The following is a 55,621-nucleotide window of genomic DNA, read 5'->3' as shown; positions in this document are numbered from 1 at the left end:
AAGCCTGAGGACTGCCAGATCGCGGCGATCACGATCGTCCAGATCGCCATGTCGCGGTCGACCAGCCAGTCGAAACGGAACGAGGTCCAGCCGAGATCCTGGACGAGCTTCTGGATTCCGAGGCCGGGGTTGAGCAGCCAGCTCCAGACCGTGCCGGTGACGACGTATGACACCGCGAGGGGATAGAGGAAGATGGATCGCAGCACGTTCTCGCCGCGAATGCGCTGGTCGATCAGGATCGCAAGAATGAGGCCGGTCGCCAGGCTCAGCAGCACGAAAGCGCTGCCAAACAGCAGCAGATTGTCGAAGGCGATGTTCCAGTTCCGCGTCGCCAGGACCGATGTGTAGTTGCGCAATCCCACCCAGCCCGAGACCGGAACAAGCGTGGATGGCGTGAACGAGATCCAGATCGTCCACAGCGAAAACGAAATGAGGTGCGCAGCCGACAACAGTAGCGGCACCCAGATCGTCAGGAATTCGGGCAGCCGGCCCATCACGCTGGATGTTGCCGGCCGCCCTGTTCGCGCTGCGATGGCGACGGTGTTGGTCACCGCGCCCCCTCGACGGCTTCGGCAAGGCGCGTGACCGCCTGCTCCGGCTTGATCGTCTTGTTCTTCACATACTCGGTGAGCACGTCGATCATCGCTGCGGTCAGGCCGTTTTCCTGCGCCATGTTGTGCGCCAGGCTCAGCACGGCCTGATTGTTGGCAACCGCGTCCTTGAGCGCGGCTGCGGTCCGCCGTTGACCGTCCGACCAGCCCTCACCGGAGAGGTCGACATCGGTGCGCACGGGGATCGATCCGGTGATCTGCGAATACATGGTCTGGATCGCCGGATCCATGACGAGCTGGGCCATCAGCGCCTGGCCCGCCTGCAGGTCGGGCTCCTTACGCTCCCAGAAGATGAAGGCGTCGGCATTGAGCAGGAACACCGGCTTGCTGTTGTCGCTGGGGCCGGGGGTGATGATGAAGTCCTCGAGCTTGAAACCGGCGTTGCGCAACACGCCCTGCGCCCATCCGCCCTGAATCATCATGCCCATATCGCCGTCGATGAAGCGCTTCGCATTGGTAGCAAAGGGTTGCGCGCCGACATTGGGGTCCATCCAGTCGGCGATCTTGCGCACCTGCGCGAAGGCGGCCTTGACCTCGGGGCCCGCCAGGGCCTTCTTGTCGAGATTCATGATGGCCGCGCGGTAGGCCGTGGGGCTGATGCCGGCGAGAGAGGCCTCGAACTTCTGTCCGTCGTCGGGGCGGGTGCCGCCATTCGCGATCGGATAGGTCACGCCGCCCGACTTCATCTTTTCGGCAAGATCGTTGAAATCGGCCCAGGTGACGGGGACCTTGTCGGCCTTGGCCTTGTCCATCGCGCGCTTGGAGAGGAACAGCATGTTGGTGCTGTAGATCTGCAACGGCAGCGCAATCCACTTGCCGCCCGGCTTGTGCAGTTTGGCAAGGTCCGGCGCGACGACCTTTTCGTAGCCGGCAGCCGCGACGACGGAATCGAGATTGACGGTTGGCGCGATCTTCGACCAGGCAGCGATCTCGGGACCCTTGAGCTGCGAACAGGCCGGTGGATCGCCGGCGATGATCTGGGCGCGCAGCTTGTTCATCATCTCCGTGGTGAAGCCGGGGACCGGCGAGTGCTGCCAAATCCCGCCTCTCTCCTCGAATTTCTTGCCGAGCGCCGTGATGGCCGCCCCGTCGCTGCCTGCGGACCATTGCGATATGGCGGTCAGGCGCGGCTTGACCCCGCTTTGCGCGCGGGCGAATGCCGGCAGCGCGAGTGTGGCAGCAGCTCCAGCGAGCAGACGACGCCTTGTTGTTGTGATCGGCATGGCATGTTCCTCCCGGGTGTGAACTTCGTTTTTGCGCGAGCAAGTCGCGTGGCTCAGGTCATCTCAGGCAGCCTCCACGGACGCGGTCGGCATGCCGCCGCGACACGCCAGGCACCAGGCGGCAAAAGCGAGTGCGGCATTCGGATCGTTGCCGATCGATGGTGGCACGAAAGCGAGCGACACCTGGGCGTGCTTGCGCCCGCCCAGGAGAGATGCATCGATTCCCTCGACCACGGCCTTTCGATGATCCTCGGCGAGCAGGGAAGGCCAGCCGCTGATGGCCACGCCGGGACAAGGCCTCACGTTCAGCGTATTGCCGATGGCAAGGCCGAGCCGGAACAGCCGGCGGCGCAATTCCTCGCGTATGCGCGCAGGAATCGGGATGGCATTCGCCGAACCGGTGTCGTGCTGCAGGAGCTCGGCCTCGGGAACGCCGAGCAGCTCGGCCAATGCCGGCAGCGACGCATAGGCTTCGACGCAACCATGATGGCCGCAGCGGCAACGCGGTCCGCCGTCGCCGAACACCATGTGACCGAGCTCGACCGGCAGCAGGGCATCGGCCTCGATCGGCTCGTCCACCCAGGCGCCGGCCACGCCCTGGCCGACGAAGACGAACAGATGGGCGCCCGAAAACGGGTAGTCCTCGGTGCGGCAGCGATGCAGCGTTGCGTGCGCCACCACCGAGTTGGTGATCTCGACCGGCACGTCCGCAAACGCCTCGTTGATCATGCCGCGCACGAGCCTGACGTCGCAGGGAATGATCGGGTTGTCGAGCACGCTCAGTCGGCCCAGTCCGGGGACGGAAACGCCGATCTGCGACAGGCGGATGCGGCGCTGCCCTGTCCAGTCCTGGAGCAATTCCAGCGCATCGCGAAACAGCCGGCCGACGGATGCGACGGTCGGCTTCTTCGGCAGCAGCACACGTTCGACAAAATGCAGTTCGCCCGAAAGCCCGCCGACGCCGACGCTCAAATGCTGCGCGGTGAGCTCGAACGCTGCCAGTGCCACTGAGCGATCGAGCGAGACGAGCGCTGAAGGGCCGCCGAAATAGGGCGCGGGCCGTCTCACTTCCTCGATCAGGCCTTCCGCCTTCAGGTCGAACAGGATGCGCGACAGGCTGGCCTCGGACAGGCGCACGGCTTTCGCCAAAGGCGGCCGGAACAGCCCGCCGGACTGGAGCAGGTGCCCCAGAATGGCCGCACGCGTCTGCCGCCGGCTTCTCGGCTGCTCCGACATTTCATCCCTGACGTCATTCTTACTTAGTGTAAGAATGTGCGCGCGAAGCGTTCGGCCTGTCAAGGCGCTTGCCCACTCGTGCACGGACTTGCTGTTGTGCGCGGCAGCAAAGCCGATACGCAGCGCGCCGCGGACGCCGTCGTTGGATCGGTGTGCCCGCGCGAGGTGACCTGATAGATTTGTGTGGCTCGCAGTCGCAACATCAGGAGCGTTCGATGACCGACGAAGACGCGATGATGGTTGGTTCCGCCGCCGTGTTCGCGGTCGCCGACATGGAAACAAGCGTAACGTATTATCGCGACGTGCTCGGCTTCGACGTCACGTTTCGGTATGGCGAGCCGATTTACTACACATGCCTGTGCCGGGACGAGGTTGCCCTGCATTTGAACGCGTCGACCAGCACCAAGCGATTGCCGGGCCATGGCAGCCTCTGCGTGTTCGTGCGAGATGTCGATGGCCTTTATGCCGAGCTCGTCGCGCGCGGCGCCAGGCCGGTCACGGCGCCGCAGACCTACGCCTATGGCATGCGCGACTTCGACGTCCTCGATCCCGACGGCAATCAACTGGTCTTCGGTATGGGTGTATCAGCGACGGACTGAAGGTCTCGCGCGCAGAAATCGCCACTCTCCTTCGGAAACATCATTCAATCTGTGGTTTAAATCACTGACGAAACCATCAAAGGGGTGTTTCCTGTCATTGTCATCCTGGTTGCAGGATGAGCGTGCAAACTGCGCGCCGCACCCGACACGACAGGAGCGCTGCCATGGCTCATCGCAGAAGACCCCCGAATGCAATCCGCCACTACGGTGTCCTGGTCGGCTCGGTCGTGGAGGGCTTCCAGAGCTCGGATGGGTCCTCGCCGCATTACGAGATTCATGTCAAGGGCGGCGATCGCGACTACCGGATCGCGGTCAATGTCCAGTCGGTCGACGACAGCGAGGTGCTGGCCTATTTCGACGCCGAGTTCGCGAAGGCGGGAACCCTCGACCTGAAGCCCTATCTCGACGGCGATCCCGGCTTTCGGCGGCTCGAGACCGGACCGTCGGGGCAGGGCGGGCTCGATTATGTCAGAGACAACATCTTTCCGGTCGATGCGATGCGACCGATCCCGGCGACCGGCGGCGTCTCGCTCAAGAACCTGCTCGACGCCAACATCAAGCGCGCGACGGCGGACCAGAATGCCATGGTGGTCGCGTTCGGTGAGTATTTCGAGGACCCTGGCCAGACCGACAAGTATTTTCACTTCCGGCCCGAACGCGGCATTCACGACATCCATATGATGCAAGGCAATAGCGGACAGTTCGCCGGCGACAACCGCACCCATGGCGACGGTGCGCTGTTCCTCTGCTTCGGCAAAACGGCCGAAATCGTCGCGCTGTTCGTGCGCTTCCAGACCCAGTCGTTGAACACGGACGACAACACCGGCGCGCCGCGGCACTAGATCCAGGCGGCTCCGCGACTTCGCTGTCGCTTGTTCCGGCAGGAATCAGCTTAACTGCGGGGACGCACAGGGGATCGCCGAATGCCGACTGCCAGGCTTGCCGCACTGTCTGATCTTGCCGGGCTGCTCGATCTGTTTCGGGTATCGGAGGTGAGCGTCGCTGCCGAGCCGCAGGCGAGGATTGAGGCGATCTGGCAACAGACCCTGGCGCGCGAGGACATCGCGGTGCTTGTGTCGACAGCCGGCGACAAAATCGTCGCCACCTGCATGCTCATCACAGCGCCCAATCTGCTGCGCAGTGGACGACAGCACGGCTTTCTCGAAAACGTCGTCACCCATCCCGAGTTTCAGGGCCGCGGCCATGGCCGTGCCGTTGTCGCGGCCGCGCTGGCGGAAGCCTGGCGCAGGGATTGCCATCACGTGCTGATGCAGAGCGGCCGCAAGGATCCGCGCGTTCACCGGTTCTACGAAGCCTGCGGGTTCGAGCCGGGCTTGCGCATCGGCTACGTCGCGCGGCGGCCCGCGCCTTGATCTTAGCGCGTGAACCGCGCCACCAGCTCCACATGCGGCGTGTGCTTGAACTGATCCACCGGCACCACCGTCTCGATCTTGTAACCGCCGTCGATCAGGAGTCGCGCGTCGCGGGCGAAGGTCGCAGCGTTGCAGGATACGGCGATGACGACCGGCACCTTGGCCGCGGCGAGTTTTAGCGCCTGTGCCTGCGCGCCCTGGCGCGGCGGATCGAACACGACGGCGTCGAAATCGCGCAGCTCCTGCGGCACCAGCGGACGGCGGAACAGGTCGCGCGCCTCGGCCTTGATCGGTTTCAATCCCGGTGTGCGCGCAGCCTTCTGAAGCGCGGCGATCGCGCCGGCATCGCTGTCAAAGGCCGCGATGCGCGCCTTCTCCGCAAGCCGCAGCGCGAACGGGCCGACACCGCAAAAGAGATCGGCGATCTCCTTCGCCTTGCCGATACGCTCGATGACGAGCGCGGCGAGCGCCTCCTCGCCGGCGACCGTCGCTTGCAGGAACGAGCCCGGCGGCAGTGTCACCTCGGCGCGGCCCATTTTGACGGTGGGCGGCAGCCGTTGCAGCACCAATTCGCCATGCCGCGTCAGGCGCGCCAGGCGGTGCTGCTCCGCGACGCGCGACAGCGCGCCGATCAGCGCGGCCGGCAGCGGGCCGGAGCCGCGCACGTCGACGTCGAGGCCGTTCTCGGTCGCGGTGACCTGGATGTCGAGCGGTTTCGTCACCGTCATCTTCTGGGTCAACGGCTCGGCGATCGCCCAGGCGGCATCGAGCGCACCGTCGAGCGCGGGATCGAGGATCGGACAGCGATGGATCGGGATGACGTCATGTGAGCTTGCCGCCGCGAAGCCGACCTTGAGGATCTCATGCGTGCCGAACCTGCCGTGCGCCGTGACCCGGCGCCGGCCCACGCCATGCGCGTCGACCAGCGGTGCCACCTCGCAGGCAAGACCCGCCTGCGCCAGCGTCTCCACCACGATGTTGCGCTTCCAGGCGCGATAGGGCGCCTCCTGCCAGTGCTGGATCGCGCAGCCGCCGCAGACGCCGAAGTGCGGGCAGAACGGCGCGATGCGCTCCGCGCTTGCTACGTCGACAGCGATCAGCTTGCGCCGGTCGGGATGATTGCCTGGGACGTGGTCCACCTCCACCGTCTCGCCGCCGAGCGCATACGGCACGTAGATCGCTTCGCCCGCGTCGAGCGAGACGCCGTCACCGCGATGGCCGACGTGATCGATCGTAAGCTTCTCAACCACGCCGCGCGCCCAGGAAGAATTCGATGTTGCCGTCGCCGCCGGCGATCGATGAGGGGAACACCGCGATGTCGGTGCAGCCGAGCGAGGCGGCGAACGCCGCGATGTCGTCGCAGATCGCCTGATGCACGGCGGCGTCGCGGACGATGCCGCGCTTGTTGTGCTTCCGCTCGGCCTCAAATTGCGGCTTGATCAGCGCCAGCAGGCTCATCGGCGCTGCGGCTAGCGACAGCGCCACCGGCAGCACCGTCTTCAGCGAGATGAAGCTGACATCGATGACGACGACGTCGGGTCGCGCCGGCAGGCGCTTGCCCTCGAAGGCGCGAATGTCGGTCTCCTCCATCGAGACGATCTTCGGATGCCCCTGCAGCGAGGGATGCAACTGACCGGTGCCGACGTCGATGGCGAAGACGAGGCTCGCACCGTTTGCCAGCAGCACTTCGGTGAATCCGCCGGTGGAGGCGCCGACGTCGAGGCAGACATGGTCCTCGACCTCGATCGGATAGCGCTCGAGCGCGCCTGCGAGCTTGACGCCGCCGCGCGAGACGTAGGGGTGCGCCGGCTCGGCCTGCAGCACGGCGTCTTCCGCAATCGTCTCGGAGGGTTTTGCCACCGGCTTGTCATTGGCCATGACGAGACCGGCCTCGATCGCCGCGCGCGCCCGCGCCCGGCTCTCGAACAGGCCGCGCTCGACCAGCAAAACATCCGCGCGCTTGCGGGCAGGGGACATGCGTCGCTCCGGAACAGATCCTTGCCTTATATACGCGCTTGCTGCGCGGCCGCCATCCGGACGCAAATCTCGAATGCGGCAAGATCGTGCCAGATGTCGGCCGGCATCTCGGTTGGCGTCACCAACGGACAGCCGTGCAGCTCCAGCGCATGGATCATCATGAGATTGTCGACCAGGCCAAAATCCTCGACCGTCAGGCCGTGCGCATCGACCAGGCGTCCGTCGCTGCTGGCGACATCGCCGAAGCGCCGCACGCGGTCGGCATAGACGGCGGGATCGTTGCAATAGGCGAGGCACAGTTTGCCGCGGCCGGCCATGTAGCCGAGCTCATAGACGGTGCCGGCGTCGGCGCCCGGTCCGCGAAATGGCGTGAGATTGGCTATGATGGCGTCGGCCGCGTCCATCATCGCCTCGTTGCCGGCAAAGATCTGCCGCGAGGCGTCAGCGGCGGAAAGATCGATCACGTTGTCGAGGGGATAGAGGCCGGTGAGCCCGTGGGCAGCGCAGATCGCGGCCTTGCGCCGGCCGATTTCAATCGCATCTGGCAGGAACACGTCGGGGCCTGCCAGATAGATTTTCATGGAGCCAAAGCCGGAAAAATTTGGATCAAGGTGCGAGCCACATCGCGTGCTCTGCTCCCTCTCCCGCTTGCGGGGGAGGGCTGGGGAGGGGGTGTCTCCGCAAGCGACACTCCCCAAGAGGAGAAAGCCCTCACCCGCGCCTTCGGCGCGACCTCTCCCGCAAGCGGGAGAGGTTAAGAGAAGCAGCCCGCCTTTAGGCGAGCTTGACGGTCTCGGTCTTGATGTCCTTGCCGAGCGCCTCGAACACCTTGGCGACGATGCCCTTGGCGTCGAGACCGGCACGGCCATACATCGCGTTCGGCGTGTCGTGGTCCTGGAACACGTCCGGCAGCACCATGGAGCGGAAGCGGACCGCCCCGCTGTCGAGCACGCCCTGGTCGGTCAGGAACTGGGCGACATGCGAGCCGAAGCCGCCAACCGAGCCTTCCTCGATCGTGATCAGGATCTCGTGGTCGCGGGCGAGCTTGAGCACCAGCTCGGTATCCAGCGGCTTCATGAAGCGCGCATCCGCGATCGTGGTCGACAGGCCATGCGCTGCGAGCTCGTCGGCGGCCTTCTCGCATTCGGCCAGACGGGTACCGAAGGAGAGCAGGGCGATCTTGTTGCCCTGGCGGATCATGCGGCCCTTGCCGATTTCGAGGGGGATGCCAACTTCGGGCATCTCGACGCCGCGGCCTTCGCCGCGCGGATAGCGCAGCGAGCTCGGACGGTCGTTGATCGCGACCTGGGTCGCCACCATGTGCACGAGCTCGGCTTCGTCGCTTGCCGCCATGATCACCATGTTGGGCAGACAGCCGAGATAGGCGTTGTCGAACGAGCCGGCATGCGTCGCACCGTCGGCGCCGACGAGGCCGGCGCGGTCGATGGCGAAGCGCACAGGCAGGTTCTGGATCGCGACGTCGTGCACGATCTGGTCGTAGCCGCGCTGCAAGAAGGTTGAGTAGATCGCGCAGAACGGCTTGTAGCCTTCGGTCGCAAGGCCTGCTGCGAAAGTCACCGCATGCTGCTCGGCGATACCGACGTCGAAGGTGCGGTCCGGGAATGCCTTGTTGAAGATGTCGACGCCGGTGCCGGACGGCATTGCCGCGGTGATGGCGACGATCTTGTCGTCCTTCTGCGCTTCCTTGACCAGGCTCTGGCCGAACACGTTCTGGTAGGCGGGCGCATTCGGTTTTGCTTTTGCCTGCGTACCGGTCGCGACGTCGAACTTGACGACCGCGTGGTACTTGTCGGCGGAGGCTTCCGCCGGACCATAGCCCTTGCCCTTTTGCGTCACGACGTGGACCAGGATTGGGCCGGTCTCCATGTCGCGGACGTTCTTCAGGACGGGGAGGAGATGGTCGAGATTATGGCCGTCGATCGGGCCGACATAATAGAAACCGAGCTCCTCGAACAGCGTGCCGCCGTCCATCATGAAGCCGCGGGAATATTCCTCGACGCGGTTGGCGCGGTTGGCGATGATCTTCGGCAGGCGCTTGTTGATCTGCTTGGCAGCCTCGCGCAGCGTGCGATAGGTCTTGCCGGAGTAGAGCCGCGACAGATACGCGCTCATCGCGCCGACCGGCGGCGCGATCGACATGTCGTTGTCGTTGAGGATGACGATCAGGCGCGAGTTCATCGCACCCGCATTGTTCATGGCCTCATAGGCCATGCCGGCGCTCATCGCGCCGTCGCCGATCACGGCGATCACGTTGTTCTTGCCGCCGGCGAGGTCGCGCGCCACGGCCATGCCGAGGCCGGCGGAGATCGAGGTCGAGGAGTGCGCGGCGCCGAACGGGTCGTAATCGCTCTCGCTGCGCTTGGTGAAGCCGGAGAGGCCGCCGCCGGTGCGCAGCGTGCGGATGCGGTCGCGCCGTCCGGTGAGGATCTTGTGCGGATAGGCTTGGTGGCCGACGTCCCAGATCAGGCGATCGCGGGGCGTATCGAAGACGTAATGGATCGCGGTGGTGAGCTCGACCACGCCGAGGCCCGCGCCAAAATGGCCGCCGGTCACGGAAACGGCGTCGATGGTCTCCTGCCGCAATTCGTCGGCAACCTGACGGACCTGTTCGACCTTCAACTTGCGCAGGTCATCCGGAGTCCGGATCGTGTCGAGAAGCGGCGTTTTGCTGTATGCGTTCACGGCGATTTCCAATTTTTCAGCTCCGGGAGGTCATCCCGGCGCGCGATGGGTTTGCACAATATCGGCGCAGCGCGAGCCCTTAGAGGGTCGGAGCCCGCCGGCGTCACTTGCAACGGAACAAATCCGGCCTTCAAAGCTAAGTGAGCTTAGGAGCGCTCCGGTTCAGTCTCTGTGATCTCTGTCACCCTGCTCGGCTGCACCCGTCCCAGCCAATTTCATTAGCGATTTGAGGCATTTGGCGCCAACACAACACTGCTGACGAAAAGCTCACAAAAAGCCATAGCCGGGCAGCTTTACACCAAACCAGGCGCCAAAGCCAACCCACAGGCCCGCTTGGGGGTATGCAGTCGCGATCGGCGGGCCAAGGTGGTTAACCGCGGCTCCGCGCGGGTGGTTCCCGGTCGCCGAGCTCCTGGGCAGCCATTTGGTCGCGCGGCGTGGCATTTTCCAGCCTCCGCCAGCCGAATTCCTTTGCTGCCCCGTCCCCGGTCGCGACCGCCAGCGCTGCATCGGGCGCCGCCATCCGTTCCCGCAAGGGAACCGGGCCGCACACGATCATGAAGAAGTCATAGGCATGGGGCCGTTCGTTGGCCATCACGAACTGGAAGTGGACCCGGAAGAACTGCCAGCGGAACAAATTGTAGTGCTCGGGCGCGATGATCTCGCGGAAGCGTACCGGCACGATGGTCGGATTGCGCTTCTTGTCTCCGACGTCGATGCCGTGGCCGTCGATCGGATCGAACTGGAAGAAGTTCATCACGTCCTTGCGCGCCTGGCAGTCGATCCAGTCGATCGATGGCTCGATCGCGAGATCGCGCAAGTGATCCCGGAGATGCTGGGCGGCTGCATGATAGCCGGCGACCGGGGTGTTGGCGCCGAGCGTGAGCAGCACGACGCGCGGCCCGTGGCGGCCAAGGGCAGGATCGAGCTTGAGCGCACGCGCCAGGATCTCGGTCGCGAGGAACGAGCCCGACGAATGGCCGACCAGCACGATTTCCTCGGCGTTGCTTGTGCTGACGACCTTGCGCAGATGCGCGGCAAAGCGGTCGATACGCTGGTCCCATAGGGGCTCGCGGCGATGGGCAAATTCCCAGGTCCAGATGTGGTCGCGGAGGAGATAGAGCGCGTAGGTCCTCTCTTCCGTGTATCTGAGCGCGGTGCCGAGCAGCGCCACGAACAGCGCGATCGCCGCAAGCAGCCTGAAGGGATTGGGGACGCCGACCGCGTCCAGTCCTTTCTGGAACAGCCACGCAACGGCGGCCACGCACAGCGCCTCGGCAAGCAGCACCAGATGCGGATAGGTGACGAAGGTCGCGAACCGCCAGTTGGCCTTGCCGAAGCGCGCGATGGTGCCGTTGAACATCATCCGCCAGTAGATCAAAACGGCGTGGAAGACCGTGTCCCAGACCGGCTGCGCGAGGTCGCGCTGGATGAAATCCTCAAACCGCAGGAAGTCGTAGGTCGTGCGGGTCTGCCAGCCGTCCGCCTGGGTCTCGATGTTCCAGGACGCGATCTCGCCGTCGCTCACGTTTTGCGGGCGGCCCATGCTGGCGGTGAGATGATAGAGCCGGCCGAATTTGCGCAGCTCGGTGCGGAACATGCGGTAATACTGCGCCAATCCGCGCGGATCGTAGCCCTGCACATAGATGATATGGCGGTTCTGAACGCGCACTGGAAAACCGTGATCCCCGCGACCCGGCCTCACGGCTCACATGAGCCGGAATGGGGCCTCTCTTCCTCATTGACGCGCTTTTCGACGCGAACCGCTGACGTTCCACCCAGGCCCTGAGCCCGGATCGCACCCTCGCCCTCGGGACTATAGCAGGCCGTCGGTCAGGCCAAGAGCTATTTGCTGATTCCCCGTGGCGGCGTTAGGGCGCATTCCCCCAATAGTCTGAATGGCTTAGGGGCGCGGAGGAGAGCCGTGGGGCCTACTGCACGTCGAGGGCCACAGTGCCTGCCGCCTGGCCGCTGGCATCCGTGGTGATCTTGTCGACGCGGGCCTCGGCCTGGCGCAGCAGTTCCTCGCAGCGGCGCTTCAGAGCTTCGCCGCGTTCATAGATCGCAACCGACTCTTCCAGCGGCACCTTGCCGTCCTCGAGCCGCTTCACGATCGTCTCCAATTCCTCGATCGCGCGTTCGAACGAAAGCCTGGTCACGTCGATTTGGGTGTTTTCGGCCATTTCCGTTTCCGATTGCCCGCCCGCTTCGTGCACGACAGGAAGCAGGATTTTGCGGGCGCAATGTGGCGAGAAGCGTCAGGCGCCCATCAAGGCGCCGACATGGGCCGTAACAGATTCTTTCAGCCCTTGCAGATCATAGCCGCCCTCGAGCACCGAAACAATTCGCCCGCCGGCCGACTTGTCCGCAAGCTCCATCAGCTTCTTCGTCACCCAGGCATAGTCCTCGGCGCGCAGGTTCAGCGAGGCGAGGGGATCGCGGTAATGCGCATCGAAGCCCGCGGAGATGATGAGCAGCTCCGGGCTGAACTTCGTGAGCTGCGGCAGGATCAGGTTCTCGAACGCGGCGCGGAATTCCGGCCCGCCATCTTCGGAGGCGAGCGGCGCGTTGACGATGGTGTCGTGATCGCCGCGTTCGCCGCGGGCTCCGGTGCCCGGGAACAGCGGCATCTGATGCGTCGAGCAGTACATCACCGTCGGGTCCGACCAGAAGATGTCCTGGGTGCCGTTGCCATGATGCACGTCGAAATCGACGATGGCCGCGCGCTTGATGCCGTATTTGCGCTGCGCATGCCGCGCGGCGATCGCAACATTATCGAAGAAGCAAAAACCCATCGGCTTGTTGATCTCGGCGTGGTGTCCGGGCGGACGGACTGCGACGAAGGCGTTGCGGTGCTCGCCCGCCATCACCGCCTCGGTCGCTGCCACCGCGCCGCCGACGCCGCGCATCACCGCTTCCCAGGTGCCCGGCGACATCGAGGTGTCGCCGTCGATATAGACCTGGCCGCTGGACGGCGCGATGTGGCGCAGCTCGGTGACGTAATGCTCGTTGTGGCAGAGCGTGACGAGGTCGAGATTGCCCTCGGGCGCCTGGTCGCGCACCAGGAACTGGAAGCGCTCATGCGACAGGGCTTCTTCCACCGCGCGCAGGCGATCCGGCCGCTCGGGATGGCCCTGCGGCGTGACATGGTCGAGGCAAGCCTTGTGGCTCAGAAGAAGCGTGCTCATCAGCTCGTGCTCACAAGAGGATCCCACATTGACGTCGCTTGGCCCATCCGGCGCCAAAACGCAATGTAGGATTTTGCCGGACGATGGGAAAGGGTGGGCTGGCCGGCTCGATTTTTGATCGAGATCAATTCAATCGCACGATGCGCGCCGGTGCGAGCGGGGAAACCGGGCTTGAGGCCCTGAAATACGCAAACAGCGCGTCCGCGTCATAGACGCCGACCTGGCGCGCGGTGCCCTCTTTGGCGACGGTAAATCCGTCGCCCCCGCTCGCGAGGTAGTCATTGACCGTGACCCGGTAGCCGGCCGCCGGATCGATCAGCTTGCCGTCGAGCGTCATGCGATCGACCAGCACGCGCTCGCCGAACGGCTTGGAGGCGTCCCAGGCGTAGCCAAAACCCCGGGACACCTGGAGGATCCGTGGCCGCTTCGGATCGAGCCATTGCTGTTCCAGCATGTCCTTGAGCTGCGCGCCGGTGAGCGTCTGCGTCACCAGCAGGTTGCGGAACGGCTGGCTCGCAAAAACATCGGCGAAGCTGACCATGCCGTCGTCCTTGAACGTGATGTCGGTGCGGATGCCGCCGGGGTTGGTGAGCGCAATGACGGCACCGCCGTCCTTGGCCTCTCTCGTCGCAGCAAGCTGCGCGTCGGCGATGATGTCGCCGAGCGCGCTCTCGCCGGCTTGGTTCGGGACGCGCGACAGTGTCTGCGTAATCGCGCCCGCGGGGCGGCCCGCGATCGGGGCTGCGAGCCTGTCATAGGCGTCGATCAGCGCCGCCTGCTCGGGATCCTTCGCGAGCGAGGCATTCGCGACGATGACGTTTTCGGCGCTGGCGCTGATGATGTCGCGGCTCGCCGGATCGAGCTTGAGATCAACGGCGGTGACCAGTGTGCCGTATTTGTCGCCGCTCGTCACCAGCCTGCCGTCGATGTTGCAGACATAGGCCCGATGCGTGTGGCCGCTGACGACGACGTCGACAGCACGGTCGAACTTTTTCACGATATCGACGATCGGCCCGGAGATCCCGGGACATTCGTTGTAATCCCCGGTTGGCTCACCGCCTTCATGGATGAGAACCACGATGGCTTCGACCCCCCGTGCCTTCAATTGCGGGACCAGCGCGTTCACCGTCTCTGCCTCGTCGCGGAATTCGAGCCCGGCGATGCCCGCGGGCGAGACGATGCCGGCGGTGCCCTTCAGCGTCAATCCGATGAAGGCGACGGGGACGCCGTCGAATTCCCTGATCTCGTAGGGCGGCAGCACGCTCTTGCCGGTCGCGGTCTCGACGGTGGAGGCGGCAAGGTAGTGGAACTTGGCACCCGTGAAGGGATGCGGTCCCTGGCATCCGTCGACCGGATGGCAGCCGCCGTTCTGCATGCGCAACAGCTCCGCCTTGCCCTCGTCGAATTCGTGATTGCCGACCGAGGTGATCGCAAGTCCCATCATCGACAAGGCTTCGACCGACGGCTCGTCGTGAAACATCGCCGACAAGAACGGGCTCGCGCCGATCAGGTCGCCGGCCGCGACGAAGATCGTGTTCCTGTGGCCCTCGCGCAATTGCTTGACCAGCGTCGCCATGTATTCGGCGCCGCCGGCTGCGACCATCACCTTCTTGGCTCCATCCTCGGGATCGCCGATCCGGATGCCGCCCGGCGGCGGCCGCAGATTGCCGTGAAAATCGTTGATCGCGAGCATGCGCAGCTCGACCGGCGCAGAGCTTTGCGCGAGGGCGGGCGAGGCGAGACTGAGCGCAAGCGCGGCGGATATCAGGTTGGAGAGGAGGCGCATACGTCCAGAATTATCACACCACGTGAAGATTTCACGAAGGCTTTTGCCCCTGCTTCCCGGGCACGGCCCCGGTCACGGACGACGGCCTATGTCCGTTGGGACAATTACCGTGCAGGTGCAAGAGCTCTAGCATCACCTTCAGGCAAATGCCTGGTGGGGAGGAAACGGATGGGATCGCTGAAAGCGTTCATCCACGATGAGAATCTAAACATCTTCAAGAGGCGGCTTGCCGACCCGGACCTCACGGAGGAGCGGCGGAGCTTGCTCACACGATTGCTGGCGCTGGAGGAAGCGAGAGACATCCACAGCGAAGAGGATGTGCGGCTCGAGGCAACGATGGGGACCGCTAGAGGCGAGTGAGGGGCGGCCCCTCTCCATCGAGTCTCAGGCGAGCATCTGGCAGTGCGGTCACCGTTCACCAGTTGCCGTGGCCAAACCAGTCAAAGCGTGCTTGCCGTCCGATCAAGAACTCCTGCGGCACCACGCGCCGCTTAGCCGGCTTGCGCTGATGCAGTTTCGCCTCCCGCTTTCTTGTCTCCGGCGGCCGAGGCTGGGCGGCGTTGGACGGTTGCAATTGGGCGAACGCCCCTCGGGCTGCGGCCGGGACATCCGCGGTCGTCGTTGGTGGATCCGGGGCCTGGGTTTCCGTGCTCGCCGTCTGTTGAGGCGGGATCGCCGGAGCATTGGTGTCGTATTCCACGCGCTGAGGCCATTTGGGATCGGCATGAATGCGGATGACGACTTGATTGGACTCAGCCCTCTCCTGGAGGGGCGGCGTCGGTAGACAGGCGTTCGCAAGGAGCAGCAGCGCCAGCAACGCCGTGCCGACAACGAGAAAGTAGCGAGTGAGGGGCATGCGTCGCTCCACGCCCCCCTGCGTGGCGCACGATCGCAGCATGAAGCCCCGAAGCTCTTGATCCAGATCAATCTCTGGTCGATCTCAGCGGGCAACAGCAACTGTCTCGCCGGCCCGCCCCTAGCGTCTCTTCCGCATCATAAAGGCGTTGAAGGCGGCGACAGCCTCGTTGGACTTGAGCCGCTCGCCGAACAGATGAGCCTCCTGGTCGATGCGGCGGGTGAGCTGTTCGGGTGGTGTTCGCAGCAGCTTGCGGGAAATCGCTACCGCCTCGGCCGGCAGCCTGCAGATCTCGCGCGCCACCTTGCGGGCTTCGACTTCGGTATGCCCAGGCGAGACCACGGCATTGACGAAGCCAGCCACGCGCGCCTCCTCGGCCGAAAAGGTTCGCCCCATCACCAGCATCGCAAACGCACGCTGGTAACCCATGGTGTTCGGCATCAGGAGGCTGGACGCGCCGACCGGAATGAGCCCGAGGTTGATGTAGGGCGCAGAAAAGGTCGCGGCCGTCGATGCCAGCACGTAGTCGCAATGGAACAGCAGAACCGTGCCCATGCCGACCGAGGCGCCGTCCACGGCGGCGATGATCGGCTTCACGTTCAGCGCCAGCGAATAGAGGAATTTTGCTGCGTTCGACAGCGTCTCCGGCCGCGCCGTGTCGGCCTTGAGGAAATCGTCGATATCGTCGCCGGCGGTGAACACGCCGGAGCCGCCCGTGATGATGATGCAGCGGATCTCGGGATTGTTCTGCGCCGTGTCGATCGCGCGGCTCATCTCGCGATACATGTCCTGCGTGATCGCGTTCTTCTTGTTCGGACGGCGCAAGGTCACGACGCGCGTTGCGTGTTCCTCGCTGACGACGATATTGCCATTCGGCATGGACGGTCCCCCGCGGCCGCTGCAGCGCCGTTGCCGCTGGCCATGGCCGTCAGCCTACATCATCTCGCAGAGGTGCCAAACCTGAGGGTGCACCTTTCCACGGTGGCGCGATGACGCGCGGGAGCTTTCGCGGCGCGGCCATTGCACTGCGATTTCAGCGAAAGCGCGCGGCAAACTCGCCTTTTGCGCGTGTCTCAGGGGCTGCCGTTGTCTGGGATACCGTTCCCCCGCGGTGAGGCCAGCCCATACTACCTCCTTAATAGCGGTGGCGGAACCCAAGCACGCCGTCATCATCGTCCGCCTTGTGCGTGCACTGTGGCGGGCGATCCAGTATTCCAGAGGCAGCGCAAACGATACGGAGGGGCGCGGCGTACTGGATTGCCCCGCCTTCGCGGGGCATGACAGTTGAGATCCTTGAGCGAAGCGAGCCTTACCCCAGCAACACGGCGTCCGCAGCGGCGACCGATTCGGCGCTTTCCGTAACCGTCCGCTCCAGCGAGGTCGCCTGCACGGTGATGTTCTCGGCGAAGAAGCGGGCGAGCGCGACGTAGCGCGGCGCTTCCGAGTTGCCGTCGCCCTTCGCCGCGAGCGCCTCGGAGGCGAGCATGCAGCCGCCGAGCGTGGCGCCGAACTGCTGCAGATAGGGCGTTGCGCCCGCGAGCGCATCGTTCGGCGCCGCACTGACGCGCTCCAGGAGCCACTTGCTCGAGCGCTCGAGCGAGCCGAGCGCCTCGCGCAACTTCGTGCTCGTTGTACCGAAGCCGGGATCGTTGGAGGCTTCGACCTGTTTGACGATTCCGGAGAGCTCCGACAGCAGCGCCCAGACCGAGGCGCCGCCATTGGCGCCGAGCTTGCGGGTCACGAGGTCGATCGCCTGGATGCCGTTGGTGCCCTCGTAGATCGCGGTGATGCGCGCGTCGCGATAGTGCTGCGCGGCGCCGGTCTCCTCGATAAAACCCATGCCGCCATGGACCTGCACGCCGAGATAGGCGACCTCGTTGCCGATGTCGGTCGAATAGCCCTTTGCGATTGGCGTCAGCAGCGCAGCGCGTGCCGCGGCCTCGGCGCGCACTTTGGGATCCTTGGCGCGCGTCGAAACGTCGATCGCGACGGCAGTGGCGTAGCAGATCGTGCGCGCGGCCGCGGTCTGCGCCCGCATCCGCATCAGCATGCGCTTGACGTCTGGATGCACGAAGATCGCATCCGACCCGTCGCCTGTCTTGCCGACGGCGCGGCCCTGCTTGCGCTCCTGCGCGTACGCCAGCGCCTGCTGATAGGCGCGGTCGGCAACGCCGACGCCTTCCAGGCCGACACCGAGGCGCGCCTGGTTCATCATCGTGAACATGCAGCGCATGCCCTGGTTCTCTTCGCCGATCAGGAAGCCGATGGCGCCGCCATGATCGCCCATGGTCATGGTGCAGGTGGGCGAGGCGTGCATGCCGAGCTTGTGCTCGACGCCGGAGGCGTAGATGTCATTGCGGGCGCCGAGCGAGCCGTCGGCGTTGACCATGAATTTCGGAACGAGAAAGAGCGAAATGCCCTTGGTGCCGCCGGGCGCGTCCGGCAGGCGCGCGAGCACGAAATGCACGATGTTGTCGGTCATGTCGTGTTCGCCATAGGTGATGAAGATCTTCGTCCCCTTGATGCGATAGGTGCCGTCGGCCATTTTCTCCGCGCGAGTGCGCAGCGCGCCGACGTCGGAGCCGGCCTGCGGCTCGGTGAGCTGCATCGTGCCGGTCCATTCACCGGTGACGAGCTTTTCGAGATAGATCCGTTTCAGTTCGTCGTTGCCATGCGCCTCCAATGCCTCCATCGCGGAGGCCGTGAGCAACGGACAGAGGCCGAAGGCGATGTTGGACGCGCTCCAGATCTCCGTGCACGCCGCATTGATGGCAAGCGGCAGGCCCTGGCCGCCAAACGCCTCCGGCCCCGAGACCGCGTTCCAGCCGCCATCGGTCCAGCGCTTGTAGGCATCCGGCCAACCCGGCGCGGTCGTGACCTCACCGTCCCTGAGCTTGATGCCGTGCTCGTCTCCGATGCGGTTGAGCGGCGCCAGCACGTCGGTGGCGAACTTGCCGGCTTCCTCCAGCACGGCCGCGGCGATATCGGCGTCGAAATCGCCGTAATGACCGGCCTCGAGCGCAGCCTTCAGGCCGGCGCCATGGTTGAGCGCAAGCAACATGTCATTGATTGGTGCGCGATAGGTCATGGCATACTCCCCTGGACATCATTGGCGCCGTATTCCCATGAAACCGCCAAGGGCTCAACTGCCGGGGACGGCCGAACCGGGCCCGGATGTGGAACGCGCCGGCCCCATAATAGAGTGTGGCGTGGCAAGGGGCTGCCGCGGCGCAATTTGCACCGCTCAGACTGTTGAAATGCCCCGCTTCTCCCTATAGACCGGCTCCGTCCGAGGGATTGTGCCGGGTCTTGCGCCGATCCCCTGACAGCGTTGGGGCGTAGCCAAGCGGTAAGGCAGCGGATTTTGATTCCGCCATTCGGAGGTTCGATCCCTCCCGCCCCAGCCAGTGGCAACGTGCTGATTTTGTTATGAAAACGGCCATGCTCAAGACTGAGTTTCCAATGCATTTGGAAATCGGTTTGCCTCGTTTGGAAATTCTGTGCTGGTTTCGTTTTGGCCGAAGACCGAAGGCAGGTTACGAGTCGCAGCCAAAGCTCGCATCATCGTTTCCTTGGCATAACCTCGATAGGCCTGTGCGGTCTTGTGTCCGGAGAGCGCACGACCGTGGCCGTCCGTTATTAGTTCGGCTTCCTCAAGCTCGGTCATGCCGCCGTGCCGGCAGGCATCAAGCGTGAACAGCTTCGACACGCCGTCAATCTTCTTGCGCATCTGCTGCACCACTTTTCCATGCCGGGGTAGGACCACACTTGGCATCGCCCTTGCGTTCACCCCTTTGGATCCGACGCATGATCATCGGGACGCCGAGCTTGGGCAGATGGCCCAAAATGTCCTCCGCTTCGGCGTAAAACTTGACGGTCTCTCCGTCGAGAGTCTCTTCGAGCGGATGCCAGACCAACGCCCTGTTCTTGTGGTGCTCGATGCGTACAGCATGTGGCCTCAAATCGAAATACGCGGGTTCACCCCCGTTGATGTGCCTGAAGGTGCGGATTTATCGCGGCGAAGCTGACCGTAACGGCGAGGCCGCGGCCGTCGATACCTTCCGTCAATACGATTGTGCCGGCATCCTGCCGCAGCAGGGTGCGGACGATGGAGAGTCCGAGTCCCGAGCCCGCCGGACGATTGGCCGCCGGGATGCGATAGAAGCGGTCGAACACACGCTCCCGATGTTCAGGGGCAATCCCCGGTCCGCTATCGGCGATCTTCACGGCATAGCGGCCGCTGCTCGCGAAAACGCTGACGACAACGGACCCGCCGTCGTGATTGTACCTGATCGCATTGTCGATCAGGTTGGTCAGAATGTCGTGCAGCATCGATGGATCCGCGTGGACCTGTGCGTTCTCGATTTCGGTCTCAAACGCCAGCTCAACATTTTTCGCTGCTGCAAAGGGAGCCATCGTTCCGATGGCCTCGCTCGTGCTCGCGACGAGATCGGTGGGCACAGCATCGACATTTGGCGTCGCAACGGCCGCTTGTTCCGCGCGCGCCATCGCGATGAGCTGGGCCGCCAACCGATCGAGATGTTTCGTCGATCTCTCGATCTCGGCAATGGTATCGATACTTTCCGACAGATGCCCGGAATCACGCTGCAGCAGCGCCAAATGGACCCGCAACGAAGCGAGCGGCGTTTTCATCTGATGCGACGCATCTGCAATGAAATCCCGGATCACCTGGATCGCCGCCTCGAGCCGGGCGAAAAGTTCATTGATCGCGCGAACAGGCGGATGCGCCTCATAGGGGATATGTTCGAGCTCCAGCCGTCGAAGACTCGTTCCAGCACCGAATTGCCGCGCGTCGATCTCGCGTCCGAGGTCCACCAGCGGCGAAAGTCCGCGCCGCACAGCAAACCACACCAGAACGGCAGCCGTGGCGATGATACCGATTTCCAGCGCCACCAGCGCGAGCAGGAGTTCGCGTCGTGCCGTTGCTCTTCCGTTCGTCGTCTCGGCGACTTCTATCAGGACAGGCGGCGACTTGCCGTACGCAGCCTGAGTCATGGCCGCCACGCGTACCTCTGTCCCCCTGTAAAGGGAATTGAGATGCTTGATCGTACCCACCGGAATCGCGGTCGCGTCTGCAAGCGGCAAGTCCTGATAGCCCGTCACGAGCGTCTGATCGTAGGACACACTGTAGTAGACGCTGTCATTGGCTCTCGTCTCCAGCATCCCGAGCGCGACTTGCGGCAGATCGACCGAGATTTCACCGTCTTCGACGGCAATCCGTTCGGCGATAGCCTTTACCGAACCGTCAAGCACGCGGTCGTAAGCCGTTTCGATGGTCTTGTGGATCAACAGCAACCCGGCAAGTCCAAGCGCGGCAGCGAGCAGGCTGGTCGGAATGAGCAGATTGAGAAGCAGCGCGCGGCGCAACGAAGGGGCTTTTCCTGGTGTCACCTGTCCTCCATCAGGTAGCCGAGCCCTCGCACTGTCTTGATTTTTGGTCCGTTCGGGCCGAGCTTTTGCCGCAGCCGCCCGACATAGAGTTCGATCGCGTTAGGTGCTACCGGGTCGTCGAAGCCGAACACCTCTGAAATCAGCCGTTCCTTGCGCACGAGGCGACCTGCCTGCGACATCAGGATTTCGAGGACCGTGACTTCTCGTCTGCGCAGCGTCAATGGCTTGTCGTCGATCGTGGCGGACGCGGTAGACGTTTCGAGCGACAGGGATCCGCATCGCAGGATCGGATCGGGGCGTCCCTTGCCGCGCCGCACAAGAGCTTTTACCCGTGCCTCGAATTCATCGAGGTCGAACGGTTTGGTGAGATAATCGTCCGCCCCAAGGTTGAGGCATTTGACCTTGTCCTTCACTTCTCCCAGCGCCGTGAGGATCAGGATCGGCACCTTGCAGCCCCTGCTGCGTAGTCGGCGCAACACCTCCTGGCCCGGCAGGTCTGGCAGGCCCAGATCGAGTACAATCAGCGAGTAGGCTTCGGAAGGCACGATCTCGATCGCCGCCGCGCCGCTGATCTCATGATCGACGGCGAAGCCGGCCGGTGCCAGCGCTTTCTTCAGCCCGCTCACCAGCGACGTATCGTCCTCGATAATCAGGATACGCAAGACGATTGTCCTCGAGCCGGGGCCAGGGCGTTGCCAAACGTGGCAATGTAAGTTCAGATGTATCACGACGTCAAAAGATTGCGCATCGCCTATGCGACTGGCTTGCCTTGCTTCGCCCGTTTGCCGCCCGCTCGCCGGTATCGTCGGGCTTGCGGTCAACATGTCCCTTTGCGTCCTCGCCTTCGCCCAAGACCCTGGCGCAGGCCAGAAGGCCGCAACCGACCGGCCGCAGGTCAGCCTCGTGGTCAAGACGACGACGGATCTGTCCGAAGCCGCCGACCTGGTCTCCGAGTTTACGAAGCTAAACCCAGGCGTTGCCGTAGAATATTCCAAGATTCTGTCCACCGACCTGTTCGACCAGGTCGTGAAGTCCGCCGGGACAAAAGGCACTGCCGACGTCGTATGGAGTTCTTCGATGGACCTCCAGATCAAGCTCGCCAATGACGGATATGCGGCCGAGTACCGCTCGGCCGAGGCCGACGGGATTTTCGGCTGGGCGCGCTGGAAGGATCGGGCGTACGGCGTCACGGCTGAGCCGGTCGTGATCGTCTTCAACAAGAGGCTACTGCACGAAGGCCTGGTTCCGAAAGACCATGCGGAATTGTTGCGCTTGCTGACGGATCATCTGCCGGTGTTTCAGGGTAAAATCGCGACCTACGATCCCGAGCGAAGCGGAACGGGACTGCTGTTCATCACACAGGACGTGCGCGTCACGGCGCAGACCTGGAAGCTGGTGGCAGCGATGGGACGTGCAAAGGTCAAGCTCTACTCCTCGTCCGGTCCCATGATCGATCGGGTCAGTGCCGGCGATCTGGTGCTGGCCTATAACGTGCTTGGTTCATATGCGCTGGAGCGCGCCAAGCGCGATCAGGATATCGGCGTCGTATTTCCCAGCGACTATACATTGTTGCTGTCGAGAATCGCGCTGATCCCGCAGTCCGCGCAACAGCCGGAGCTCGCCAGGCGCTTCGTCGATTTTCTGCTGTCGCGTAACGGCCAGGCGTTGTTGGCCCGACATTCACTCGGTTCGGTTCGCGAGGACACGGAGCCCGTAGTTGCCGGCAATGCCGACGCAAAAATAGCGGCACGGCCGATTGCGCTGAGCATCGACCTGTTGACCTATCTGGATCAGGCCAAGCGTCGGCGCTTTCTGAAGGATTGGAAAGAGTTCCTGCAGGCGTATTGAGCCCCGCCGAAGGTGATGACAGCTTGCTGACAGGTTAGCCGACCTATCCTGCTTCCCAACAAAAGACAGGGAAGACGCTCGCAAGGCCCGCTCGCGTACGGGTTTGCAATGAGGAGGATCGGCCATGGCCAGTTTAAGTGCTCCGTCGGCGCAGCTAGAGCCGCCGTCGGCCATCGAGGCCGACACCATGCGCAAGGTGATGTGGCGGCTGCTACCCTTCCTCATGCTGTGCTACTTTATCGCCTATGTTGACCGGGTGAACGCGGGTTTTGCCGCGCTCACCATGAACAGGGACGTTGGTCTTACCCAGGCGATGTTCGGCATTGGTGGCGGACTGTTCTTTGTCGCCTACGTGCTGTTCGAGGTGCCGAGCAACCTTGCAATGGAAAGGGTAGGCGCCCGGCTCTGGATCGCGCGCATCATGATCACCTGGGGGCTGGTCGGAATTGAAACGGCCTTCATCGTTGGACCTTACTCGTTCTATTTGAGCCGCTTTCTTCTCGGCGCGGCCGAAGCCGGCTTTTTTCCCGGCGTCATCCTCTATCTGACCTACTGGTTTCCGTCCCGCTATCGCGCGCGCGTGGTGGCAACTTTCATGGTGGCTATTCCGATCTCGAGCTTTGTGGGTTCTCCTCTCTCGGCAGCACTGCTTGAACTGGACGGAGTTTGGGGCTTGCATGGCTGGCAATGGCTCTTCATCGTCGAAGCCGTGCCCGCAGTGCTATTGGGCGTGACGATTTTCTTTGTTTTGCCGAGCCGCCCCGCCGAGGCCAAATGGTTGACGCGCGAACAAGGCGAGTGGCTGCAACGTCGCCTTGAGTATGAGAGCCGGTCGCGATCGACCGCCGTCGGGCATCTGCCGCTTTGGAAAGTCCTGTCAAATCCCTACATCTGGGCTCTTGCCCTGATCTATGCCGGCAGCTCGGCTACGAGCAATGCCTTGTCGCTTTGGCAGCCACAGATCCTCAAGTCGTTTGGGCTGACGAACTTGCAGACCGGCTTTCTGAATATGATTCCCTTTGGAATCGCCTCCGTCTTCATGATTCTGTGGGGCATGCGAGCAGACAAGAATGGCGAGCGCTATTTGAACACCGCTTTGCCGCTTGCTCTGACCGCACTGTGCCTCTTTGCCACAAACCTAACGTCGTCGCTGACGGTCACCCTGCTACTGCTGACCTTCGTGTTGATCGGCAATTACGCGATCAAGGGCCCGTTCTGGGCGTTGTCGACGGAGGTGCTTTCGCCCGCGACGGCCGCGAGCGGCATTGCGGCGATCAACACGATTTCGCACCTGGGGACTGGTGGGGCGACGTCGCTACTCGGCCTGATCAAGGATCAGACGGGAAGTTTCCCGCTGTCCTTGCTGCCTCTTGCATTCCTCACTGCCGCAGGAGCCATCATGGTTCTGCTGCTTGGGCGAATTCAACGACGAGCCTGGGGATCGCCAGTTCGCGCCGAGGCGCACGTTAGCTAGAGCTTGCCAACATTCGGCGACGACCGTACGGATGCGGGGCGCGTGACAGCTTATTGACAGGTTGCGCGATCTATCCTGCCTCCCAACAACAAGACTTGGAAGACGTTCGCGCTATGCCCGCCTTTGCGGGGCGTGGGCTGGGTCTACTCCTTGCAAAAACAAATCAGAGGGAGGATTGCGGACATGTCGGCGCAGGACGCAGGCGGTATTACCTCGCATCGTGAAAGCACGGGCGGACCGGACAAGGTGGTTTCGTCGGATGTCAGCCGGCGGTTCTGGCCCGAGGGCTGGTGGCGCCTGACCGATTTCCGGGTCGGAATAATCCCGGTTCCCATCTATGTTCTCCTGATCCTGGTCGTGGCTGCACTCGTCTATACCGGAGAGGTCAAGTCGGACGGCCCGACCATGATCGTCGTGCTGGTGCTCGGCGGATTCACCTGCGCCGAGATCGGCAAGCGGTTGCCGCTGCTGCGGAGTATCGGAGCAGGTGCGATCTTCGCCACCTTTATTCCGTCGGCGCTTGCCTTCTATCACCTGATCCCGGCGCAGGTCCAGAAATCCATCATCGACTTCACCAAGTCGACCAACTTCCTCTACCTCTTCATCGCCTCGATCATCGTCGGCAGCATTTTTGCGATGGACCGCGACGTGCTGATCCGCGGTTTCCTGAAGATCTTCGTGCCGCTCGTGATCGGTTCAATCGCCGCCGCTGTAGTGGGCACGGCCGTCGGGACTGCGCTGGGCCTCGGTGCAAAACACACCTTCTTCTACGTCGTGGTTCCGATCATGGCGGGCGGCGTCGGTGAGGGCGCCATTCCGCTGTCGATCGGTTACGCTGCGTTGACCGGCGTGCCGCAGGGCGAGGTGTTCGCGCAGGTGCTGCCACCGGTGATGCTGGGCAGCCTGACGGCGATCCTGCTCTCCGGCGCACTCAACTTCGTCGGCAAGAAATACCCGCATCTCACCGGCGAGGGCCGGCTGCAGCCGCACGGTGACGACGAGCTGGATATCCATGCGGTGCACGAGGAAGGCGGCAAGGAGCAGGGTGTCGGCCATGTCGGCGTCAGCACGATTGCGGCCGCAGGCCTGACCGCGATCACGCTCTATTTGCTCGGCGTGCTCTGCCATCATCTGTTCGGATTGCCGGCACCGGTAGCGATGCTGTTCCTGGCGGTGCTCGCCAAGGTGAGCCGCGCGGTGTCGCCGGAGCTGCAGCAGGGCGGAATGGTGGTCTACGAGTTCGTGCGGACCAACATGACCTATCCGCTGTTGTTTGCGATCGGTGTCGCGCTGACGCCCTGGGACAAGCTCGTCGCCGCGTTCCACTTCGCCAACATCATCACCATCATGTCGACGGTGGTCACGATCATGGCGACCGGCTTCGCCGTCGGCAAGTTCATGAACATGTACCCGATCGAAACCGCGATCGTGAATGCCTGCCACAGCGGACAGGGCGGCACCGGCGACGTCGCGATCCTCACGGCCGCCAACCGCATGCAGCTGATGCCATTCGCGCAGATCGCCACCCGCATCGGTGGTGCGGTCACCGTCACGGTGGTGCTGATCATCATGGGATACATGAAATGATCATCCAGCCGCAGATCGAAGCGATTTCCGTCGAAGAGCATTCGCGGAGGATTGCCTGCTCATGACCAGTCTCGACAGCTTCAAGTGCCGGAAGACTTTGTCCGTTGGCGACAAGACCTACACCTATTTCTCGTTGCCGGACGCGGAGAGAAACGGCCTTTCGGGCGCTTCACGGTTGCCGTTCTCGCTCAAGGTATTGCTCGAGAACCTGTTGCGGTTCGAGGATGGCCAGTCGGTGACCCGCGCCAACATCGAGGCGCTGGCGCGGTGGACCGAGGATCGCGGATCGGCTGGCGCCGAGATCGGTTTTCGTCCCGCCCGCGTGCTGATGCAGGATTTCACCGGCGTGCCGGCCGTGGTCGATCTTGCGGCGATGCGCGACGGGATGGAGAAGCTGGGCGGCGATCCCTCACGGATCAATCCGCTGGTGCCGGTCGACCTCGTGATCGATCATTCCGTCGTAGTCGATCATTTCGGCAACCCCGAAGCGCTGCAGGACAACGTCACACGCGAATATGAGCAGAACGGCGAACGCTACAATTTCCTGAAATGGGGGCAGGGCGCCTTCGCCAATTTCCGCGTCGTGCCGCCCGGCACCGGCATCTGCCACCAGGTCAATCTCGAATATCTGGCGCAGACGGTCTGGACCGCCGAGCGCGACGGCAAGACCTTTGCTTATCCCGATACGCTGGTCGGCACCGACAGCCACACAACGATGGCCAATGGCCTCGCCGTACTTGGCTGGGGCGTTGGCGGCATCGAGGCCGAGGCGGCGATGCTCGGCCAGCCGCTCTCGATGCTGGTGCCGCAAGTGATCGGGTTCAAGCTGGTCGGCAAGCTGCGTGAGGGCGTGCTGGCGACCGATCTCGTGCTCACCGTCACCCAGATGCTCCGCAAGAAGGGCGTGGTTGGGAAGTTCGTGGAGTTCTACGGACCCGGCCTCGACCACATGACGCTCGCCGACCGCGCCACCATCAGCAACATGGCGCCGGAATATGGCGCGACCTGCGGCTTCTTCCCCGTCGACCAGGAAACGCTCAACTATCTCAACCTCTCCGGCCGGGCCAGCGACCGCATCGCGCTGGTCGAGGCCTATGCCAAGGCGCAGGCCCTGTTCCGGACACCGGGAATGCCGGATCCAGTGTTTACCGATACGCTCGAGCTCAATCTCGACGACGTCGTGCCGTCGCTCGCCGGGCCGAAGCGCCCGGAGGGCCGGCTTGGCCTCAGTGTCGCCAAGAGAAACTTCCTCGGCGCGCTCGAAAGCGAGTATGGCAAGCAGGGCCAGGCCGCGAGGCAGTTCGCGGTCGAAGGCAAGGATTTCAAGCTCGGCCACGGCCACGTCGTCATTGCCGCAATCACCTCCTGCACCAACACGTCCAACCCCTCGGTGCTGATCGGCGCCGGCCTGCTGGCGCGCAATGCGGCGCGCAAGGGCCTCACTGCAAAGCCCTGGGTCAAGACCTCGCTTGCGCCCGGTTCGCAGGTGGTGGCGGAATATCTCGAGAAATCCGGTCTACAGAAGGACCTCGACGCACTTGGCTTCTATCTGGTCGGATTCGGCTGCACGACCTGCATCGGCAATTTCGGCCCGCTGCCGAAGGAGATCTCGAAGTCGATCAACGACAATGGCGTGATCGGCGCGGCGGTGCTGTCCGGCAACCGCAATTTCGAAGGCCGCGTCTCGCCTGACGTGCAGGCGAACTACCTGGCTTCGCCGCCGCTGGTCGTCGCCTACGCGCTCGCCGGTTCGCTGCAGGTCGATCTCGTCAACGAGCCACTGGGCACGGGTACCGATGGAGCTCCCGTCTTCCTGAAGGACATCTGGCCCTCCAACGCCGAGATCGAGCGGTTCATCCGCGACAACGTCACGCGCGAGATGTTCGAAACCAAATATGCCGACGTGTTTGAGGGCGACGCCAACTGGAAGGCCGTCAAGGTCGCTACCGGCATGACCTACCGCTGGAACATGTCGTCGACCTACGTGCAGAACCCGCCCTATTTCCAGGACATCACCATGACACCGGCGCCGACCGGCAATATCGTCGGCGCGCGCGTCCTGGGTCTGTTCGGCGACAAGATCACGACCGACCACATCTCGCCGGCGGGTTCCATCAAGGCGTCATCGCCGGCCGGCGAATTCCTGCGCGGTCGCCAGGTGCGGCAGGAGGATTTCAATCAATACGGCACGCGGCGCGGCAATCACGAGGTGATGGTGCGTGGCACCTTCGCCAACATCCGCATCAGGAATTTTGCGGTGAAAGGCGAGGATGGCGCTACGCCTGAAGGCGGCTGGGCCGTGCATCAGCCGTCCGGCGAGCGGATGCCGATCTTCGATGCGGCCATGCGCTACGAGCGCGAAAAGGTTCCGCTGGTCGTGTTCGCCGGCGTCGAATACGGCAACGGTTCCTCACGCGACTGGGCGGCGAAGGGCACCAAGCTGCTGGGCGTTCGCGCCGTGATCGCGCAGAGCTTTGAGCGCATCCACCGCTCCAATCTGGTCGGCATGGGCATCCTGCCTTTCGTGTTTGACGAGGGCACCTCGTGGAAGAGCCTCGGCCTGACCGGAGCGGAGCAGGTCTCGATCAAGGGCCTCTCCGACATCACACCCAGCCAGCGCATCACCATCGACATCACGATGGCGGACGGCACGGTGAAGCAGGTCCCGCTGACTTGCCGCATCGATACGCTCGATGAGCTCAACTACTACAAGCACGGCGGCATCCTGCCTTACGTGCTGCGCCAGCTCGCGGCGTGACGGACCGCCACTCTCCCAAGACGCAATCAGGACAGGGGAAATGAACATGTCAGGCAAAATTCCGGCGACGTTGATACCCGGCGACGGGATCGGCCCCGAGATCACGGCAGCAGTGACACGCATTCTGGATGCGCTGGGCTCGCCGTTCGAATGGGATGTGCAGCAGGGCGGCATGGCCGGCATCGAGAGATCAGGCGATCCGCTGCCGGGCGTGCTGATCGACAGCATCCGTCGCACCAAACTCGCGCTGAAGGGACCGTTGACGACCCCGGTCGGCGGCGGCTTCCGTTCGGTCAACGTCCGCCTGCGGGAGGAGTTCGAGCTGTATGCCAATCTCCGCCCGGTGAAGACGATGGTGCCCGGCGGCCGTTATGAGGATATCGACCTCGTCCTGATCCGCGAGAACATCGAGGGCCTCTACGTGGCGTTCGAGCATTTCATCGCTGTCGGCGACGATCCGCACGCGGTCGCGATCTCCTCGGGCGTCAACACCCATGCGGAGGCGCGGCGCATTGTCCGCTTCGCATTCGAATATGCGCTCAGCCACGGCCGCAAGAAGGTCACTGTGGTGCACAAGGCGAACGTGCTGAAGGCGCTGACCGGGCTGTTCCTGCAGGCCGGCCGCGAGATCGCCAAGGAGTATGAAGGGCGCATTGCGATGGATGACCGCATCGTGGACGCCTGCGCCATGCAGCTCGTGATGAACCCGTGGCAGTTCGACGTTATCGTCACCACCAATCTGTTCGGCGATATCCTGTCCGACCAGATGTCCGGGCTCGTCGGCGGCCTCGGCATGGCGCCGGGCGCCAATATCGGCGAGAAGGCCGCGATCTTCGAGGCGGTGCATGGCTCGGCGCCCGATATTGCCGGCAAGGGGATCGCCAATCCGCTCGCGCTGCTGTTGGCGGCCGGCCTGATGCTCAAGCACGTCGGCAAGGACGATCTTGCCACGCGGTTGCGGACGGCGATCGAGCAGACCCTGCAGATCGACAATGTCCGCACCGCCGATCTCGGTGGCAAGGTTTCGACGTCGGATTTCGCCGGCGCGATCATCAAGCGCCTCGCGGCGTGATTTCGCGGAACGGTACCCGCGTCTTAGGCGATGCGGCCGATCGAAGTGTCGGCCGGAAACTCAAATTACCGATTGGTCGAAACGCCGGCGTCTCAATCCGCCGGCAGCGCGATCGAAAGCAGGGAGTGGGATAAATGGTAAAAGGCTCTGACCTTTTGGTCGCGGCATTGGAGCATGAAGGGGTCGATCGCATCTTCGGCGTGCCGGGCGAGGAGAATCTCGACGTCGTCGAGTCCCTGCGTAGTTCGAAGATTCAGCTGGTTCTGACCCGTCATGAACAGGCGGCAGCGTTCATGGCGGCGACGCATGGCAGGCTCACCGGCCGGCCCGGCGTGTGTATCTCCACTCTCGGTCCGGGCGCTCTGAACTTCTCGACCGGTGCGGCCTATGCGCATCTCGGCGCGATGCCGATGGTCATGATCACCGGCCAGAAGGCGATCATGAGCAGCCGGCAGGCGCGCTTTCAGATCGTCGACGTGATCGCGTCGATGAAGCCGCTAACGAAGCTCTCCCGGCAGATCGTCAGCGCAGCGAGCATCCCGACGCTGGTGCGCGACGCCTTCCGCGTCGCGATGGAGGAGCGGCCGGGCCCGGTCCTGCTCGAGCTGCCCGAGGATATCGCGGGTGACGAGGTCGAGCCGGTGCCGATGGTGCCGATCCACCCGATCGAGATTCCGGTCGCGCATCGTGCGGCGCTCGACCGCGCCGCCGAGATGATCCTGGAGGCCAAGCGTCCGCTGATCATGCTCGCCGCGGCCGCCAGCCGGCCGCGCTCGACCTTCGGCATCGCTGGCTTCGTGCGGCGGACCGGCATTCCCTTCTTCACGACGCAGATGGGCAAGGGCACCGTGCCCGGCGGCACCAGCCTTTACATGGGCACCGCCGCGCTATCCGAACGCGACTACGTGCACGAGGCGATCGATCAGGCCGACCTGATCATCGCGATCGGCCACGACACGGTGGAGAAGCCGCCCTTCATCATGGGTCCGAAGGGACCGCAGGTAATCCATGTCAGCTATACGCCGGCAACGGTGGAGCAGGTCTATTTCCCGCATGCGGAGGTAGTTGGCGACGTTGGCCCAAGCCTCGAGCTGCTGGCCGACCGGCTCGAAGGCAGGTTGCCGAACGCCAAGGCCCTCCTGCCGTTGCGCGAGGGCATTCTCGGCCGGATCGCCGATCGCGCCACCGAAAGCCGCTGGCCGGTGACACCGCAGCGGCTGGTGCACGACATCCGCCAGGTGATTCCCGAGAACGGCATCGTCGCGCTCGACAACGGCATGTACAAGATCTGGTTTGCCCGCAATTACCGGACCTACGTCGCCAATACGCTGCTGCTCGACAATGCGCTGGCCACCATGGGCGCCGGCCTGCCGTCGGCGATGATGGCGGCGATGCTCTATCCGGAGCGCCGCGTGATGGCGATCTGCGGCGACGGCGGCTTCATGATGAACAGCCAGGAGCTGGAGACCGCGGTCCGCCTTAAGCTCAATCTGGTCGTTCTGATCCTCAATGACGGCGCCTACGGCATGATCCGCTGGAAGCAGGCCGTCGATGACTTCCCGGATTTCGGCCTCACCTTCGGCAACCCCGATTTCGTCCGTTACGCGGAGTCCTACGGCGCCAAGGGTTCTCGTGTCACCTCGGTCGATGGGCTGTTGCCGACGCTGGAGGGAGCCTTCAAGGGCGGCGGTGTCCATCTCGTCGATGTCGCGATCGATTATTCCGAGAACACCAGGGTGCTGGTCGATGAGCTGCGCAATCGCAAGCTCGGCGTCGAACCGTCCTGACGAGCGAACGATGTTGCAAGTTGTGCAGGCGTTCGACCGGGTCCCGTTTGCCGAGGTCCCGGTCGACGATGTCGACGCGATGGAAGCGAAGCTAAGGGCCGCATTGCGCGTCCTCGGCGATCGCGACGGCTGGCTGGCGCCGCATGCGCGCGTCGCGGTGTTGCGGCGTACGGCAGCCCTGCTGGACGGGCGGCGCGACCATTTCGCGCGACAGATCGCCCGCGAGGGCGGCAAGCCGCTGACGGATGCGATCATCGAGGTCACGCGGGCCATCGACGGCCTGCACTGCGCCGCCGACGAATTGCGGAACTTTGCCGGGCGTGAGATTCCGATGGGGCTGACGGCGGCGTCTGCGAAGCGCTGGGCCTTCACGACCCGCGAGCCGATCGGCGTCGTGTTCGCGATTTCTGCATTCAACCACCCGCTCAATCTGATCGTGCATCAGGTCGCGCCGGCGATTGCCGTCGGTTGCCCTGTCATCGTCAAGCCGGCCAGCGCGACGCCGCTGAGCTGCCGCGACTTCGTCGCGCTGCTGCACGAGGCCGGCCTGCCGGAAGCGTGGTGCCAGACCTTCATTCCTCGCGGCTCAGCGCTCGCCGAACAACTGGCGTGCGATCCGCGCATCAGCTTCCTGAGCTTCATCGGCTCGGCCAGCGTCGGCTGGCGGCTGCACGGCAAGCTCGCGCATGGCACCCGCTCGGCGCTCGAGCATGGCGGCGTGGCGCCGGCGATCGTCGACCGCAGCGCAAATCTCGAGCGCATCATCGAGCCGCTGGTGAAGGGCGGCTTCTACCATGCCGGCCAGGTCTGTGTATCAACCCAGCGCATTTATGTGCACGATGAGATTTTCGACGCATTTAGTGAGCGCCTGGTTGCCCGCGTCGCAGAGCTGCGGACCGGCGATCCGACCTCTCCACAAACCGAAGTCGGGCCGCTGATCCACCCGAAGGAAGTCGATCGCATCACCAACTGGATTGACGAGGCTGTGGCCGCTGGCGCGAAGCGGGCCATCGGCGGGGAGCGTCTCTCTGAAACCACGCTGCAACCCACCGTTCTGCTGGAACCCCCGGCCGGAGCAAAAGTGTCGCGTGAAGAGGTGTTCGGTCCGGTGGTCTGCCTCTATCGCTATGCGCAGCTGGATCACGCGATCGCACAGGCGAATTCGCTGCGAGTGCCGTTCCAGGCCTGCGTGTTCAGTGACGACATCGACGTGGCGCTGCGCGCCAGCGAGCGGCTGGATGCCTCCGCGGTCATGATCAACGACCCCACCACGTTCAGGACCGACTGGATGCCGTTCGCCGGCCGGCGCGAGGCCGGCTACGGCGTCGGCGGCATTCCCTACACCATGCGCGACATGACACAGGAAAAGATGGTGGTGCTGCATCGGCGGGCGTGAGCCGGCTGCATGCAGCGCCATGACAAGACCAGGAGGAGTGCGAACATGATCGGACGATTCACCTTTCAGGCGCCGTCGAACATTCTGTTCGAGCCGGGCGCTTCACGGAAGATCGACGAACTTGTCGCGGGCTACGGCGCCAAGCGCGTCATGCTGGTGACCGACAAAGGCGTCCGTGGCGCAGGTCTCACCAAAGGCGCCGAGGCCTCGCTGGCGGCGGCCGGCATCGAGGTCAGCGTGTTCGACGATGTCGTCGCCGATCCGCCCTCGCAGGTGGTGGAGGCCGCGGTCGCCGCCTGCCAAAACAACAAGATCGAGCTGGTGCTGTCGATCGGCGGCGGCAGCGCGCTCGATACCGCCAAGCTCGTCGCCTATCTCGCGAAAACGCCTGATCGTCTCGAAGACATCTATGGCGTTGGCCTCGCCAAGGGCAAGCGCCTGCCGCTGCTGCTGGTGCCGACCACCGCCGGCACCGGCTCCGAGGTGACGCCGATCGCGATCGTCACCACGCCGACCACGGAGAAGAAGGGCGTGGTCTCGCCGGTCCTGATTCCGGACTGGGCGATCCTCGATCCGGAGCTGACGCTGGGCCTGCCGGCCTCCGTCACTGCCGCCACCGGCATCGATGCCATGGTGCATGCGATCGAAGCCTATACCAGCAAGGTCAAGAAAAACCCCATGTCCGACCAACTGGCGCGGCAGGCATTGGGATTGCTGTCGGCGAATGTGCGGCGCGTCTGCCAGGACGGCAGTGACCTTGAGGCGCGCGCGCAGATGCTGCTGGGATCGATGCTTGCCGGCATGGCTTTCGCCAACGCGCCGGTCGCCGCCGTCCATGCGCTGGCCTATCCGATCGGTGCGATCTTCCATGTCCCCCACGGACTGTCGAACGCACTGGTGCTGCGCCATGTGCTTGAGTTCAATCTGCAGGCGGCGGAAGCGCTCTATGCGGAGCTCGCCGAGATCGTCAAACCCGGCCTGCGCGGCAGCCAGGCCGAGAAGGCGCGGGCCTTCATCGACGAGATGACGGCGATCGGTCGCGACTGCCAGGTGCCGGCTTCGCTCGCCGATGTCGGGATCGGCCGTGACGATCTGAAGAAGCTCGCCGAGGACGCGATGAAGCAGACGCGGCTCCTGGTCAATAACCCCAGGGAGCTGACGCTCGACGACGCCTATGCGATCTACAGCGCCGCCTTCGGCGACGGCAGCAACCGTTTTGTGCAGGCCTCCCATGGCTGAGGAGAGTCAACCCAATCCATTCGGGCCGCTCGCCGCGCAGTGGATGGAGTCCTGGCGCGCGATGGCCGGTGCCAGCGACATCAGCGAGACCTGGTCAAACTCGATGCTGCCCTTCATCATGAAGCGCGCCGCCGAGCGCGGGTTCGGCATGAGCGCCGGCAATGACCTCGCTGAGGCCATCGAGCGGATGGCCAAGGGGCCGCGCCTTGCCGATGTCCTCGATTTCGACCGCAAGCTCGCCAGCGTGGCGGCGGCCTGGAGCGAACTGCAAAGCAAGCTCGCGGCCTATCACGTCGTGGCCTCAAAGCCCTGGATGCGCGCCGCGGAGCAATTCAGTGCAAGGCCGCCGGATGAAAGGGTCAAGGACGCCGGCTGGCGCGCAGAGCTCGGCGCCTGGAACGAGCTTGCCAACGAAGAGCTGATCGCCAACCAGCGCACGGATGAGTTTCTGGTCGCACAGAAGCAGTTGCTGCAGGCGGCAACCGAATTCCGCGCGCGGCAATCCGATATCGCCGACACCATTTCGGCCATCCTGGGGGTCCCTACCCAGCGCGACTTCGACGAAGTCACCCGGCAGCTCACCGAGCTCCGGCGCGAGTTGCGGGCGCTCGAACGCCGGGTCGGCGAATCGGCATCACGGGGTGACGCATGAGCAGCGAGAAGCCGAACTGGAACACGACCGGGCCATTCGCCGAGATGACCGACAAGATGCTCAAGGCCGGCAAGCTGCTGTCGACCATCAAGGACGAGGACGTCGACGTCGGCGCAACGCCGAAGACGCTTGTTATGCGTCGCGACAAGGTCGAGCTGTTTCGTTACGAGCCGCTGACCGAGCAGAAGGTCAATACGCCGGTGCTGCTGGCCTACGGCCTGATCGGCCGCTACACCATGGCGGACCTGCAGGAAGACCGCTCGCTGGTCCGCAGCCTGCTGTCGCAGGGGCTGGACCTCTGGCTGGTCGATTGGGGCCAGCCTAACCGCACCGAGCGCTGGTTGACCATCGACGATTATGTCGACGACTACATCCACGCGGCGGTGGAGCGGGTCTGCCGCGAGACCGGCCATGACCGGATCACGCTGCTCGGCATCTGCGAGGGCGGCGTGTTCACGACCTGCTATGCGGCGCTGCATCCGGACAAGGTCAAGGGGCTGGTGCTCACGATCACGCCGATCGACTTCCACGCCGACCGCGACGATCCCGACACCCACCACGGCTTCCTCAATCTGTGGACGCGGAGCCTCGACCGCGCCGACATCGATCGTCTGGTTGACACCTATGGCGGGCTTCCCGGCGAGTTCATGAGCTCGGTGTTCTCCTTGATGACGCCGATGCGCTCGCTGACCAAGTACAACATCGACCTGATCGATGTCGTCGACGATGAAGCCAAGCTGATGAACTTCCTGCGCATGGAGAAGTGGCTGGCCGACCGGCCAGCCCATCCCGGCGAGGCTGCCAAGCAGTGGCTGAAGGACCTCTATCAGGACAACAAGCTCGTGAAGGGCGAATTCGAGTTGTCGGGGCGGCTTGTGGATCTCTCGAAGTTGACCGCGCCAGTGCTCAACGTGTTCGCGCTGAACGACCACATCATCCCGCCGACCTGCTCGCGCGCGCTCGGCGATCACGTCGGCACCAAGGACTATTCGGAGATCGAATTGCCCGGCGGCCATGTCGGCCTGTTCGTGTCGAGCAAGTCGCAGGGATCGTTGAGCAAGGGCATTTCGGAGTGGCTTGCCGCGAGGGATTGACGCGATGACCAAGGACAAGATCGTTTCTGCCGATGAGGCCGTCGCCATCATCCGCGATCGCGATACGGTCTGCACATCCGGCTTCGTCGGCATCGGCACGCCCGACGAGCTGTTGATCGCGCTGGAAAAGCGATTTCGCGAAACTCGCCACCCGTCGGATCTCACGCTGATGTTTGCGGCGGCGCCGGGCGATGCCGGCGACCGCGGCCTCAACCGACTTGCCCATGACGGTCTCCTCAAGCGCGTGATCGGCGGGCACTGGGCGCTGGTGCCGAAGCTCGGCGAGCTGGCGCTCGCCAACCGCATCGAGGCCTACAATCTGCCGCTTGGCTGCATCTCGCATCTCTATCGCAATATTGCCGCACGTGGGCCCGGCGTGATCTCCAAGGTGGGTCTGAAGACCTTTGTCGATCCAAGACTGCAAGGCGGAAAGCTCAACGAAAGCACGACCGAAGATCTCGTCGAGGTAATGCGGATCAATGACGAGGAGTGGCTTCACTATAAATCCTTTCCGATCAATGTCGCGCTACTGCGCGGCACCACCGCTGATCCGGCTGGCAACATCACCATGGAACGCGAAGCCCTGACGCTGGACAATCTGGCGATGGCAATGGCCGCGAAGAATTCGCGTGGCTTCGTCATCGTCCAGGTCGAGCGCATCGCGGCCAGCAATTCGCTCAATCCGCGCGAGGTGCAGATTCCCGGCATCCTCGTCGACTGCGTCGTCGTCGCTGATCCTGTCAATCACGTCCAGACCTATGGCGCGACATACAGCCACGCCTTCTCCGGCCGCCAACGGGTGCCGATGGACCGCGTCAGGCCGCTTGAGCTTGACGAGCGCAAGATCATCGCGCGCCGCTGCGCATACGAGCTTCCGCCCGGCGGCGTGGTCAATCTCGGCATCGGTATGCCCGAGGGCGTGGCGGCGGTTGCCGCCGAAGAGCACATGCTGAAATTCCTCACGCTGACCGCCGAGCCCGGCATCATCGGCGGCATGCCGCAGGGCGGGCTCAATTTCGGAACGGCGCTCAATCCGGATGCAGTGATCCACCAGAACCAGCAGTTCGATTTTTACGACGGCGGCGGGCTGGATCTCGCCTGCCTCGGGATGGCGCAGGCCGATAGTGCCGGGAACGTCAATGTCAGCTGCTTCGGCTCGCGGCTGGCGGGCGCCGGCGGGTTCATCAATATCTCGCAGAGCTCGAAGAAGCTGGTGTTTGCGGGAACCTTCACCAGCGGCGGGCTGAAGATCGCGGTCGAGGATGGCGCACTGCATATCCTGCGGGAAGGAAGCGCGAAGAAATTTGTCGCCGCGGTCCAGCAGATCACCTTCAGCGGCGACCACGCCGCCGAGACCGGACAGCCGGTGTTCTATGTCACCGAGCGCTGCGTTCTGCAGCGGACACCCGTCGGCGTCGAGCTGATCGAGGTGGCGCCCGGCATCGACATCGATCGCGACATTCTCGGCCAGATGGATTTCGAGCCGGTCATTCGCAACGTCCGCCCCATGGATGCGCGGATCTTCCGCGAGGGGCCGATGGGCCTCGCCCACATGCTGCTCGGCCGGGGACTAGCCGACCGCATCAGCTATGATGCCGAGCGCAACACGCTGTTCGTCAATTTCGAGGGGTTTGACGTCCGCACCGTCGAGGACGTCGATCTGGTCCGCCGCGAGGTCGAGCGCGCCTGCCGCGCCGTCGGCAAGCCGGTCGCGCTGGTTGCGAACTACGATGGTTTCCATTTGGAACCCGTCGTTGGCGACACCTATTTCTCCATGATCGCTTATCTCGAGCAGCGCTACTACAGCTCGGCGTCACGATACACCACCAGCGCGTTCATGCGTCTCAAGCTGGGCGAGGGATTGGCCGAACGCCACGTCGCGCCGCATATTTTCGAGACCCGCGCTGAAGCGCAGGCCTTTGCACGAAGCCAGCGGAAAGAAGATGTCTAGGGCGATAACCCCAGGGAGAAGGTGATGACCGAGGAAATCGATGCGGCCACGAAGGCGATGAAGGAACAGCTTGCCAGGCTGACGGAGAGCTTCAAAATTCCGGGCGTGGATATCGACGCGCTGATGGAAAGCCAGCGCAAGAACATCGAGGCCATGTCCAGGGCCGCACAACTGACGGCGGAAGGTGCGGCCGCAATTTCGCAGCGTCAACTGGAGATCCTGCGCGCCACGTCCGAGCAACTCACGACGGCACTGCGCGACATGAAACTGTCGAGCCAGCAGCAGGGCGAATTCGCCCGCAAGGCGTTCGAAACCGCGCTCGCGAGCACGCGCGAGCTCGCGGAAATGACCGTCAAGTCGAACACCGAGGTCTTCAACGTGGTGAAGCAGCGAATGGCCGAGGATTTCGAGAAGATGCGAACGGCGTTTCTTCCAGGTCAGGGCAAGACGTAGCGCCTGGATCGTATCGGGTCAGTCGCAGGACGGTCGGCGGCGGCGGGCCCGGCCGTACCCACGCGAGTTCAGCAGAGGAGTGAGATGTTTGAAGCGGCTGGAGAGGTAATGCGCAGGCTCGCCGTTGGGAGGCCGAAGTCCCGGCAACCGGATCGAGAGGATGTCGTCCTGGGCCTTTCGCCGTCCGGCTTCCATCAACTGGCCTATGCTGATTGGGGGCCCGTCGACGACGAGCGGCCGATCGTTTGCGTTCACGGGCTGACGCGGCAGGGGCGGGATTTCGACCACCTGGCGGAGCGGCTGGCGGCCGCTGGCCGGCGTGTGATTTGCCCGGATTTGCCGGGTCGCGGACGCAGCGGCTGGATCAGCAATCCCGATCACTACGCGCTGCCGCAATATTGTGCCGACATGAACGCATTGATCGCGCGCCTGGGCGTTTCCGAGGTGGATTGGGTCGGGACTTCGCTAGGTGGCTTGATCGGCATGATCATGGCCGGCTTCTCCGGCAGCATCGTGCGCAAGCTCGTCATCAACGACATCGGCCCTTTCGTGTCGTCGACGGGACTGCAGCGGATCGGCCGGTACATCGGCAATATGCCGGCGCTATTCAAGACGATCGAGGATGCCGAAAAGTACTTTCGAACCGTGCTCGCCCCCTACGGCAGACTGGGCGACGAGCATTGGCGGCATCTGACCGAGCATAGCATCCGCTGGGACGATGCCCGACAGGGCTATGCCCTGCTATGCGATCCGACGATCGCGAAGGGATTCCGGCTGCCGTGGTTCCAGCCCCTGAACCTCTGGGCCTACTGGGAAGCCATCAAGGTACCGGTGCTGGTTCTGCGCGGCGTGCATTCTGATCTGCTGTCGTTCGATCTCGCGGCGGAAATGCGAAAGCGCAATCGGATGGCCAACGTCTTCCAATTCGACGACTGTGGGCATGTGCCGCCGCTGATGGCCCCGGAGCAGATCGACGTGGTCACGCAGTTTCTGCTCAAGGACACGATTTCCGGTTTTGGAGAGAGAGATGGATAGCCGTAACCCTCGATGCAGCCATCCCAGAGAAGATCTACGATGTGCCGGCTGAATGGACGAAGCGCGCCTGGGTCGACCAGGCCAAATACAAGGATATGTACGCCCGTTCGATCTCGGACCCGAACGGCTTCTGGGCCGAACAGGCTAAGCGCATCGACTGGATGAAGGCGCCGACCAGGATCGAGAACGTCTCCTTTGCGCCCGGCAACGTCTCCATCAAATGGTTCGAGGACGGCGTGCTCAACGTTGCCTGGAACTGCATCGACCGGCACCTCGCCCAACGTGACGAAACAGGATCCGGCAAAGCAGATTCTCGCGGCCACCGATGGCTGGGGCGCGGAGATCGTGCTCGAGGCGACCGGCAGTCCCAAAGCGGCTGCCAGCATCTTCGAACCATTGTGCGCGGGTCGTGATGATCGGGGGGCAATCACAGCCGATTGCGTATGATGCCGGCGCTGCCATGGTGCGCGAGGCGAGGGTCGAGAACATCTTCCGTTATGCTCACATCTTTCCGCGATGTGTCGCTATGCTGTCGTCAGGTGCGATCGACGTGAAACCGCTGATCACCCGCACGTTCGCATTCGACGATAGCGTCCGTGCGTTTGAAATTGCTGCCTCCGCGCCGAAGGGCGATGTGAAGATGCAGATCGCGATCCCGCAGTAGGGGAGAGCCGACATTGGCGGGGGCAAAGTCAGGAAGGTCGTCAAACGCTTCGGCTCTGTCCAGGTGATGCACGGCGTGAGCGTCGACATCGAGGACGGCGAGTTCGTCGTGCTCGTCGGTCCCTGATGCCGTGATTAAGGAACGGCTCTCCTTGAAACCTGGCGCGTAAAACGATGAGGCGGGCCCCTGGAGCGGAGGTGGTCACATCGAGACGCCGAACAGCTTGCGGACTGCCGGGAGCCACTCGCCGGTCATCGTGAACTCAAGCCCCAGCCGCGCGCCGCAGGCGATCGCCAGCATCGTGACCGGCGCCGAGAGCGCGAGTGTCGAAAACGCGGTCAATCCCTGTCCGATGGTGCATCCCATCGACATGATCCCGCCGATGCCCATCAGAAGCGCGCCGGTCATGTGGCGCTTCAATTCGCGCGCGTCATCGCACGCTTCCCAGCGGAAGCCGCGCGCGAGCAGCGCCGCGGCAAGAGAGCCCGCCACGACGCCGGCAACGGAGCCGATGCCGAAATTGAGGCGCGCACCGGAGAAGGTCGCAATGTAGAGGATGGTGTCGCCGAGTGGAGCGACAAAAGTGAGCGAGGAGACCCGCACCGGATCGAATTCGTCATCGGCAAGCCATCCGGTCGCAAACCAGCCGAACGCGATCGCGGCGCCGACGGCAAGGCCGGAGGCCAATAGTCGCGGCGATCGGATCAGCCTGCCGTCGGCGAGGGCCCAGAAGGCAAGCGCAGCGGCAATCGACACGACGAGGATCGCACGCATTGCGCTCCCTGCGCCGAGCAGCGAGGTCAGTGTCTGGTTGTTGCCCTCGGAGAGCCGCAGCGACAACGGCTCGACCAGCATCACGCGCAGCACACCGGTGATGCCGCGCATGGTGGCGAGCGCCGAGAGGCCGAGCACGAGAAAGACCACGATGGCCCGCAGATCGCCGCCGCCGATCCGGACCAGCGTACCGAAGCCGCAGGTGCCGACCAGCGCCATGCCGATGCCGAACATCAGCCCGCCGATGATCGCGCCGCCGATGCCGATCGACGACGTCAGGTAGATCGACCGCGACAGGTCGACGATGCCGAATTCGACGAGCGCCTGGGTCGCGAGCAGGGCGACCGCCGCAGCCAGAGCGAAGGATTTCAGCCGGCGAAGATCCGCCCCGAAGAACGCATCCTCGAGCATCGCGAGCGTGCAAAAACGGCCGGCGCGGCCCGCTACGCCGAGCACGCCACCAGCAGCCAGTCCGCATGCAAATGCTATGGTCGAGGGACTCAGCATGCCTCCCCGGGATGCTTGTTCTGCTTGTCGGGCAGTCTGCGCTGGGAGGGGGCGAAAATCCAGCGCGCAGAATTACCGGCGCCGCCGCCGCACCGGCTCGCAAAAGACATCGTAGATGGCAGTGAGGATCTTGCGCACGTCCTCGTTGGCGAGGCTGTAGTAGATCGCCTTGCCGTCGCGGCGGGTCGTCACGAGCCGGTCGAGCCTGAGCCGCGCGAGCTGCTGGGAGACGGTCGACTGCCGCTCGCCGAGGAACTGCTCGAGCTCGGTCACGGATTTCTCGCCTTCGGCGAGAATGCAAAGCAACAGCAACCGGGATTCATGCGACAGAGCCTTGAGCATGTCGCTCGCTTCGCGCGCCTTCTCGATCATCTGCTCGAGTTCGGCGGACCCCTCGATCTCCTTCAGCTTTGGCAATGGCATCGCGTCAAATTCCCCAAAGACGTCTGTGGTCACGACCCGCCTTGTCCCGATCCTGATCCAGCCAGGATCCGGTCCAACAGGCCGAAGAAGAAGGCGTCCCCCGGATAGCCGCGAATGCGCCCGATCTCACGGCCCTCTTTTACCACGACGAAGGTCGGCGTGAAGGCACCGGGATCGATTGCAGAGAGATCGGCGGGAAGGGGGGCGTTCAGGCTGACGCGGCGGAGCGGCGCCGCCCGGGCTTCCTCAGTCTTGCCGTAGATCGGCGCGATCTCGGCGTCAAAACGCGCGCACCAGACACAGCCGACACGCTCGAACATGACGAGCTCGGCGGCGCGCGAACGCGTTGCCGGGAGCGCGAGCGCGGCAAGGGCTGCGAGCAATGCGATGATTCGGCTCATCCCCACGGAACGACCTCTGGACTTCCTTGGCTTCTTATATCATTAAATTCGTATATGTAATAGGGATGAGGCGCAATGATTTTGGATGTCACGCTTGGCGCGGCCTTTGCCGCCGGCCTGTTGTCATTTCTGTCGCCCTGCATCCTGCCCCTGGTACCGCCCTTTCTCTGCTACATGGCGGGCGTCTCGGTCACGGACCTGTCGAGCGGCAGGCCCGATCTGCGGCCGCGCATCCTCGTCTCCGCGCTGGCCTTCGTGGCGGGGTTTTCGCTGGTCTTCGTCGCGCTCGGCTCGACCGCATCGATCGCCGGGCGCTTCATCTCCGCGCATCTCTCGACGCTCGGCATGGTCGCCGGCGTCCTGATCATCGTCATGGGCCTGCATTTTCTCGGCGTGCTCAGGATTCCGCTGCTCTATCGCAGCGCGACGGTACAGATCGACAACCGGCCGGCCGGCGTGGCCGGTGCCTTCATCATGGGCCTTGCGTTCGCCTTCGGCTGGACGCCCTGCGCGGGGCCCATTCTCGCCGCCGTCCTGATGATGGCGGGGTCCGAGGACACCACCGGCAGAGGCGCGCTGCTGCTCTTCGCCTATTCGGCCGGGACCGGCATTCCATTCCTGGTCGCGGCAGCCTTCACCGGTCGCTTCATGGCGGCGCTCGGCCGCGCGCGCCGGCATCTCGGCCTGGTCGAGAAGACGATGGGCGCCTTTCTGGTCGCGACCGGATTGATGTTCCTGACCGGGTTGATGCCGGCGGCGTCGGAATGGCTGCTCGAGCAGTTCCCCGCGCTCACCCGCATCGGCTGAGCTAACCGTAGCGGAAATCCAGGAGCTGAGCGTAGGACTGCAGCTCGATGAGGTAGCGATGCACGAGCGGCCCGTCGCCGGCCATCGCGGCATGGGCGATCTCGCCGCTGCTCGCGATCGCGCCGTCGATCAGGCGGCGAAATTCCGGTTGTCTGCCAATGTCGGCGCCGGCCCAATCGTTGCAGCGCTGCAGGCGGTCGCGAAATGCGCCCGCCGCGGCGACGGTATCTTCGACACGCGCGGGCGTGGCTTGTTCTCGATAGATGTTCGCGGCGATGCGGAGCCTCTCCATCGCGGGCACGATCTCGAAGACGCAATCGCCGAGGTCGTATAGCCCGGAACTGCGCCTGAGATCGTGAAAGGACTGGCGAAGTGCGTGCAACGCGCGACCGGCGGCGCCGTTGTCTGCGCCGTCGAGCGCGCGCGCTACTGAGGTGAGCCGCTCATCGCCATTGGCGAGAAATTCCGCCCATGCGGTCGGCAGGTAAGGGGACGGGGGCGTCGCAGCAGTTCCATCATGAAATTGTTTCCACGCTGCCGCGGCTTCGTCCGTCTCCATCTGTGCCAACGCGAAGTTGCCGGTGCGGGCATAACTTGCTGCGCTACGCAGATTGGCCATCACGGACGACATGGTCGACGCGAAGTCCTTGCGGTTGCCGGCTTCGGCAGCGAGCCCGGGCCCGCTCGAAGCCAGCCACGCCAGCAGGATCATGATGCAGCGCAAGATGGGAAATCCTTGTCACATTCGAGTATTTGAATATCATAATAAAAACGATCGACGTGCAAGATGCTCGAAGGTGGAAATCCCCGATGTCGCTCAACCGGCCGACGCGTCGCTCTTTTCTTGCATTGGCGCCCGGCGCCGCCCTTGCGGTGGGCCGCGGCGAGGCGAGGGCCGAGCCGGCGCTCGGTGATGATGGCCTCTATCACGAGCCATGGTTTCTCCAGAGCTTCCTCGATCTGCGTGAGGACCTCGAGAGCGCTGCGGCCAGCGGCAAGCGGCTCGCGATCATGTGGGAGCTGCGCGGCTGCCCCTATTGCCGCGAAACGCATCTGGTGAACTTTGCCGATGCCGGCATCGCGAAATACATCCGCGACAATTTCGAGGTGCTGCAGCTCAATCTGATCGGCTCCCGCAAGGTGACGGACCTTGATCGGCAGGAATTGACCGAGAAGGATCTCGCCCAGAAATACGGGATCAGGTTCACCCCGACGTTCCAGTTCTTTCCGCCGTCGTCCGCCGGCATCGAGGCCAAGGAGCCGATGGCGCGAGAGGTGGCGCGGGCGCCGGGCTATCTCAAGCCGCCGCATTTCCTGGCGATGTTTCGTTTTGTGCGGGAGCGGGCCTATGAGCGCGGCTCGTTCCGGGATTTTCTCGCTGCAAACGGCTAGCTGACAGCGGTTTGTGAATTCCGCTTGACGCCGCCGTTTATATGAACATATCATAATAACTGAATTTGATGGATCGTGAGTCCATCGCAATCAAAGGCGGGCGTCACCTCGCCAAAGGGTAGGGAACATGCGGTGCTCGCTTGCGGCTGCGGTTGCACTGTGTCTGTCGGCTGCCGGCGTTTGCGCCCAGGAGCCGGCGAAGACGCCGATCAAGCTCGATATCGTCAACGACGCCTTGCCGAAATCCCTGACCGGCACGCCCGGCAATGCCGAGGCCGGCAGGAAGGTGTTCTTGACGCGCACGCTCGGCAACTGTCTGGCCTGCCATCAGGTCACCAGCCTGAAGTCCGAGGAATTCCACGGCGAGTTCGGTCCGTCGCTCGACGGCGTCGCCGGCCGCTACACCGAGGCGCAACTGCGCCTCATCGTCGCCGACCCCAAGCGCATCTTCACCGACACGGTCATGCCCGCGTTCTTCAGGAACGAAGGCTTGAGCCGGGTGCGCCCGGAATTCGTCGGCAAGTCGATTCTGACGGCCGCGCAGGTCGAGGACGTCATCGCTTTTCTCAAGACGCTGAACTGACGGCGAGGAGGATCAGGAATGAAAGCCATCAATCGACGGCAGGCATTTGCGCTCGGGGGCGGCTTCGTCATGCTGACCCTGATGCCCATGGCGGCCGATGCCGAAGTCACCAACGATGCGGCGAAGTGGATCGAGAAGTTCACCGGCGGCAAGCAGCCAGCCAAGGGCAAGATCTCGCTCGACCTGCCGGAGATCGCGGAGAACGGCAACACCGTGCCGCTGTCGATCAACATCGAGAGCCCGATGACCGCGGAGTCCTACGTCAAGGACGTCCTGATCATCGCCGACGGCAATCCGAATGCGGGCGTTGCGACGCTGTCGTTCACCCCGCTGTCGGGCAAGGCGGAGGCCTCGATCCGAATCCGGCTCGCGACGACCCAGAACGTGGTTGCGGTCGCGAAAATGAGCGACGGCACACTGTTCACGGAGCAGAAGACCGTCAAGGTCACGATCGGCGGCTGCGGCGGCTAAAAGCTTAGGAGAAGACAGATGGCAGACAAACCGCGCATCAAGCTTCCGAAGGAAGCGGCCAAGGGCGAGGTCATCCAGATCAAGACCCTGGTCTCGCACGTCATGGAATCGGGCCAGCGCAAGGACGCGCAGGGCAAGGCGATCCCGCGCAAGATCATCAACAAGTTTGCCTGCGAGTTCAACGGCAAGCCCGTGTTCTCCTGCGCGCTGGAGCCGGCGATCTCCGCCAATCCCTACGTCCAGTTCAGCGCCAAGGTGGACGAGGCCGGAACCTTCAAGTTCTCCTGGACCGACGACGACGGCACGGTGATCACAGCCGAAGAGAAGATCGCGCTCAAGGCCTGACGCGCGCGGCGCTTCGAGGGAGGAACGGATGCTGCAACGATTTGTCGGGCTCGCCGCAGCGGGGCTCGCGTCCGCGTCGGTGGCGACCTGTGCCTTCGCGCAGGAGACCGAACGCAAGGGCATCCCGGCGCCGCCCGGACACGTCTTCAAGACCATCATCTCCGGCTACGAGTTCCGTAGCAAGGAGACCCGCGCGTTGCAGGACGACGATCTCGAAAACCCGGGCTTCCTCGCCGTGGAGCGTGCCGCGGACGTCTGGAAGAAGGTCGAGGGCACTGAGGGCAAGTCCTGCATGAGCTGCCACGGCCAGGCTGAGACGAGCATGAAGGGCGTCGGCGCCGCCATGCCGAAATGGGACGACAAGCTGAAGAAGCCGGTCAATCTCGAGCAGCGCATCAATATCTGCCGGACCGACCACATGAAGGCCGAGCCCTGGAAATTCAAATCCCAGGAATTGACCGACATGACCGCCTTCGTGCGATACCAATCGCACGGCATGCCGGTGACGGTGAAGAGCGACGGCCCGATGTCGCCCTGGTTCGAGCGCGGCAAGGCGATCTACTACACGCGTTTTGGCCAGCTCGATCTCGCCTGCGAATCCTGCCACGAGCGCAACAACGGCAAGTTCATGCGCGCGGATTTTCTCAGCCAGGGCCAGACCAACGGCTTTCCGACCTATCGGCTGCGCGACCAGCGCCTGGTGCCGCTGCACGAGCGCTTCGAAGGCTGCATGTTCGACGTGCGCGCCGAGCCGTTCAAGCCGCTGTCGGACGAGTTCCTCGCCCTCGAGCTCTATGTCGCCTGGCGCGGCATCGGGTTGCCGGTCGAAACCCCCGCAGTGCGCAACTGAAACGATGAACCTCCTGGAGCATTGCGCATGATCTCTCGCCGCGAGTTCATTCAGGTTGCTGCGGCAACGGCGACGCTGGCGAGCGGCGTGGGCTCGAGCTTGACCCGGGCATTCGCCCAGCAGCGCCTGACCGAGAAGGAGCTGTTGGCGTTCGAGCCGCTTGGCAACGTCACGCTGGTGCATGTGACCGACATTCACGGCCAGCTCATGCCGCTGTACTTCCGTGAGCCCTCGACCAATCTCGGCGTCGGTGAGGCGAAGGGCCTGCCGCCGCACGTCACGGGCAAGGAACTCCTTGCGCGCTTCGGTATCGCGCCCGGCTCGTCGGCGGCCTACGCCCTGACGTCGGAGGATTTCGAGGCGCTGGCGAAGACCTATGGCCGGATCGGCGGTCTCGACCGCGCCGCGACCGTGATCAAGGCGATCCGTGCCGAGCGCGGCGACAAGGTCGCGCTGCTCGACGGCGGCGACACCTGGCAGGGCTCGTGGTCGTCGCTGAAGACGCGCGGTCAGGACATGATCGACTGCATGGCGCTGCTCAAGCCCGACGCCATGACCGGCCACTGGGAATTCACCTACGGTACCGAGCGCGTCAAGCAGGCGATCGAAGGGCTCGGCTTTCCGTTCCTCGGCCTCAACATCCGCGACACCGAATGGAACGAGGCCGCCTTCGAACCCTCGACCATGATCGAGCGCGGCGGCGTCAAGATCGCGGTGCTGGGTCAGGCTTTCCCGTATACGCCGGTCGCCAATCCGCGCTGGATGATTCCGAACTGGTCGTTCGGCGTGCGCGAGGAGGACGTGCAGGCGCAGGTCGACAAGGCCCGCAGGGGTGGTGCGCAGCTCGTCGTGCTGCTGTCCCACAACGGTTTCGACGTCGATCGCAAGCTTGCGGGCCGCGTCAAGGGCATCGATGTCATCCTGACCGGGCATACCCACGACGCGCTGCCCGAGGCGGTCAAGGTCGGCAAGACACTTCTGATTGCGTCGGGCTCGTCCGGCAAGTTCGTGTCGCGGCTCGATCTCGATGTCCGCGACGGCGAGGTCAGGGCTTACAGATACAAGCTCATTCCGCTGTTTTCCGATGTGATCGCCGCGGATGCCGAGATGGCCGCGAAGATCGCCGAGGTGCGCAAGCCCTTCGCATCGGAGCTGTCAAAGGTGCTGGGCAGGACGGATTCGCTGCTCTACCGGCGCGGCAATTTCAACGGCACCTTCGACGACCTGATCTGCCAGGCGCTGTTGCAGGAGCGCGACGCCGAGATCGCGCTCTCGCCGGGCTTCCGCTGGGGCACCAGCGTGCTGCCCGGACAGGACGTCACCTTCGAGGACGTCACCAACGCGACCGCCATCACCTATCCGGCGGTCTATCGCATGGGCATGACCGGCGCGCGCCTGAAGGAGATCATCGAGGACGTCGCCGACAATCTCTTCAACGTCGATCCCTACTATCAGCAGGGCGGTGATATGGTGCGGATCGGCGGACTTTCCTACGCGATCGATGTCGCAAAGCCGCAAGGCCACCGCATCTCGGACATGCAGCTGGTCAAGACCGGTGCGCCGATCGATCCCGCAAGGGAATATCAGGTCGCGGGCTGGGCCAGCGTCAACGAAGGAACCGAAGGGCCGCCGATCTGGGAGGTCGTCGCCAACTATATGACCCGACAGAAGACGGTTCGCCTCGAACCCAACAGAGCTGTCAAAGTGACCGGAGCGTAAGAAGCGATGTCGAAGATGGACAGTCCCCGGCAATCCCGACGCACTTTCCTGGCCGCTGGTGCCGGCGTTGCGGCGTCGGTGCTCGCCAAGCCCGCCTTCGCCGGCGGCGGCAATCCCGCAAATCAGCCGCCCAGCGTACCCGAATGGACCAAGTCGCTCGGCGAAGGCGTCGCCGTGCGTCCCTATGGCAAGCCGTCGAAATTCGAGAAGGACGTCGTCCGGCGTGACGTCGAATGGCTGACCGCCTCGCGCGAGTCCTCGGTGAGCTTCACTCCGCTGCATGAGCTCGACGGAATCATCACGCCGAACGGTCTCTGCTTCGAGCGCCATCACGGCGGCATCGCCGAGATCGATCCGGCCGATCACCGGCTGATGATCCACGGGCTGGTGGAGCGCCCGCTGATCCTCACGCTGGAGGAGCTCAAGCGCTATCCCCGCGTCAATCGCATCCACTTCATGGAGTGCGCGGCGAATTCCGGCATGGAGTGGCGGGGCGCCCAGCTCAATGGCTGCCAGTTCACCCACGGCATGATCCATTGCGTGCAGTACACCGGTGTGTCGCTGCGCACGCTGCTGGAGGAAGCGGGCGTCAAGAGCAACGGCAAGTGGCTGCTGGTCGAGGGCGCCGATGCCGCCGCGATGGATCGCAGCCTGCCGATCGAGAAGGCGCTCGACGACTGCATCATCGCCTACAAGATGAACGGCGAGGCGCTCTATCCCGAGCAGGGCTATCCGATGCGGCTCGTGGTGCCGGGCTGGCAAGGCAATCTCTGGGTCAAGTGGCTGCGCCGCATCAAGGTCGGCGACCAGCCCTGGCACACCCGCGAGGAGACGTCGAAATACACTGACTTGATGCCCAACGGAAAGGCGCGTCGCTTCACCTGGTCGATGGACGCCAAGTCGGTGATCACGAGCCCCAGTCCGCAGGCGCCGATCAGGCACGGCAAGGGTTTCACCATCATCTCGGGCCTGGCCTGGAGCGGCAACGGCAAGGTCAAGCGCGTCGACGTCTCGCTCGATGGCGGCCGCAACTGGTGGCCGGCGCGGCTCGACGGGCCGGTGCTCGACAAGGCGCTGACGCGCTTCTACTACGAGTTCGACTGGAACGGCGCGCCGCTGCTGCTGCAATCACGGGTGCAGGACGAGACCGGCTATGTGCAGCCGAGCAAGGCCGAGCTGCGCAAGATCCGCGGCGTCAACTCCATCTATCACAACAATGGCATCCAGACCTGGCATGTTCAGGCCAATGGTGAGGTCGAGAATGTCGAAGTCGCTTAAGGTCGCGGCCGCGGCGCTGCTCGTTTGCGCGATGAGCGCGCCCGCGCTCACGCAGCAGAAGACCGATGCCAAAGGCGGCCCGCGCTATCGCATCGGCCGCGCGCCGACCGCGGCGGAAATCCGCGGCTGGGATATCGACGTGCGGCCAGATGGTCTGGGGCTGCCGGACGGCAAGGGCACGGTTGCCCAGGGCGAAAAGCTGTTCATGGACAATTGCGCGTCCTGCCACGGCGAGTTCGGCGAAGGCAACGGCCGCTGGCCGGTGCTGGCCGGCGGCAAGGGCTCGCTGACGTCAGACAATCCGGTCAAGACGGTGGGCTCCTACTGGCCCTACGCCTCGACCGTGTTCGACTACGTCCGTCACGCCATGCCCTATGGCAATGCGGAGTCGTTATCCGTCGACGAATATTATGCGCTGGTCGCCTACGTCCTGTTCCTGAACGACGTCATCACCGACCAGAACTTCGAGCTGACCAACAAGAACCTCGCTGCGATCAAGATGCCGAACGAGCAGGGATTTGTGATGGACGATCGCGCCGCCACGGAGAAGTCGTTCTGGCAGAAGGATCCTTGCATGAAGGATTGCATCGCGCCGGTGAAGATCACCGCGCGCGCCGCTGCGATTGACGTGACCCCTGAGGACAGCAAGGACAAGAAGTCGCGGGGCGTAGAGTGAGCCGCGGGCAGGCGAGCCGCCGCGGATTGCTTCGCGGGCTGGTCGCTGCCGCCTCTGTCGTGACGAACGTTGCTCCGTCCCGGGCGGCCGAGCCGCACAGGCTCGCGCTGCAGATCAGTGACGACGATCCGGTCAAGATGCGGGCCGTTCTCGATGTTGCAGCCAACGTCTCGCGACACTATTCGGGACAGGGTGAGGACGTCGAGATCGTGGTGGTCGCCTTCAACGGCGGCCTCGACATGCTGTTGGACGATCGCTCGCCGGTGAAGGAGCGCCTGGTGAATTTTTTGAAATCGATGCCCAATGTGAGCTTCATCGCCTGCGGCAATACGCTGGAGACGCTCGCGGCGAAGGAAGAAGGCCGGCGGCCGCCGCTGATCGAGGGTGTCAGCGTCACCCAGGTCGGTGTTGCCGCGCTGATGGATCTTGCGGAAAAGAACTGGACGATCGTCCGTCCCTGAGGAGAGAGACGCCGATGCGATGGTTGATGGGACTGGCTGTCTTGCTCACTCTTGCGCGGCCTGCCGGCGCCGCCGAGCAGGAGCTCGAACTGTCGGTCGATGGCCGCACGACGCTTGCCACGTTGCGCACGCCGGCATCGATGGGACCCGACACGCCGCTCGTCGTGATGACCCACGGCACGCTCGCGCACAAGGACATGGAGGTCATTCAGGGCGTGGCGAAGGCGCTGGAGCAGCGCGGCATCGCCTCACTCGCGCATACGCTGTCGCTGGGGCTCGATCGCCGCAAGGGCATGTATGACTGCGCCACGCGGCACGACTACGTCGCCGACGATGCGGTCGGCGAAATCGCCGCCTGGGTGACGAGGGCAAGGAGCATGTCCCGGTTCGTCTTTCCACTCGGTCATTCGCGCGGCGGCAACCAGGTCGCGCGCTATCTGGCAGCAAGCGAATCTTCGCCGGCCGCGGGCGCGGTGCTGCTGGCGCCGGTGACCGCGAAAGCCGAGGCTGACTTGCGCGCCTCCTATGCCCAGACCTACGGCAAGCCGCTAGAGCCGCTGCTGGAACGGGCGACGAAGCTCGTCGCGGCGGGACACGGTGGAGAATGGATGGATGCGCCGGGCTTCATCTATTGCCGCAACGCGGTGGTGACGGCGCGCGCCTTCGTCTCCTTCTATGGCGCCGATGCCGGCCAGGACACGGCCGCGCTTGTCGCACGGCTGAAGCTGCCGGTGCTGGTGCTCGCCGCAACCAAGGATACGGTCGTGCCCGATGTGGCAGCGACCTTCGCGACGCTTGCCGATTCGAGCGGCGGCAGGGTCCAGCTCGATAGAATCGAGGACGCTGATCATTTCTTCCGCGACCTGTTCGCGGAGGATGTCGCCGACCGCATCGCCGAATTCATCAAGCAGACACGATAGGAGTGACCATGCAGTGTCGATTCATGCCTCGCGCGCGCCTTGCCAGACGATCTGGTGTCGTTGCCGCGCGGCTCCTCGGGTCGGCTGTCGTTCTGCTCGCAGGAGCTTTGACCTCGTCTGCGCAGGATTTTGCGGCAGGCAAGTCCTCATTCAACAAGTGCCTGGCTTGCCACGCAGTCGGCGAGGGAGCCAGAAACAAGGTTGGACCCGAGCTCAACGGCCTCGACGGCCGGAAGTCGGGTGTCGCGCCAGACTACAATTATTCCGATGCCAACAAGAATTCCGGGATCACGTGGAACGAGGCACAATTCAAGGACTACATCAGGGACCCCAAGGCGAAGATACCCGGCACCAAGATGGCGTTTGCCGGGATCAAGAACGAAAAAGAAATCAATGATCTCTGGGCCTTCATTGCCCAGTTTGACAAGGACGGAAAGGCCAAGCAGTAAATTGCTGGGATTGGCGCACAACCGATCGTGAGGACCGAGCGTCTCGGGCACGGGATTGCGTTCTGGAGTGCAGCGCGAGACGACCGAAGATACGAACCATTTGTCCTGGACCTGTTCGCGGGAAGACGCGGCCAGTCGCATTGCCGAATACATCAAGCAGACACGATAGGAGGGACCATGCGGCGTCGATCCATGCTTCGCGCGAGCCTTGCCGGACTATTTGGCGCTCTTGCTGTGCGCGAGGCGGCCGCGGCGACGGAAACGCCCGCGCGACAGCGCGTCGTCTATCACCTCGCCGATGCCGAGCGGGTCGTCTTCGTGCTGGGCAACCTCCAGAACCATGTCGACGGCGTCGGCGGGCCGGGCAAGGCCGATATCAGGCTGGTCGTGCATGGGCCGGCGCTGCGCGCCTTCCACGCGCTGGCGGCCGAGGACCACACAGTTGCGATGATGAAGAAGCTCACTGACGCCGGCGTCGGATTTGATGCCTGCGCCAACACGATGAAGGCGCAGGGCGTCAAGCTCGACGACCTCACGCCCGGCTTCGTGGTGGCCGAGAAGGGCGGCGTCGTTCGGCTCGCCGAGCTGCAACAGCAGGGCTATGCCTATCTGCGCCCCTGACCGGCGCGGCGATCTCCTGCAAAGCTCGGGGCCTTGATTTGGCTCATTTGGTGAGGCCGCGCCGCGCGATAGATTGGCGGACCTCAATGGAAGGCGGCCGTGCTGACGCCACTCATCGATCTCCTCGGCGAGGACCGGCTGTCATGGCTCGGCGGCCTTCTGGTCGGCGGCCTGTTCGGCTTCTTCGCCCAGCGCAGCCGCTTCTGCCTGCGCGCCGCGGCCGTCGAATTCTCCCGCGGTGAGGGCGGCCCGCGCCTTGCAGTCTGGCTGCTGACCTTTGCCGCGGCTCTTCTGGGCACGCAGGCTTTTGTCGCGCTCGGCTTGCTCGACGTCTCCGAGGCGCGGCAGCTCGCGCAGCAGGGCAGTATCTCCGGCGCGCTCGCGGGCGGGGTGATGTTCGGTTGCGGCATGATTTTGGCGCGCGGGTGCGCCAGCCGGCTGCTCGTGCTCTCGGCCAATGGCAATCTCAGGGCCCTGCTGTCGGGCCTGGTGTTCGCGGTGACAGCGCAGGCGTCCTATCGCGGATTGCTGTCGCCCGCGCGCGAATGGGTCACCAATCTGTGGCTGGTCGACGGCGGACCGTCGCGCGACATCATGGCGTTGTTCGGCGCAGGCTTGCCCGAAAAGCTCGCCTTCGGCGGCTTGTGGCTGATCGCGGGTCTCGCCTTCGCCTTTCGCAGCGACTTGCCGCGCCGCCTGATCCTCTCCGCGCTCGCAACCGGCGCGGCGGTGGTTGCCGGCTGGTTCTTTACCTACCAGCTCTCGCAGGCTTCGTTTGCGCCGGTGACGCTGAAGAGCCTCACCTTCAGCGGACCGTCGGCGGAACTGCTGATGCTGGTGCTGAACAGTTCGCAGCTCCGGCTCGGCTTTGATCTCGGCATCATTCCCGGCGTATTCCTCGGCTCCTTCATCGCGGCCGCGCGTGCGCATGAGCTGGCGCTCGAGGGATTCTCGGACGGGCTCGGCATGCGACGCTATCTGCTCGGCGCCGTGATGATGGGATTCGGCGCGATGCTTGCCGGCGGCTGCGCAGTCGGTGCCGGCGTGACCGGCGCCTCGGTGTTCGCACTCACCGCCTGGCTCGTGCTCGGCGGCATGTGGCTGGGAGCGGGGCTCACGGACCTGCTCGTCGACCATGGCGGCGCGCCGCAACCGCAGCAGACGGCGGGTTCGCCCGCGTCGCGCGCCTGATCATGTTTTATGATTTGCTAAGCTACATTTCTTGCGCACCAACGCCGCCACCTCTCCGGCTTGCCGCTCCAGCGCGCGGGTGTTTGGTCTGCCCATGGCAGCGTCAATAGCATCCGCGCGCCGACCATCAACATGTCCGACGCGTCGCTTCAGTCCGCCGAGAACCCGAACGGCACGCTCAGCGTCCTGAAATCATCGGGCAGCAGCTCGCGTCCGATGGGCGGCGCGGAGCGCGCGGTGCATCTTGGGCGGTGGCAGACGCGGCATGCGACGCCGATCGGCGTCGGCTCGTCGGCAGGCGGCTCCTTTCGATCGCGCGTGTAGATCAGCTGCCCCGCATGTTCGGCGGCGCAGCCGATCGCGATGGCCCGCTCCACGCGCGCGGCGCCGAACGAGCCGCCGCCGGCGGTGACGGTGCGGGCGATGGAGAAGAACCGCTTCCCGTCAGGCAGTTCCAGCCACTGCGTCACGATCTGACGTGGCGTCTTGAAGATCCCATGGACCGACCACAGCGGGCATGCGCCGCCGTGCTTGGCGAACGGAAATCCGGCACCGTCGAGCAGTTTCGAAATATTGCCCGCGGGATCGACACGGATCAGGAAGAACGGGATCTTCTCGAGTCCGGGCCGCTGCAAGGTCGTGACGCGGTGGGCGGTCTGCTCAAAACTGGTGCCGAACTGGCGCGCGAGCGCCTCAAGATCGTAACGACGCGCGTCGACCGCCTTTGCAAATGCGGAGTACGGCATGATGAGGGCAGCTGCGGCATAGGCGCCGAGCGCCCGCCGTGCCAATAGCTGGGCGCTCTCGGACGTGAACTTGCCGGCTTCCAGTGCGGCCGCGATCTCGTCTTCCATTTCGAGATAAGTGAGTTGCTTGGCCAATTCGAAATGCAGACTAGCGGTGTCGAGCGAATCCTCGAGCAGCAATTGCCTGCGATGCAGGTCCAGGCGCCTGACCGCGCCGAGCATGACATTGGGCGGCAGATAGCGGACTTGAAGGTTATGGCGAGTCCGAAGCCGCTCGATGAAGCCGGCCGTCCCGGAGGAGTCTTGAGCGATGCGTTCGGCAGCGTCGTCGAGATTGGCAAAATTGTTGCGACGCGCGGCGAGAAACCGCCTGACGTCTGCGACGGGATCGTTGGCGTCAAAATTGTCATGACCCGAAGATGCGGCTGCGCCCGCCATCGCGGGGTCTCTGCGTTCCGCCAGCGCCAGTTGCTCTTCGCGATAGGCGGTGTAGAGGCGAAGGAATGCCTCGGTCATTCCGGGATAGCTGACGGCGAGGTCGCTGATTTCGAGCGCGGGGATGTCGATGTCGGAAAACATCGGATCCTTCAGGACGGACTGCATCCGCGCCGTGTGATCGGCGCCGCCGTCGCCTGCGACATCGGCCAGATCGATCTTGTAGGTGCGGGCGAGGCGCAGCAGCATATCCGCCGTCACCGGCCGCTGATTGCGCTCCAGCAGCGCGACATAGGGGGCGGAAATCTCCAGATCGGCCGCCATGTCCGCCTGGGTCAGCCCCAGGTCGCGCCGCAGCCGCCGCAGTCGCGGTCCCATGAAGATCGAGCGGGCGCCGGAGGTGGTCATAGCGGGGCCTCGGGAAGTGTAAGATTCTTACAGCTATACACTGAATTCTTGTAAAGTGTGACAAGTTTTCCCTGACTTGGCTGGTCGCCGGCGCCGGCGGGCGTACAAACGCTGCCAGTTTGTCGTCATCGAAGGGATCACGGACATGAATTTCCAACCGCGCGGCATCAGCGACCGGGCCATCCAGGGG

General features: G+C 64.0%; 55 protein-coding genes, 1 tRNA gene and 2 pseudogenes (1 of these 58 cut by a window edge). 35 read left to right on the top strand and 23 right to left on the bottom strand.

What is annotated here, in order from left to right; genetic code table 11:
• The 3 genes from JQ632_RS05660 to JQ632_RS05650 form a co-directional block, all read right to left on the bottom strand.
• A protein-coding gene (locus JQ632_RS05660) for a carbohydrate ABC transporter permease (RefSeq protein WP_212401480.1) crosses the window boundary here: on the bottom strand, positions 1 to 494 show its 5' portion. Its footprint begins 379 nt before the window's first position; 494 of the gene's 873 nt are visible here — the first part of the coding sequence; it begins with the start codon at positions 492 to 494; its stop codon lies off the left edge, out of view.
• Between the two features lie 53 nt (positions 495 to 547).
• Complete coding sequence (locus JQ632_RS05655; protein WP_212401296.1) at positions 548 to 1,834, bottom strand: ABC transporter substrate-binding protein; 1,287 nt, start codon at positions 1,832 to 1,834, stop codon at positions 548 to 550.
• A gap of 63 nt (positions 1,835 to 1,897) precedes the next feature.
• Complete coding sequence (locus JQ632_RS05650; RefSeq protein ID WP_212401295.1) at positions 1,898 to 3,070, bottom strand: ROK family protein; 1,173 nt, start codon at positions 3,068 to 3,070, stop codon at positions 1,898 to 1,900.
• Positions 3,071 to 3,285: 215 nt separating this feature from the next.
• On the opposite strand from JQ632_RS05650, the gene JQ632_RS05645 reads away from it, so the two are divergent.
• The 3 genes from JQ632_RS05645 to JQ632_RS05635 all read left to right on the top strand — a co-directional run bounded on the left by JQ632_RS05645 (position 3,286) and on the right by JQ632_RS05635 (position 5,042).
• Positions 3,286 to 3,669, top strand: coding sequence for a VOC family protein (locus JQ632_RS05645; RefSeq protein ID WP_212401294.1), 384 nt, complete (start codon positions 3,286 to 3,288; stop codon positions 3,667 to 3,669).
• 164 nt (positions 3,670 to 3,833) lie between these two features.
• Positions 3,834 to 4,511, top strand: a complete 678-nt coding sequence (locus JQ632_RS05640) for a DUF2278 family protein (RefSeq protein WP_212401293.1) — start codon at positions 3,834 to 3,836, stop codon at positions 4,509 to 4,511.
• Between the two features lie 81 nt (positions 4,512 to 4,592).
• Positions 4,593 to 5,042 (top strand): GNAT family N-acetyltransferase, encoded by a 450-nt coding sequence (locus JQ632_RS05635; RefSeq protein ID WP_212401292.1) that lies wholly within the window; start codon positions 4,593 to 4,595, stop codon positions 5,040 to 5,042.
• 2 nt (positions 5,043 to 5,044) lie between these two features.
• Here the strand turns inward: JQ632_RS05635 and JQ632_RS05630 are convergent, their stop codons facing one another.
• From JQ632_RS05630 to JQ632_RS05595, 8 genes are all read right to left on the bottom strand, one after another.
• Positions 5,045 to 6,292, bottom strand: a complete 1,248-nt coding sequence (locus JQ632_RS05630; RefSeq protein ID WP_212401291.1) for a methyltransferase — start codon at positions 6,290 to 6,292, stop codon at positions 5,045 to 5,047.
• Complete coding sequence (locus JQ632_RS05625) at positions 6,285 to 7,019, bottom strand: TlyA family RNA methyltransferase (RefSeq protein WP_212401290.1); 735 nt, start codon at positions 7,017 to 7,019, stop codon at positions 6,285 to 6,287. The genes JQ632_RS05630 and JQ632_RS05625 overlap by 8 nt, the downstream gene beginning before the upstream one ends.
• 26 nt (positions 7,020 to 7,045) lie before the next feature.
• On the bottom strand, positions 7,046 to 7,600 hold the full coding sequence (locus tag JQ632_RS05620; RefSeq protein WP_212401289.1) for a nucleoside 2-deoxyribosyltransferase: 555 nt from the start codon (positions 7,598 to 7,600) through the stop codon (positions 7,046 to 7,048).
• Positions 7,601 to 7,793: 193 nt separating this feature from the next.
• Positions 7,794 to 9,722, bottom strand: coding sequence for a 1-deoxy-D-xylulose-5-phosphate synthase (gene dxs / locus JQ632_RS05615; protein ID WP_212401288.1), 1,929 nt, complete (start codon positions 9,720 to 9,722; stop codon positions 7,794 to 7,796).
• Between the two features lie 370 nt (positions 9,723 to 10,092).
• Positions 10,093 to 11,394: a hypothetical protein gene (locus tag JQ632_RS05610; RefSeq protein ID WP_212401287.1), complete on the bottom strand. Its 1,302-nt coding sequence runs from the start codon at positions 11,392 to 11,394 to the stop codon at positions 10,093 to 10,095.
• A 259-nt stretch (positions 11,395 to 11,653) separates the two neighbouring features.
• A complete protein-coding gene (locus JQ632_RS05605) occupies positions 11,654 to 11,905 on the bottom strand; it encodes an exodeoxyribonuclease VII small subunit (protein ID WP_212401286.1) in 252 nt (83 codons plus the stop codon).
• Positions 11,906 to 11,980: 75 nt separating this feature from the next.
• Complete coding sequence (locus JQ632_RS05600) at positions 11,981 to 12,910, bottom strand: histone deacetylase family protein (protein WP_212401285.1); 930 nt, start codon at positions 12,908 to 12,910, stop codon at positions 11,981 to 11,983.
• 124 nt (positions 12,911 to 13,034) lie between these two features.
• The gene (locus tag JQ632_RS05595; RefSeq protein ID WP_212401284.1) at positions 13,035 to 14,696 is read right to left on the bottom strand and encodes a bifunctional UDP-sugar hydrolase/5'-nucleotidase; all 1,662 of its coding nucleotides are present in this window, start codon (positions 14,694 to 14,696) and stop codon (positions 13,035 to 13,037) included.
• A gap of 168 nt (positions 14,697 to 14,864) precedes the next feature.
• On the opposite strand from JQ632_RS05595, the gene JQ632_RS05590 reads away from it, so the two are divergent.
• Complete coding sequence (locus JQ632_RS05590) at positions 14,865 to 15,056, top strand: hypothetical protein (RefSeq protein WP_249151430.1); 192 nt, start codon at positions 14,865 to 14,867, stop codon at positions 15,054 to 15,056.
• A 55-nt stretch (positions 15,057 to 15,111) separates the two neighbouring features.
• Here the strand turns inward: JQ632_RS05590 and JQ632_RS05585 are convergent, their stop codons facing one another.
• The 3 genes from JQ632_RS05585 to JQ632_RS05575 form a co-directional block, all read right to left on the bottom strand.
• Positions 15,112 to 15,552 (bottom strand): hypothetical protein, encoded by a 441-nt coding sequence (locus JQ632_RS05585; RefSeq protein WP_212401283.1) that lies wholly within the window; start codon positions 15,550 to 15,552, stop codon positions 15,112 to 15,114.
• 120 nt (positions 15,553 to 15,672) lie between these two features.
• Positions 15,673 to 16,431: an enoyl-CoA hydratase-related protein gene (locus tag JQ632_RS05580; protein ID WP_212401282.1), complete on the bottom strand. Its 759-nt coding sequence runs from the start codon at positions 16,429 to 16,431 to the stop codon at positions 15,673 to 15,675.
• Between the two features lie 430 nt (positions 16,432 to 16,861).
• Complete coding sequence (locus tag JQ632_RS05575) at positions 16,862 to 18,640, bottom strand: acyl-CoA dehydrogenase (protein ID WP_212401281.1); 1,779 nt, start codon at positions 18,638 to 18,640, stop codon at positions 16,862 to 16,864.
• A gap of 244 nt (positions 18,641 to 18,884) precedes the next feature.
• On the opposite strand from JQ632_RS05575, the gene JQ632_RS05570 reads away from it, so the two are divergent.
• Positions 18,885 to 18,959, top strand: a tRNA-Gln gene (locus JQ632_RS05570).
• Positions 18,960 to 18,997: 38 nt separating this feature from the next.
• Here JQ632_RS05570 and JQ632_RS05565 read toward each other — a convergent pair.
• The 4 genes from JQ632_RS05565 to JQ632_RS05550 all read right to left on the bottom strand — a co-directional run bounded on the left by JQ632_RS05565 (position 18,998) and on the right by JQ632_RS05550 (position 21,788).
• The gene (locus tag JQ632_RS05565; RefSeq protein ID WP_212401280.1) at positions 18,998 to 19,282 is read right to left on the bottom strand and encodes a hypothetical protein; all 285 of its coding nucleotides are present in this window, start codon (positions 19,280 to 19,282) and stop codon (positions 18,998 to 19,000) included.
• Entirely contained in the window at positions 19,266 to 19,469 is a 204-nt protein-coding gene (locus JQ632_RS05560) for a hypothetical protein (protein ID WP_212401279.1), read from the bottom strand. The genes JQ632_RS05565 and JQ632_RS05560 overlap by 17 nt, the downstream gene beginning before the upstream one ends.
• A 61-nt stretch (positions 19,470 to 19,530) precedes the next feature.
• Complete coding sequence (locus tag JQ632_RS05555) at positions 19,531 to 20,964, bottom strand: sensor histidine kinase (RefSeq protein WP_212401278.1); 1,434 nt, start codon at positions 20,962 to 20,964, stop codon at positions 19,531 to 19,533.
• On the bottom strand, positions 20,961 to 21,788 hold the full coding sequence (locus tag JQ632_RS05550; protein WP_312015568.1) for a response regulator transcription factor: 828 nt from the start codon (positions 21,786 to 21,788) through the stop codon (positions 20,961 to 20,963). Before JQ632_RS05550 ends, JQ632_RS05555 begins: the two co-directional genes overlap by 4 nt.
• Between JQ632_RS05550 and JQ632_RS05545 the strand changes: the two genes are divergently transcribed.
• From JQ632_RS05545 to JQ632_RS39275, 16 genes and pseudogenes are all read left to right on the top strand, one after another.
• Complete coding sequence (locus tag JQ632_RS05545; RefSeq protein WP_212401277.1) at positions 21,787 to 22,812, top strand: ABC transporter substrate-binding protein; 1,026 nt, start codon at positions 21,787 to 21,789, stop codon at positions 22,810 to 22,812. The genes JQ632_RS05550 and JQ632_RS05545 overlap by 2 nt on opposite strands.
• 124 nt (positions 22,813 to 22,936) lie before the next feature.
• A complete protein-coding gene (locus JQ632_RS05540) occupies positions 22,937 to 24,286 on the top strand; it encodes an MFS transporter (protein ID WP_212401276.1) in 1,350 nt (449 codons plus the stop codon).
• A 183-nt stretch (positions 24,287 to 24,469) separates the two neighbouring features.
• The gene (locus JQ632_RS05535) at positions 24,470 to 25,873 is read left to right on the top strand and encodes a 2-hydroxycarboxylate transporter family protein (protein WP_212401275.1); all 1,404 of its coding nucleotides are present in this window, start codon (positions 24,470 to 24,472) and stop codon (positions 25,871 to 25,873) included.
• A 61-nt stretch (positions 25,874 to 25,934) separates the two neighbouring features.
• Positions 25,935 to 28,631 (top strand): aconitate hydratase AcnA, encoded by a 2,697-nt coding sequence (gene acnA, locus JQ632_RS05530; protein ID WP_212401274.1) that lies wholly within the window; start codon positions 25,935 to 25,937, stop codon positions 28,629 to 28,631.
• Between the two features lie 46 nt (positions 28,632 to 28,677).
• Positions 28,678 to 29,703, top strand: a complete 1,026-nt coding sequence (locus JQ632_RS05525; RefSeq protein ID WP_249151429.1) for an isocitrate/isopropylmalate dehydrogenase family protein — start codon at positions 28,678 to 28,680, stop codon at positions 29,701 to 29,703.
• A 134-nt stretch (positions 29,704 to 29,837) separates the two neighbouring features.
• Positions 29,838 to 31,490, top strand: coding sequence for an acetolactate synthase large subunit (locus tag JQ632_RS05520; protein WP_212401272.1), 1,653 nt, complete (start codon positions 29,838 to 29,840; stop codon positions 31,488 to 31,490).
• A gap of 10 nt (positions 31,491 to 31,500) precedes the next feature.
• Positions 31,501 to 32,886: an aldehyde dehydrogenase family protein gene (locus tag JQ632_RS05515; RefSeq protein WP_212401271.1), complete on the top strand. Its 1,386-nt coding sequence runs from the start codon at positions 31,501 to 31,503 to the stop codon at positions 32,884 to 32,886.
• A 45-nt stretch (positions 32,887 to 32,931) separates the two neighbouring features.
• Positions 32,932 to 34,125 (top strand): iron-containing alcohol dehydrogenase, encoded by a 1,194-nt coding sequence (locus JQ632_RS05510; protein WP_249151427.1) that lies wholly within the window; start codon positions 32,932 to 32,934, stop codon positions 34,123 to 34,125.
• Positions 34,118 to 34,777: a poly(R)-hydroxyalkanoic acid synthase subunit PhaE gene (locus JQ632_RS05505; protein WP_212401270.1), complete on the top strand. Its 660-nt coding sequence runs from the start codon at positions 34,118 to 34,120 to the stop codon at positions 34,775 to 34,777. The genes JQ632_RS05510 and JQ632_RS05505 overlap by 8 nt, the downstream gene beginning before the upstream one ends.
• Positions 34,774 to 35,871 (top strand): class III poly(R)-hydroxyalkanoic acid synthase subunit PhaC, encoded by a 1,098-nt coding sequence (phaC, locus tag JQ632_RS05500; protein ID WP_212401269.1) that lies wholly within the window; start codon positions 34,774 to 34,776, stop codon positions 35,869 to 35,871. Before JQ632_RS05505 ends, phaC begins: the two co-directional genes overlap by 4 nt.
• A 4-nt stretch (positions 35,872 to 35,875) precedes the next feature.
• Positions 35,876 to 37,822, top strand: a complete 1,947-nt coding sequence (locus JQ632_RS05495) for an acyl CoA:acetate/3-ketoacid CoA transferase (protein WP_212401268.1) — start codon at positions 35,876 to 35,878, stop codon at positions 37,820 to 37,822.
• A 24-nt stretch (positions 37,823 to 37,846) separates the two neighbouring features.
• Positions 37,847 to 38,275 carry a phasin family protein gene (locus JQ632_RS05490; RefSeq protein ID WP_212401267.1) on the top strand — a complete coding sequence of 143 codons (429 nt, stop codon included), beginning with the start codon at positions 37,847 to 37,849 and terminating at the stop codon, positions 38,273 to 38,275.
• Positions 38,276 to 38,383: 108 nt separating this feature from the next.
• The gene (locus JQ632_RS05485) at positions 38,384 to 39,310 is read left to right on the top strand and encodes an alpha/beta fold hydrolase (protein WP_212401266.1); all 927 of its coding nucleotides are present in this window, start codon (positions 38,384 to 38,386) and stop codon (positions 39,308 to 39,310) included.
• 20 nt (positions 39,311 to 39,330) lie between these two features.
• A pseudogene (locus tag JQ632_RS05480) lies at positions 39,331 to 39,627 on the top strand (acetyl-coenzyme A synthetase N-terminal domain-containing protein); the annotation flags it as partial.
• 143 nt (positions 39,628 to 39,770) lie between these two features.
• Positions 39,771 to 39,974: a hypothetical protein gene (locus tag JQ632_RS39280; protein ID WP_249151425.1), complete on the top strand. Its 204-nt coding sequence runs from the start codon at positions 39,771 to 39,773 to the stop codon at positions 39,972 to 39,974.
• 12 nt (positions 39,975 to 39,986) lie between these two features.
• A pseudogene (locus JQ632_RS39275) lies at positions 39,987 to 40,097 on the top strand (sugar ABC transporter ATP-binding protein); the annotation flags it as partial.
• Between the two features lie 78 nt (positions 40,098 to 40,175).
• Here JQ632_RS39275 and JQ632_RS05470 read toward each other — a convergent pair.
• The 3 genes from JQ632_RS05470 to JQ632_RS05460 all read right to left on the bottom strand — a co-directional run bounded on the left by JQ632_RS05470 (position 40,176) and on the right by JQ632_RS05460 (position 42,079).
• Positions 40,176 to 41,255 (bottom strand): YeeE/YedE family protein, encoded by a 1,080-nt coding sequence (locus JQ632_RS05470; protein ID WP_212401265.1) that lies wholly within the window; start codon positions 41,253 to 41,255, stop codon positions 40,176 to 40,178.
• Between the two features lie 72 nt (positions 41,256 to 41,327).
• On the bottom strand, positions 41,328 to 41,678 hold the full coding sequence (locus JQ632_RS05465) for a metalloregulator ArsR/SmtB family transcription factor (RefSeq protein ID WP_074116877.1): 351 nt from the start codon (positions 41,676 to 41,678) through the stop codon (positions 41,328 to 41,330).
• A 29-nt stretch (positions 41,679 to 41,707) separates the two neighbouring features.
• On the bottom strand, positions 41,708 to 42,079 hold the full coding sequence (locus JQ632_RS05460) for a thioredoxin (protein ID WP_212401264.1): 372 nt from the start codon (positions 42,077 to 42,079) through the stop codon (positions 41,708 to 41,710).
• Positions 42,080 to 42,154: 75 nt separating this feature from the next.
• Here JQ632_RS05460 and JQ632_RS05455 point away from each other — a divergent pair, with 75 nt between their 5' ends.
• Positions 42,155 to 42,886, top strand: coding sequence for a cytochrome c biogenesis CcdA family protein (locus JQ632_RS05455; protein ID WP_212401263.1), 732 nt, complete (start codon positions 42,155 to 42,157; stop codon positions 42,884 to 42,886).
• A gap of 1 nt (position 42,887) precedes the next feature.
• Here JQ632_RS05455 and JQ632_RS05450 read toward each other — a convergent pair whose 3' ends face one another.
• Positions 42,888 to 43,598, bottom strand: a complete 711-nt coding sequence (locus tag JQ632_RS05450) for a hypothetical protein (protein ID WP_249151423.1) — start codon at positions 43,596 to 43,598, stop codon at positions 42,888 to 42,890.
• A gap of 98 nt (positions 43,599 to 43,696) precedes the next feature.
• Here JQ632_RS05450 and JQ632_RS05445 point away from each other — a divergent pair, with 98 nt between their 5' ends.
• The 13 genes from JQ632_RS05445 (at position 43,697) to JQ632_RS05385 (ending at position 53,842) form a co-directional block, all read left to right on the top strand.
• A complete protein-coding gene (locus JQ632_RS05445; RefSeq protein ID WP_249151421.1) occupies positions 43,697 to 44,278 on the top strand; it encodes a thioredoxin family protein in 582 nt (193 codons plus the stop codon).
• A 127-nt stretch (positions 44,279 to 44,405) separates the two neighbouring features.
• Positions 44,406 to 44,861 carry a sulfur oxidation c-type cytochrome SoxX gene (soxX, locus tag JQ632_RS05440; protein ID WP_212401261.1) on the top strand — a complete coding sequence of 152 codons (456 nt, stop codon included), beginning with the start codon at positions 44,406 to 44,408 and terminating at the stop codon, positions 44,859 to 44,861.
• Positions 44,862 to 44,879: 18 nt separating this feature from the next.
• On the top strand, positions 44,880 to 45,332 hold the full coding sequence (soxY, locus tag JQ632_RS05435) for a thiosulfate oxidation carrier protein SoxY (protein WP_212401260.1): 453 nt from the start codon (positions 44,880 to 44,882) through the stop codon (positions 45,330 to 45,332).
• Positions 45,333 to 45,350: 18 nt separating this feature from the next.
• The gene (gene soxZ, locus JQ632_RS05430; protein WP_212401259.1) at positions 45,351 to 45,677 is read left to right on the top strand and encodes a thiosulfate oxidation carrier complex protein SoxZ; all 327 of its coding nucleotides are present in this window, start codon (positions 45,351 to 45,353) and stop codon (positions 45,675 to 45,677) included.
• Between the two features lie 28 nt (positions 45,678 to 45,705).
• Complete coding sequence (soxA, locus tag JQ632_RS05425; protein ID WP_212401258.1) at positions 45,706 to 46,527, top strand: sulfur oxidation c-type cytochrome SoxA; 822 nt, start codon at positions 45,706 to 45,708, stop codon at positions 46,525 to 46,527.
• A gap of 27 nt (positions 46,528 to 46,554) precedes the next feature.
• A complete protein-coding gene (soxB, locus tag JQ632_RS05420; protein ID WP_212401257.1) occupies positions 46,555 to 48,246 on the top strand; it encodes a thiosulfohydrolase SoxB in 1,692 nt (563 codons plus the stop codon).
• Between the two features lie 6 nt (positions 48,247 to 48,252).
• A complete protein-coding gene (soxC, locus tag JQ632_RS05415; RefSeq protein WP_212401256.1) occupies positions 48,253 to 49,524 on the top strand; it encodes a sulfite dehydrogenase in 1,272 nt (423 codons plus the stop codon).
• Positions 49,508 to 50,200: a c-type cytochrome gene (locus tag JQ632_RS05410; RefSeq protein ID WP_249151419.1), complete on the top strand. Its 693-nt coding sequence runs from the start codon at positions 49,508 to 49,510 to the stop codon at positions 50,198 to 50,200. The genes soxC and JQ632_RS05410 overlap by 17 nt, the downstream gene beginning before the upstream one ends.
• A complete protein-coding gene (locus tag JQ632_RS05405; protein WP_409363468.1) occupies positions 50,197 to 50,661 on the top strand; it encodes a hypothetical protein in 465 nt (154 codons plus the stop codon). The genes JQ632_RS05410 and JQ632_RS05405 overlap by 4 nt, the downstream gene beginning before the upstream one ends.
• Positions 50,662 to 50,675: 14 nt before the next feature.
• Positions 50,676 to 51,581: a S9 family peptidase gene (locus JQ632_RS05400; RefSeq protein WP_212401254.1), complete on the top strand. Its 906-nt coding sequence runs from the start codon at positions 50,676 to 50,678 to the stop codon at positions 51,579 to 51,581.
• Between the two features lie 23 nt (positions 51,582 to 51,604).
• A complete protein-coding gene (locus tag JQ632_RS05395) occupies positions 51,605 to 52,030 on the top strand; it encodes a cytochrome c family protein (RefSeq protein WP_212401474.1) in 426 nt (141 codons plus the stop codon).
• 177 nt (positions 52,031 to 52,207) lie between these two features.
• The gene (locus JQ632_RS05390) at positions 52,208 to 52,651 is read left to right on the top strand and encodes a DsrE family protein (RefSeq protein ID WP_212401253.1); all 444 of its coding nucleotides are present in this window, start codon (positions 52,208 to 52,210) and stop codon (positions 52,649 to 52,651) included.
• A 99-nt stretch (positions 52,652 to 52,750) separates the two neighbouring features.
• Positions 52,751 to 53,842 (top strand): YeeE/YedE family protein, encoded by a 1,092-nt coding sequence (locus JQ632_RS05385; protein ID WP_212401252.1) that lies wholly within the window; start codon positions 52,751 to 52,753, stop codon positions 53,840 to 53,842.
• A gap of 149 nt (positions 53,843 to 53,991) precedes the next feature.
• On the opposite strand, the gene JQ632_RS05380 is transcribed toward JQ632_RS05385, so the two are convergent.
• Entirely contained in the window at positions 53,992 to 55,431 is a 1,440-nt protein-coding gene (locus tag JQ632_RS05380) for a short-chain fatty acyl-CoA regulator family protein (protein WP_212401251.1), read from the bottom strand.
• Between the last annotated feature and the right edge of the window lie 190 nt (positions 55,432 to 55,621).

This window comes from Bradyrhizobium liaoningense (assembly GCF_018130955.1).
Taxonomy (GTDB): Bacteria; Pseudomonadota; Alphaproteobacteria; order Rhizobiales; family Xanthobacteraceae; genus Bradyrhizobium; species Bradyrhizobium liaoningense_C.
Note: the sequence above shows the minus strand (reverse complement) of the source record. Positions and strands in the feature narration are given on the sequence as shown.

Bases quoted from the DNA above. Each gene is read 5' to 3' on its own strand.
- JQ632_RS05655 (WP_212401296.1), bottom strand. From the start codon at position 1,834: ATGCCGATCACAACAACAAGGCGTCGTCTGCTCGCTGGAGCTGCTGCC.
- JQ632_RS05650 (WP_212401295.1), bottom strand. From the start codon at position 3,070: ATGTCGGAGCAGCCGAGAAGCCGGCGGCAGACGCGTGCGGCCATTCTG.
- JQ632_RS05645 (WP_212401294.1), top strand. From the start codon at position 3,286: ATGACCGACGAAGACGCGATGATGGTTGGTTCCGCCGCCGTGTTCGCG.
- JQ632_RS05640 (WP_212401293.1), top strand. From the start codon at position 3,834: ATGGCTCATCGCAGAAGACCCCCGAATGCAATCCGCCACTACGGTGTC.
- JQ632_RS05635 (WP_212401292.1), top strand. From the start codon at position 4,593: ATGCCGACTGCCAGGCTTGCCGCACTGTCTGATCTTGCCGGGCTGCTC.
- JQ632_RS05625 (WP_212401290.1), bottom strand. From the start codon at position 7,019: ATGTCCCCTGCCCGCAAGCGCGCGGATGTTTTGCTGGTCGAGCGCGGC.
- JQ632_RS05620 (WP_212401289.1), bottom strand. From the start codon at position 7,600: ATGAAAATCTATCTGGCAGGCCCCGACGTGTTCCTGCCAGATGCGATT.
- JQ632_RS05605 (WP_212401286.1), bottom strand. From the start codon at position 11,905: ATGGCCGAAAACACCCAAATCGACGTGACCAGGCTTTCGTTCGAACGC.
- JQ632_RS05600 (WP_212401285.1), bottom strand. From the start codon at position 12,910: ATGAGCACGCTTCTTCTGAGCCACAAGGCTTGCCTCGACCATGTCACG.
- JQ632_RS05595 (WP_212401284.1), bottom strand. From the start codon at position 14,696: ATGCGCCTCCTCTCCAACCTGATATCCGCCGCGCTTGCGCTCAGTCTC.
- JQ632_RS05590 (WP_249151430.1), top strand. From the start codon at position 14,865: ATGGGATCGCTGAAAGCGTTCATCCACGATGAGAATCTAAACATCTTC.
- JQ632_RS05585 (WP_212401283.1), bottom strand. From the start codon at position 15,552: ATGCCCCTCACTCGCTACTTTCTCGTTGTCGGCACGGCGTTGCTGGCG.
- JQ632_RS05580 (WP_212401282.1), bottom strand. From the start codon at position 16,431: ATGCCGAATGGCAATATCGTCGTCAGCGAGGAACACGCAACGCGCGTC.
- JQ632_RS05575 (WP_212401281.1), bottom strand. From the start codon at position 18,640: ATGACCTATCGCGCACCAATCAATGACATGTTGCTTGCGCTCAACCAT.
- JQ632_RS05565 (WP_212401280.1), bottom strand. From the start codon at position 19,282: ATGCGCAAGAAGATTGACGGCGTGTCGAAGCTGTTCACGCTTGATGCC.
- JQ632_RS05545 (WP_212401277.1), top strand. From the start codon at position 21,787: ATGTCCCTTTGCGTCCTCGCCTTCGCCCAAGACCCTGGCGCAGGCCAG.
- JQ632_RS05550 (WP_312015568.1), bottom strand. From the start codon at position 21,788: ATGTTGACCGCAAGCCCGACGATACCGGCGAGCGGGCGGCAAACGGGC.
- JQ632_RS05540 (WP_212401276.1), top strand. From the start codon at position 22,937: ATGGCCAGTTTAAGTGCTCCGTCGGCGCAGCTAGAGCCGCCGTCGGCC.
- JQ632_RS05535 (WP_212401275.1), top strand. From the start codon at position 24,470: ATGTCGGCGCAGGACGCAGGCGGTATTACCTCGCATCGTGAAAGCACG.
- acnA (WP_212401274.1), top strand. From the start codon at position 25,935: ATGACCAGTCTCGACAGCTTCAAGTGCCGGAAGACTTTGTCCGTTGGC.
- JQ632_RS05525 (WP_249151429.1), top strand. From the start codon at position 28,678: ATGTCAGGCAAAATTCCGGCGACGTTGATACCCGGCGACGGGATCGGC.
- JQ632_RS05520 (WP_212401272.1), top strand. From the start codon at position 29,838: ATGGTAAAAGGCTCTGACCTTTTGGTCGCGGCATTGGAGCATGAAGGG.
- JQ632_RS05515 (WP_212401271.1), top strand. From the start codon at position 31,501: ATGTTGCAAGTTGTGCAGGCGTTCGACCGGGTCCCGTTTGCCGAGGTC.
- JQ632_RS05510 (WP_249151427.1), top strand. From the start codon at position 32,932: ATGATCGGACGATTCACCTTTCAGGCGCCGTCGAACATTCTGTTCGAG.
- JQ632_RS05505 (WP_212401270.1), top strand. From the start codon at position 34,118: ATGGCTGAGGAGAGTCAACCCAATCCATTCGGGCCGCTCGCCGCGCAG.
- phaC (WP_212401269.1), top strand. From the start codon at position 34,774: ATGAGCAGCGAGAAGCCGAACTGGAACACGACCGGGCCATTCGCCGAG.
- JQ632_RS05495 (WP_212401268.1), top strand. From the start codon at position 35,876: ATGACCAAGGACAAGATCGTTTCTGCCGATGAGGCCGTCGCCATCATC.
- JQ632_RS05490 (WP_212401267.1), top strand. From the start codon at position 37,847: ATGACCGAGGAAATCGATGCGGCCACGAAGGCGATGAAGGAACAGCTT.
- JQ632_RS05485 (WP_212401266.1), top strand. From the start codon at position 38,384: ATGCGCAGGCTCGCCGTTGGGAGGCCGAAGTCCCGGCAACCGGATCGA.
- JQ632_RS39280 (WP_249151425.1), top strand. From the start codon at position 39,771: ATGGTGCGCGAGGCGAGGGTCGAGAACATCTTCCGTTATGCTCACATC.
- JQ632_RS05470 (WP_212401265.1), bottom strand. From the start codon at position 41,255: ATGCTGAGTCCCTCGACCATAGCATTTGCATGCGGACTGGCTGCTGGT.
- JQ632_RS05465 (WP_074116877.1), bottom strand. From the start codon at position 41,678: ATGCCATTGCCAAAGCTGAAGGAGATCGAGGGGTCCGCCGAACTCGAG.
- JQ632_RS05460 (WP_212401264.1), bottom strand. From the start codon at position 42,079: ATGAGCCGAATCATCGCATTGCTCGCAGCCCTTGCCGCGCTCGCGCTC.
- JQ632_RS05455 (WP_212401263.1), top strand. From the start codon at position 42,155: ATGATTTTGGATGTCACGCTTGGCGCGGCCTTTGCCGCCGGCCTGTTG.
- JQ632_RS05450 (WP_249151423.1), bottom strand. From the start codon at position 43,598: ATGATCCTGCTGGCGTGGCTGGCTTCGAGCGGGCCCGGGCTCGCTGCC.
- JQ632_RS05445 (WP_249151421.1), top strand. From the start codon at position 43,697: ATGTCGCTCAACCGGCCGACGCGTCGCTCTTTTCTTGCATTGGCGCCC.
- soxX (WP_212401261.1), top strand. From the start codon at position 44,406: ATGCGGTGCTCGCTTGCGGCTGCGGTTGCACTGTGTCTGTCGGCTGCC.
- soxY (WP_212401260.1), top strand. From the start codon at position 44,880: ATGAAAGCCATCAATCGACGGCAGGCATTTGCGCTCGGGGGCGGCTTC.
- soxZ (WP_212401259.1), top strand. From the start codon at position 45,351: ATGGCAGACAAACCGCGCATCAAGCTTCCGAAGGAAGCGGCCAAGGGC.
- soxA (WP_212401258.1), top strand. From the start codon at position 45,706: ATGCTGCAACGATTTGTCGGGCTCGCCGCAGCGGGGCTCGCGTCCGCG.
- soxB (WP_212401257.1), top strand. From the start codon at position 46,555: ATGATCTCTCGCCGCGAGTTCATTCAGGTTGCTGCGGCAACGGCGACG.
- soxC (WP_212401256.1), top strand. From the start codon at position 48,253: ATGTCGAAGATGGACAGTCCCCGGCAATCCCGACGCACTTTCCTGGCC.
- JQ632_RS05410 (WP_249151419.1), top strand. From the start codon at position 49,508: ATGTCGAAGTCGCTTAAGGTCGCGGCCGCGGCGCTGCTCGTTTGCGCG.
- JQ632_RS05400 (WP_212401254.1), top strand. From the start codon at position 50,676: ATGCGATGGTTGATGGGACTGGCTGTCTTGCTCACTCTTGCGCGGCCT.
- JQ632_RS05395 (WP_212401474.1), top strand. From the start codon at position 51,605: ATGCCTCGCGCGCGCCTTGCCAGACGATCTGGTGTCGTTGCCGCGCGG.
- JQ632_RS05390 (WP_212401253.1), top strand. From the start codon at position 52,208: ATGCGGCGTCGATCCATGCTTCGCGCGAGCCTTGCCGGACTATTTGGC.
- JQ632_RS05380 (WP_212401251.1), bottom strand. From the start codon at position 55,431: ATGACCACCTCCGGCGCCCGCTCGATCTTCATGGGACCGCGACTGCGG.